The sequence below is a fragment of the Rhodoferax sp. EU05-FHT12H12 genome, assembly GCF_058791215.1.
This window is the reverse complement of sequence record NZ_JBYTDI010000010.1, coordinates 1-56020: the sequence shown is the minus strand read 5'-3', so window position 1 is coordinate 56020 and position 56020 is coordinate 1. Positions and strand designations below refer to the sequence as shown.

Sequence of the window (56020 nt, the reverse complement as noted above, 5' to 3'; positions counted from 1 at the left end):
CCCAAATCGACCAGGCCACCCAGCAAAACGCAGCCCTGGTGGAGCAGATGGCAGCGGCAGCCAGCGGGCTCAAACAGCAGGCGCAGGACCTGGTGTCGCTGGTGGCGGTCTTCAAGGTGGACACCAGCGGCCCGCCCCTGCTGCCTGCCTGAGCGGCCGTACAGCCGCTGTGCGGGCCTCAGTCCGCCCAGCGCAAAGTATCCAGCGCGTCGGTATAGGCGTCGGCATCCACCGAACGAATGGGCTCGCCGTGGTTGTATCCATAGCTCACCAGCAGCACCGGGCAGCCGGCGGCCCGTGCGGCCTGGGCGTCGTTGCTGGAGTCGCCCACCATCAGCGTACGCGCGGGCTGGGTGCCCAGCAGGCTGCAGGCGTGCAGCAGCGGCATGGGGTCGGGCTTCTTGCGGGCCACGGCGTCGCCCCCCACCACGTGCAGGAAGAAGCCGTCCAGCCCCTTGTGCTGCAACAGGGTGCGAGCAAAGGCGGTGGGCTTGTTGGTCACACACACCAGGCGCAGGCCCGCGGCCTGCCACTGCTGCAGGCCCTGCAGCGCGCCGGGGTAGACGGCGGAGTAGGCTCCGTTGATGGCCTGGTAGTGCACCTGGTAGCGGGCCCACGCCCGCTCGTACAACGCTACTGAATTAATAGCTGCTTGCGCAGCATCCACGTGGCCTAGAAGGCTTTTTATCAAGTTTTCCGAACCTTTGCCGACCATGCGCTCCACCAGGGCGGGGGTGACGCTGAAGTCGGAAAAAGGCGGCGGCAGGTCGTGCAGCATGCGCTGCAGGGCCTCGACAAAATCGCCCAGGGTGTCCACCAGGGTACCGTCCAGGTCCACGATGGCGGCATCGAACTGGCGCAGGGGCCAGGGCATCAGAGTCACGGGAATGTCCTTTTCTTCTAGGTGGGCGCTGGGGGAGGAACACCACCGGCCTGCACCCAGGCCACCAGGGCCTGGGCGTCCATGGGCCGGCTGAACCAGTAGCCCTGGCCGCGTTCGCAGCCCATGGCCAGCATCAGGGCCGCCTGCTCGGGTGTCTCGATGCCCTCGGCCACGGTGCCCAGCCCCAGCGCACGGGCCATGCGCAAAGTGGCATCAATCAGCACCCGGTGGTACTCGCTCTGGCCCGCCTGGCTGACAAAGGAGCGGTCCATCTTCACGGTATCCACCGGCAACTCGTGCAGGCAGGACAGCGAGGAGTAGCCGGTGCCAAAGTCGTCCAGCGACAAGCCCACGCCCAGCGCGCGGATCTCGCGCAGCGTCTGCTGCACTGCCTGGTCCTGCGCGGCCAGGCTCTCGGTCACCTCCAGCACCAGCTGCTGGGGCGACATGTTGTGGGCACGCACCGCCTCCAGAATGTCCGCCACCAACCGGGGCTGGCGCAGCTGCGCGCGCGACAGGTTGACGGCCACGCTCGGCGGCGCTTGCGGCCCCAGCTGTTGTTGCAACTGCTCAAAGGTGCTGCACGCACGCTGCAGCACAAACTGCCCCACCGCATCAATCAGGCCACAGGCCTCCGCCAAGGGGATGAAATCGACGGGCGACACCAGGCCGCGCTGCGGGTGCTGCCAGCGCACCAGCGCCTCCACCCCCAGCAAGGCGTGGCTGCCCAGTTGCACCACGGGTTGGTAGACCACAAACATCTGTCCCAGCGCAAGCGCCTGGCGCAGGTCGTTCTCCAGCGAGACCGAGGCGTTTACACGCTGGCGCATGGCCGGGTCAAACATGGCGTAGCGGGCACGGCCACTGCGCTTGGCTTCGTACATGGCAATGTCGGCATCGCGCAGCACGCTGTCGGCGTCCGGCTCGGCGTGGGTGCTGGTGACAATGCCAATGCTCACCGTGGAACTGATGCGGTGCCCTTCTACCTGGTAGGGTGCAGCCAGCACATCAAGCAAGCGGCCAGCCACAATCTCGGCATCCAGGTCACCGCGAATATCGTCCAGCAGCACCACAAACTCATCACCGCCAATGCGGGCGGCCATCTGGGCAAAGTCGCTGGTGTGCACCAGGCTGTCGCCGGGGCGCAGACTGTCTTGCAGCCGGCGTGCAATCAGGCGCAGCAGCCCGTCTCCCACCGTGTGGCCCAGGGTGTCGTTGACCTGCTTGAAGCGGTCAAAGTCCATGAACAGCACCGCAAAGTTATAGCCCGGCTGCGCCTGGTGCCGGTCAATGGCCTGGCGGATTTTCTCCAGCACCACGGCCCGGTTGGGCAGTTGGGTCAGGTCGTCGGTGCGGGCTGCCACACGCAACTGCTGCTCCATCGCCTTCTGGGCATTCACATCCATCGCCACACCGGCCATGCGCAGGGCACGGCCCTGCACATCGCGGTCGGCCACATTGCCGGTGAACAGCATCCAGACCCAGCGCCCGGCGCGGTGCCGTGCCCGCACAGAGAGCCGGTGCGGCGTGTCCGGGTCGCGCAGGTGGTGGCGCAGCGACTCCTGCCAATGCGCCTGGTCATCCGGGTGGATCAACGCGAACCAACTGGCGGCGGCCATGTCCAACTCGCCTGGCATATAGCCCAGAGTGGCCAGAAGGCGGTCATTGCAGTGGATGGTGTCCGCCACCATGTCCCAGTGCCAGATACCCAGGCCCGCACCGTCCACCGCCAGGCGCAGCACCTGTTGCTGGGCGCGCACCTCGGTCATGTCGGTGGCCACCAGGACCCAGCCATTCAGGGCGCCGTCCTCGTCGCTGATGGGCTGCATGTCCACCAGCACCCAGCCCAGTTCGGCCGTGCGGGTGGCAATGCGGATCTCGCGCTTGATGCCCTGGTTCTGGCGCAAGGCTGCATAAAACTCGGCAAACCGCGCGGGGTCTGCGCTGCGTGCCTTCAACAGGGTGCCAATGCGCCGACCCTGGGCCTTGGCCTGGGTGTAACTGGTCAATCGGCTGAACGCCTCATTGACCCAGACGACCCGGTGTGCCCCGTCCGTAATGGCGATCGCATTCGAGCTGAGTTCGGCCACCAGCGCGAGTCGTTTCAAGTGGTCGGCTTGGCGGGCGAAGGTCTCATATTGGCGGCGCACCGCTCTGGCCGTGGGCTCCACCACCGCGAAAGCCAGGACACCGCCCAAGACAAGGATGCCCCCCAGGACCACCCAAATGGTGAACAACACGCGGCGGCTGCGCTTCAATATGTCGGCGCCACTCTCCTGCACCAATGCGTGGGCTGACGACTCAGCGAGCGCGATGGCGTCTTGTGCGTGTTGTAGCCGGCTGGCTGGCAACGCGCCGTTGACCGCCTGCCCGACCTGCGGGAGAGGCTCCAGGCTGCCCCACATGCCGTCGCGGTCACCTTGCCAAGCCTGCAAAGCGGCCAACACCTCGGGGGCTACAAACGGCTCACGCTCGACCTGTTGTTGCATCAACCCATCGAGGCGTGCGGCTTCATTGCGGGAGAGCAGCAACACCGTCGCCAGCTCATCAGTCATCGTGCGGGATGTGCCCGGCTGTTGCTGCAGTTGCGATGTCAACACTCCCAGGCGCTGGGTCAAGACCCGTTGTTCACCAATTGACTGGAGAATTTCGATATCCAGCTGGCGAATATCTTGCCAGTGCTGGGACAACCAAGCCCGCATGCCGCCCAGAGCCACCAGAAGCAACAACACGCCGTACATGGCCAATCGCACCCGCACGTGTGCATTGCGGCCATCCACACCAGATGCAGCGAACAAGTCGCCCAGAAACTTGGCCCTTGGCGGCTTCACAACCGCAATGTTCACTGCGTCTGGCACCATGCGCGTCTTAGGCCGACAGCGCCAGGCGCATGGCGTCAATCACGCCCTTGTAGTCTGGCTTGCCAAAGATGGCGCTGCCCGCCACAAAGGTGTCCGCTCCGGCATCGGCCACACGGCGGATGTTGTCGGTCTTGATGCCGCCGTCCACCTCCAGGCGGATGTCTTTGCCCGAAGCATCAATGCGCTTGCGCACGTCTTCGATCTTGCGCAGCGCCGAGTCAATGAAGCTCTGGCCGCCAAAGCCCGGGTTCACGCTCATGATCAAAATCAGGTCGATGTCTTCGATCACCCAGTCCAGCACATCCAGCGGTTCGGCCGGGTTGAACACCAGGCCGGCCTTCACGCCCTTGCTCTTGATGGCCTGGATGCTGCGGTGCACATGGCCCGAAGCGTCTGGGTGGAAGCTGATGTAATCGGCTCCCGCCTCGGCAAAGCTGGCGGCCAGGGCGTCCACGGGCGAGATCATCAGGTGCACGTCAATCGGCACCGCCACGCCGGCCGCCGTCTTGGCATGCGGCTTGAGGGCACTGCAAATCATGGGGCCGAAGGTCAGGTTGGGCACGTAATGGTTGTCCATCACGTCGAAATGGATCCAGTCCGAGCCCGCGTCAATGACGTTTTTGACCTCTTCCCCGAGGCGGGCGAAGTCGGCGGACAGGATGGAGGGGGCGATGCGGTACGTCATGGCAGGGGCTTGGGAAGGGTGTTGACAGGGCCTTTATTTTCGCAGGTAGCATTGGCCCATGGCCAAATACGAATTTCTGGTGGAAGTTGCACCCCAGTACCTCCCCGACCAATCTGCACCTGCCGATGACATGTACGTGTTTGCGTACACCATCACCATCACCAACACAGGCGATGTGACGGCGCAGCTGATTTCGCGCACCTGGAACGTCAACGACGCCAATGGCCACACCGAAAAGGTCAAGGGCCTGGGTGTGGTGGGCCAGCAGCCGCTGCTCAAACCCGGCCAGTCGTTTGAATACACCAGCGGCACCCGCCTGCGCACCCCCACCGGCACCATGCACGGCAGCTTTTTTTGCGTGGCCGAGGATGGTGAGAAGTTCGACGCCGACATTCCCATGTTTGTGCTGGACGCCTTGAGTGACGCGGGTGGCTCCCGCACCTTGCACTGATGGCCGCACCCGCTGTGCCCAGCGATATTTCCACCCTGCTGGAGACGCTGAACCCCGAGGCCGGGCTGGTCGAGCGCCATGTCTGGCTTATCCGCCTGCTGGAATGGATACGCGGCGACAACGGCGCCCCCGAGGCCGCCGTGGCCCGGGTGGACCTGCTGCTGGATGTGCTGGACGCCCGCCCCGCCACGGCCGAGAAGCTGCAGGCCTGGTGGCGCGCCCTGCTGCACACGGTAGACGGCAGTACGCTGCTCTCGGACTACGGTTTTGGTTCGCGCAATGCCTTTGTCAGCGAGCTGGTGGACCGCCTGCACTACAAGCTGCTACCGGCCACGCCCGAGACGTCCGACGCCTCCGAGCTGTTTGGCCTGGTACTGGACGATGCGCTGGACGCCCAGTGGCTGGCCGCTTTGCCCACCCCCACCCTGCAGCGCCTGGCCCTGCTGCTGAGCACACCGGCCGTAGGCCACAACGCCCTCCTGCACCCCGGGCTCACCCACTGGCACAGCACCCTGCTGGACGCCATGACTTTTTGCACCAGCCAGATTCGCGCGGCCGGTTTCTCGCCAGAAATCCGCCTGCGCATGAGCAGCCCCGCCCAGGACGCCAGCCCGTTCCACACCTTGGCAGCCGACCTGGACGCCGTGTGCGAAGCCTGGATGGCCGGGCACGACACCCAGGCCGCGGTGCTGCGCTTTCGGACCCAGCTGGACGCCTGCCGCCACGCCGCCTCGTCCGTCTACACCCACCTCGATGCCCATGGCATTTCGGTGGACCTGGTCTTCCGCCTGCGCCAGCTGCGCGAACGCGTGTTGCGCGTGCGTGCGCTGCTGGACTGCCTGCTGGACGACGACAGCCACCGCGCCAGCGCACGCCTGCTCTCCCACCTGGCCAGCGTGAGCCAGGAACAGCGCAGCATTGGCGCACTGGTGGCATCCAACTCTTCACTCCTGGCGGCCAAGGTGGCCGAGCGCAGCTCGGAGACTGGCGAGCACTACATCACCCGCACCCGCGCCGAGTACCGCGAGATGCTGGCCAATGCTGCAGGTGGTGGCGCCCTCACGGCGCTAACCACCGCCATGAAGTTCGGCATCATGGCGGTGGGCCTGTCGGCCTTCTGGGGCGGCTTCTGGGCGGGTGTGTCGTATGCGCTGAGCTTCGTGCTCATCCAGCTGCTGCACTTCACCCTGGCCACCAAGCAGCCCGCCATGACGGCCCCGGCCATGGCGGCCAAGCTCAAGGACATTGCCGATGCGCAGGCACTGGGCGCCTTTGTGGACGAAGTAACCCACCTGGTGCGCTCGCAAGTGGCGGCGGTGCTGGGCAACGTGGCGGTGGTGTTCCCGGTGGCCATCGCGCTGTCGGCCGCCATGGCGCTGACGCTGGGCGCCCCCATGATTACCGAGGACCGTGCCCACTACGTGCTGCACTCGCTCACGCTGATGGGCCCGTCGCTGCTGTTTGCCGCCTTTACCGGTGTGCTGCTGTTCTCCAGCAGCATCATTGCCGGCTGGACGGAGAACTGGTTTGTCCTGCACCGGCTGGACTCGGCCATCCGCTACAACCCGCGCATCACCGCCTGGCTGGGCATGGCACGGGCCGACCGCTGGGCGCAGTTCATGCGGCGCAACATCTCCGGCCTGGCGGCCAATATTTCGCTGGGCTTCATGCTCGGCCTGGTGCCGCCCATTCTGGCCTTTCTGGGCCCGGCGCTTGATGTGCGCCACGTCACCTTGTCGGCCGGGCAACTGGGCGCTGCCTGCGCCGCCCTGGGCTGGGAGGTGGTGAAGAACCCCGCGCTGTGGTGGGCCGTGGCCAGCATTCCGTTCATCGGCATGCTCAACGTCGGCGTGAGCTTTTACCTGGCCTTCCGCGTGGCGCTGCAGGCGCACAACGTCTCGGGCGTGGGGCGCTCGCGCATCCAAGGCGCCATCTGGGCGCGCCTACGCCAGGCGCCACTGAGCTTCTTCTGGCCCGCACGCGACAGCGGGGCCTGACGCACTGTGGCCGGGCTGGGCGAATTTGCGCTGATTGCGCGCTACTTCCAGCGCCCCGGACGGGCCCTGGACGCTGGCGTGGCGCTGGGTGTGGGCGACGATTGCGCCCTCCTGCAGCCCACCCCGGGCACGCAGTGGGCGGTGAGCAGCGACATGCTGGTCAGCGGCCGCCACTTCTTTCCCGACGTAGACCCGCGCACCCTGGGCCACAAGGCGCTGGCCGTGAACCTGAGTGACCTGGCCGCCTGCGGCGCGCGGCCACGCGCCTTCACGCTGGCGCTGGCCTTGCCGGAGGCCCGGGCCGAGTGGCTGCAACCCTTCTCGGAAGGCCTGTTGGCGCTGGCCGACGCACACGGCTGCGCGCTGATTGGTGGCGACACCACGCGCGGCCCGCTCAACATCTGCATCACCGTGATGGGCGAGGTGCCCCCGGGCCAGGCCCTGCTGCGCAGCGGCGCCCAGCTGGGTGACGATGTGTACGTGAGCGGCACGCTGGGCGACGCCGCGCTGGCGCTGCAGTGCCTGCAAGGCAAACTCCAACTGCCGCCCGCCGTGCTGGCCCAGGCCCGCCAGCGGCTGGAGCAACCCACACCGCGCGTGGCCCTGGGCCTGGCGCTGCGCGGCGTGGCCAGCGCCGCGGCCGACGTGAGCGATGGCCTGCTGGGCGACCTCGGCCACATCCTGACCCAGAGCAGCCTGGGCGCCACGGTGGATGCAAATATTGCTATTGAATTGATAGCTGCTCGCGTATATTCCACGGTGGCTACAGGCACATTTGATACCAAAATACCGGCTGCACTGGCTTTGCAGTGCGTGCTGGCCGGTGGTGACGACTACGAGCTGGTGTTCACCGCGCCCCCCGCGCAGGCCGCTGCCGTGCAGGCCGCGGCACAGGCCAGCGGCACACTGGTCACCCGCATTGGCCGCACCGAGGCCATGGCCGGCGTGCGTGTGGTGGACGGCAGCGGCACACCGTTGCCCGGCCCTTGGGCCAGCTTTGACCACTTTGCCAGCCAACCCACCTAAACCCGGCCTTCGCCGCTAATCCATGAGTGCCCTGACCCTGACCCGCGAGAAGATGTACCGAACCGTGGCCCGCCAGCTGCATGGCGTGGTGCCCTGCTGGATTTGCGGTGAGCATGTGGCCCACGCCGACGCAACGCTGGAGCACATCATTCCGCGCAGCGAGGGAGGCAGTAGCCACCAGGACAACCTCTCCATCAGCCACGCCCGCTGCAACCACCAGCGCCACGCGGCGGCCCCGGCGGAGCCCCCCTCAATTGCCTGAGCTGCCAGGCTGAGCGGCCCCTGTCGTCGTTGGTGGCAACAGCGCTTCAATGGCGGCCATGTCCACCCCATCAATCTGGGCGGGCAGCATGTACTGCCGGGCAAAGTGCTCCCACACCCGGCTGTGCAGGAAGTAGCGAAACAGCTCCGGGTCGATGTGCTGGTCTTTGGCCATGAACGCCATGATGCGCAGCGATTCATTCAGAGTCTTGGCGGGCTTGTAGGGCCGGTCGGCAGCGGTCAGCGCCTCAAAAATATCGGCCAGTGCCATCACCCGGTCGGCCAATGTGAGCTGGGCGGCTTGCAGCTTGCGGGGGTAGCCCTTGCCATCCAGCTTCTCATGGTGGGTGGCGGCGATATCGGGCACGCGGGCCAGATGGGCGGGCCAGGGCAAGCTCTTGAGCATGATCAGCGTTTGCACGATGTGGTCGTTGATCTTGAAGCGGTCTTCCTCGGTCAGGGTGCCGCGGCGGATGGACAGGTTGTGAATCTCTCCCATGTGCTGGGCCTGCGCGGGGAGCTGCATATCAAAGCCATAGCGGTTCTTGGGATCACCTTTTTCCACCGGCGGCCTGCGCGTCCCCCAGGGCACCACGTGGTCGGGCCGGTCGGCCAGAAGCTGCTCCTGCACCGGCAAGGGCCTGGCTTCGGGAGATGTGGCCTGCATGCGCATCAGCTCCTGGCTGGACAGGCCCAGGCGGTTGTCAAATTGCCGCACCCAGGGCGTCAATGCCAGCGCCTGCAGGCGTGCCATGTCGGCATCGGCCATGAACTCGCTTCCCGCATTGCAGCGCGCCACAAAGGCAAAGTCATCGTGCAACTGGGCCTGGCACTGCGCCAGCACATGCTGCAGGGCGGCACGGTCGCCGCCATTGGCCACACCTTGCCAGAAGGTGATCTCGGCATCACGCCACAACACCTCAAAGCGCATACGCACTTCATGGATGCGGTTGTAAATGGTTTCCAGCTTGGTGGCCTTGTCGATGATGTGCTCCGGGCTGGTGACCTTGCCGCAATCGTGCAGCCAGGCCCCCAGGTGGAACTCATACCGCTCGTCCTCGCTCATGGTGAAGTCGGCGTACGGCCCGCTGCGGTCCTGCACCAGGCGATCGATGAGCATGCCCGCAAGTTGGGGCACCCGTTCACAGTGCCCGCCGGTGTAGGGGCTCTTGGCATCAATGGCATCCGCCATCAGGCGGATCACTGCGTCCAGCAAGGCCTTTTGCGCCTCGATCAGTTGGCGCGTCTCTATCGACACGGCCAGCATGCCCGACAGTTGGTGCACGAACTGGGTGAACGAGGCATCGGCGTGCCCCGCATCGCTGCTGTGCTGCAGAACCAACAGGCCTTCGAGCTTGCCACTGCGCCCGCGCAAAGCCACCTGCATTTCCAGCACCCCGGGGGCCACCTCCCTGCGTACAGCGGCCGCGGCGGCCGCGTGCTGCGCGGGCAGCGGCCCCTGCGCCAGCAGGGTGCCGGCGACTGCGGCCTGTTGCATCCCTTGCACGCTGCTGTCCACCAGGTACACCGCCCCTCCGTGGCAGCGGGTGGCGGACACCATTTTCTGCAGCACATTGGTCAGCATGCGCTCCACCTTGGGCTCGGTCGCCATGTCCTGGCTGATCTGCAAGAAGGTCTCGATCGTCTCGCCCATCTCCCCCATCACGTCCGACAGGTTATTCACTTCACGGATGAAGTTCGGCGGCTCGCGCACCCGGTGAAAGTCGAACTGGCTCATCCGCTGGGCCAGCGCCGTCAGACGGTCCAGCCTGCGGCCAATGGCAGCCCCGGCGAGCCATCCCAGCGGCATGAGCAGCAGGGCCAGCGCCACGATGGCCAGGGCCAGCCGAACCGCTTTGGTCTTGAGGTCCCCCAGCAAGTCATCACTGGGTGCCGCCACCAGCAACTGCAGCCCGTCGGACTGCCACACATCGAAAGGCAGCACCACCCCCAGCCACTCAGTCCCCGCCACATCGTAGGGCTGCACCTTGCCCTGCCCTACCCCCAGCGCATGCAAACCGGACAGGCCGGGCACGCCAAGCTCTGCGATGTTGCGAAAATCGATCCGGCCTTCGCCCTGCACCAGCACGCGGCGCATGTCCGGGTAGGCCAGCACCTGGTTTTTGGCATTCACCAGTGCCAGTTGGGCATTGGGGGAGGTGCGCAAATCACTGAGGCTGGCGGCCAGGTCGTCCAGCACCACATCGATGCCGAAAACGGCGCCCCCCTCCAGATTGGCTTGGCTTAGCGTCAGCCCTAACTGCTGCGTAGTGAAAAACACATACGGCTCGGTGAAGGCGGCGGTGTTCGTTGCCCGTGCGGCCTGGTACCAAGGCCTGGTGCGCGGATCAAACTGGTAGTCGGCTTGCAGGCGGCGCTGCAACAGGCGGCGCTCCGCGTCAAAAAACAGGAATTCGCCCTGCGGCTTGCCACCCTGCACCTGGACGGACTGGACGAGAAAACTGGCCTTGGACGGTGGTTGGAAGCGCTCCCGCAAGGCGGGCTGGTCCAGCGGACGGACCAGAAAAAAAGCGCCATCGGCATAACCCACAAATACCGAAGAAACCAGACGATTGGCCACCAACACATCGGACAGGATGCGTATCTGGCCCATCCGCTGCTCCAGGGAATCGGCATGGCTCAAAGGGGTAGAGGTCAATAAGCGCAAGGTAGCCTGGGCGGGCTCCAGCATGCGGTGGGATTTTTCGGTGATGAGCAAACCGGCATCACGCGCCGATCTGGAAGCCGCATCCAGCAAGGACTGACGCGCCCCCAGCCAACCCAGCGCAATGATGGTAATGGCCAGAATGGCCATGGACACCACCACCACCGAGGCAATGGACAACCTGATGGGCCAACCCGGCGGCGCGGATATTCCGCCGTTTTCGTCTTTCGAATCCGGCCTCTTGTGTATTGCCATGCGGCGCCCTCCCTGGGTATTGCGATAGCCCGCCTGCACACCAATCAGCGTGGCGCATCAGGACTTGACAAGTTGTAACCCGCAATGGCTTAATTTACCAATTGGTTAATTAGCGATTTCCACAACCCATGCGACATGCAAGACGCCCTTAGCACCACCTTCGCCGCCCTGGCTGACCCGACGCGACGCGCCATCCTGGCGCGCCTGTCCAGCGGTGAAAGCTCGGTCAGCGACCTGGCCAAGCCTTTTGCCATGAGCGCGCCAGCCATCACGAAGCACCTGAAAGTGCTGCAGCGCGCCGGCCTCATCAGCCAGGGGCGGCAGGCCCAGTGGCGCCCCTGCAAGCTCGAAGCCCAGCCCCTGCGCGAAGCCGCCGACTGGGTGGCGCAGTACCGCCAGCACTGGGAAGATCGGCTGGACCGCCTGGAAGACTATTTGGCCACCCTGCAAGCCCCATCTACCGAGGAGAAACCATGACTGCACATGCCCCATTCACCATTTCCCGCTGGCTCAAAGCCCCACGCCCGCTGGTGTGGGAGGTGTATTCCAGCCCCGAGCACCTGCAACACTGGCTGGGCCCCAAGGGCAGCACGGTGACGCACAGCCAGTTGGACTTTCAGGTAGGCGGCACCTACCACTACGCGATGAAGGTCGAAGGCGGCATGGAGCTGTGGGGCAAGTGGTTGTTCCTGGAGCTGCAGGCACCCGAGAAGCTGGTGCTGATCCAGTGTTTCTCCGACCCGCAGGGCGGTGCCACACGCAACCCCTGGGCGGCAGGCTGGCCGATGTACACCCACTCCACCACCACACTGACCGAGCAGGACGGCGGCACGCTGATGACCCTGGTGTGGGCCCCGCACGAAGCCACTGCGGAAGAAGAAGCCCTGTTTGCCGCCAGCCACGACAGCATGCGCCAGGGCTGGGGCGGCAACCTCGACGTGCTGGAAGATTACCTGTCGCTGTTGCAAACGGCTTGACCCCTTCGCTTCGGAGTCACCATGTCACTCACGCTGTACTACCACCCCCTGGCCTCGTACTGCCACAAAGTTCTGGTCGCCCTGTACGAGCACGAGATTGCGTTTGAGGCACGCATCATCGACCTCGGTGCAGAGGCCGACCGTGCGGAGCTCGGCGCGCTCTGGCCCTTCTGCAAATTTCCGCTGCTGCGCGACCACGAACGCCAGCGCACGGTGCCGGAGTCGTCCATCATCATCGAGTACCTGGACCCGTTTGCAGCCCGCCCGCCGCTGATCCCCCAAGACGCCAACGACGCGCTGCAGGTACGCCTGTGGGACCGTATTGTGGACAGCTATGTGCACGAACCGATGCAGGACATCGTGCTCGACCATTTACGGGGTGCGAAAGGCGACACCACCACCCTGCGGGCCACCATCCAGACCGCTTACAGCCTGATCGACACCCAAGTGGCCACACGGCCGTGGATGGTGGGGCAGACGTTCAGCATGGCGGACTGCGCGGCGGCACCCGCGCTCTTTTATGCCCACACCCTGGAGTCCTTTCCAGAGCCCTTGGTGCACCTGCGGGCGTATTTCGAGCGGCTGATGGAGCGGCCCTCGGTGCAGCGGGTGCTGGAAGAAGCCAGGCCCTACTTCCCCATGTACCCGTTCCACAGCGCCATTCCGGCCCGCTTTCTGTAGACGGGATTCGCCCCATCCTGTGCGGGCCTGGGCCCCCGCACGCGTGGCCTACGGGCACGGCGGCGGGCCTAGTCGAACCAGCGCATGCCCACCAACTTTTGCAGCCCGGAGTCGGCCGCCGTCAGGTCACCAGGGCGCGACGGAGGATCGGGCGGGGTCCACTTTTCGGCCAGCACATTGCGGGCGCGCAGGTTCAGCGTGTCCACCGCGGTCGGAGCGGGGAAACCCAGAAAGTGCCCCTGCGCCAGGTGTACGCCCGCGTCGCGGACGATACGCAAATCTTCGGCATCTTCCACGGCCTTGGCGACCAGGCTGGCACCGGTCTTGAACGCCAGGTTGGAGAGGGTGCGCAGCACCTTGGCCTTGTCCGGGTCTTGCTGCAGGTCCTGGCTCATCCGGCTGTCCAGTTTGACCACCGAGGGCTTGAGGCGCAGCCACAGATCGAGGCTGCGCTGCGAGGCCTTCACATCGTCCAGCGCAATGGCGCAGCCCAGTGCCTGCAGTGCGGTGGTACAGCGCTCCAACGCGGTAATTTCTTTGAGCTTGCGGTGCTGGGTTACTTCCACCACCACCCGCTTGCAGGGCACCCGGTGTGCCAGAAACACGCCCTCTAGGCGCTTGAAGGACTTGGGCTCGCTGAGTGCCACCAGCGTGTGGGCACTGAGGTTGAGGTAGATGCGCCCTGCCGTGTGCGGGTAGCCCCAACTCTGCAGCGCGCGGCCCACGCAGGCCAGCTCCAGTTCAATCTGCATCTGCGCCAGTTGGGCCGCGTCCAGCAGCGCCTGGGGCGTTGCCATGTCGCTGTCCTTCTGGCCGCGCACCAAGGCTTCGTGGCCGTCGATGGCACCGCTTTGCAGGGCGATGATGGGTTGGTACAGCGTTTCCAAAGCGCCCTGCTCCAGCACGGCCTGCAAAGGATGGGGCGGGGTTTTGGCAGGCCAGCGCTGCAGCAGGCGGTGGACCAGGGAAACATCGGACATACATCAACCTCGGGCGCAGTACAAAGGGGGAAGAGACAAGCTTTGGGGAGCGTGCACTTTAATTTACGCGCAAAGGAGGAAACTTTCCACACCCAATTGTTCCGGTTTGCACAGGCGCACGAAGCGCCCCGCGCTTACACCCCACCGTCTTGCAAGCGCGCCATAGCCTCTGGAGGCGCCACCCGACGCAGGTAGTCGGCCAGGGTTTTGCCCGGTTCGTCGGTAAAACGGTCCGCAGCACTTTGTAACAATTCAAGCCCCGCCATGCGGTCCAGCCGGAAGCTGCGGAAGTCTTGCCGCGCCTCGCACCAGGCCGCCAGCGTCCAGACCTTGCCCCAGTAAAAACAGCCCAGCGGGCGCAGGGTGCGCTGGCTGGGCTGGTCGTTCGCGTCGCGGTAGTCCACCTGCACCTTGCAGTGGGCCTGGGCGGCTTCGCGCAGGGTGTGCAACGTGGCCTGTACAGCGGGCTCCAGCCCCACAGGCGGCGCGTACACCGCCATGCTCTGGGCCGCCACCCGGGCCGTCGCCGGCAGCACCGACAGAATTTTGCCCAGCGCCACCTGTGCGTTGTGCGCCAGCGCCGGGTCCTGCCAGACCTGGGCCATGCGCACCGAGGCCACCAGCGCGCGCGCCTCGTCCACGGTGAACATCAGCGGGGGCAAGTCAAAGCCCTGGCCCAGGCGGTAGCCCACGCCAGCCTCGCCTTCGATCGGCACCCCCTGGTGCTGCAGGTCGGCCACGTCACGGTAGACGGTGCGCTCGGACACCTCCAGCCGCCGCGCCAAAAAGGCGGCCGTGGTGAGACGGCGGCCCCGGATGAGCTGGACGATTTGGAACAGGCGGTCGGCGCGGCGCATGCGATTTTTAAGTGTTTTAGGCCTCTAGCCCCCATGATACCTGCGCGAACAGCTATTAAAACAATAGCATACAAGCAGCAACCGTACACGCCCCGAAGCGCAACGGCTGCGTGTGGCCGCGGATCACACCAGCGCGTGCAGGCCGACGCGGTTGCCGTCCAGATCGGTGATGTGGGCAAAGAAGCCCATGCCCGGTGGCAGCGCGGTGCGCGGCTGGGCGATCTGGCCACCTTGCCCCACGGCACGCTGCAGCGCCGCATCCAGCGAAGGCGTGGCATCCAGATAGACCAGCGTACCGCCGGCGGCCACTCTGGGCGCCGTGGGGCCCATCATCAGTGCGCCGCCCGTGCCCTCCTGCGCCCTGTCGTAGGCAAACACCGCGCCCTGGCTGGGCCCCATGCTCTCGCGGCGCATGGGGCGACCGAGCACGGCCTCGTAAAAAGCCTGGGCGGCGTCGAGTTGGGTGGTGGGGATTTCAAACCAGCTGATGGCGTTTTTCATCGGAACTCCTTGTTGTGTTGAGGGAGCCCGGATGGTGCCGGGGGGCTACTGACAGCGGTGTGTCAGGAGGGATGCGCCAGCGCCACACGCCGCGCCGCCTGCGTGTGGCCGCCATACCCCCAATCGCTGGCGGCTACCTCGCGCACGATGACATAGCTGGCGGGCTCCAGCCCGTCTCCTGCGCCCAATTGCGCTTCGAGCTCAGCAAACGCGGTCGCAATAAAGGCGGCCTTCTGCTCCGCCGTGTTGGTGCCCTGGGTGATGCTGATCTCCAGCAATGCCGTGGGGCGTTGCACATCGCGGCCACCCACATGCCAGCGTGCGGCGGGCACGTCGTCAATCACCACCGCGGTGACGTCCGCCCGCTTGCCCAGCGCTTCGTGGGTGATGCGGGTCAGGGCTTCGGCCAGGGCGCGGTAGCGCGAGGGGTTTTGCAGCGGCGAGATCTTGAGTTGCAGGGTGGGCATGGTCAGGCTTTCGAAGTGGTGGATGTGGAACGGTTGGCGCGGCGGGCCAGGCGGGCCCGCAAGCGGGTGGCGCTGCGTTGGGCCAGCATCTGACCACCCGCCAGGCTGCGCTGCCAGACGGCATCGGCGCCGCGCCAGAAGTCGTCCACCGCCTCGCGGCGCAGGCGGCGGGCTTCGCGTTTGGCTTGGTCGTGCAGTTGGGCCAGGGCAATGGCGTCGGGGGTGGAGGGGAACATGGTGGACTCCGGTAGGTTCATGGGGGGATGCGATGGTTTGAACTTTATTGATCGAACCAATATTCGGAAACCGCTCAAAATCCATATTGGTTTTGCAGTTTTCGCAAAACAAGACCCACATGCCGCACAATGCCCCCATGCAACTCCACCTCGATGACGTGGCCCTGTTCACCCGCATTGCCAAGCTGGGCACCTTGTCGGCCGCAGCGCGCGAGCGCAATGTGCCGGTGAGCCAGGTCACCCGCGCGCTGACCCGGCTGGAAGCCGCCTGCGGCGTGCGCCTGCTGCACCGCACGACCCACGGCCTGAGCCTGACCGACGAGGGCGACACGCTGCTGAGCTACGGCCAGCGCCTGCTCGACACCACGGCCGAGCTCGACAGCGAACTCAGCGGCAAGCTCAGCGGTCCCAGCGGTTGGGTGCGCATCAGCGTGAGCCCGCTGATGGCCGAGTGTGTGATTGCACCCAGCCTGGCCGGCCTGTACCAACGCTGGCCGCTGCTGCACATCGACATCAACGCCGACGACCGCATCGCCGACATGGCGCGCGACGGCATCGACGTGGCCATCCGCACCGGCACCCCTGCCAGCGACACCTTGGTGGCGCGGCAGATCGGTGAATACGGCCGCACGCTGTATGCGGCGCCCAGCTACCTCACACGCTGCGGCACACCCCAGCACCCGGACGACCTGGCCCTCCACCACCTGATTGCCAACAGTGCCAGCCCCGGCCTGAACCGCTGGAGCCGCACCGGCCAGCCAGACTTCATCGTGCCAGGCCACACCCGTGCCGACAACACGGCCCTGCTACTGAGCCTGGTCGTGCAAGGCGTGGGCATCTCGCGCCTGCACGACCTGATGGCCGCACCCTGGGTGCGCAGCGGCGCGCTGGTGCCGCTGCTGCAAGACCATTTTGCGAGCCCACGCATCCCGATCTACGCGGTGATGCTGCAGGAACGCCACCGCCTGCCCAAGGTGCGGGCGTGTATTGACTACTGGGCGGAGTGGGTCGCGGGCATGTCATGACGGTGCACGCGCACTGACACGGGGCACTGGCGGGCTGCCAAAGCGGGCATCGCTCACCGTACTGGTGCGCATGGCTTGTATACCAGTGGCACAGTTTCTGCTGTACCGGATGCACTATGGCCAACGCATCCGACATCAGCACCCGCATCATTGAAGCCGTTTTGGCGCAAAAGCTTGCGCCTGGCGCCCGCCTGGGCGAGCAACAACTCGCCATGCTGTTTGACTGCAGCCGCACCATCGTGCGCGAAGCCCTCACCCGGTTGGCGGCGCGTGGCATTGTCACGGTCAGCAGCCGGCGCGGCTGGTATGTGATCGAACCCTCATTGAGCGAAGCGCGCGAGGCCTTCGAGGCCCGCCGCGTGATCGAGATGGGCCTGATCCGCTGCACCACTGAGGTGAGCAAGGCCGCCATCAAGAAACTCAAGGCGCATATCAAGACCGAGCAGGCCGCCGTCAAGGGGACGGACGTGGGGCTGCGCAGCTACCTGCTGGGCGACTTCCATGTCTGCCTGGCCGAATGCCTGGGCAACAGCCTGCTGGCCGACACGCTGCGCGACTTCACCGCGCGCACCACGCTGATTGCCATGCTCTACCAATCCACCCACGACGCGGCGCACTCCTGTGCAGAGCACGGCCGCATTGTGGAGGCACTGGAAGCCTCCGACTGGGTGCTGGCCGAGCAGCTCATGCAAGCCCACATTGGCCATGTGCAAGACGCCCTGCGCCTGCAAACCCCCAACGGCGACCCGCTGGCCGAGCTGCGCAGCGCGCTCAGCCCGGTGGGCGAAGGCACAAAACCGAAACCCGTTCGTTTGGCACATGACTTGCATACAAGTCTTGGCGACAAATCTCCCAAAGACCCCTCAACCTACCTTGGAGCCCTGTTATGACCTTTTCCCTGAACAAACGCACCTTCGCTCTGGCCTTGGCCACCAGCGCCTTGTTGGCCGCCACCGGCGCCCACGCACAAACGGCACTGGACGACATCCTGAAATCCAAAGTACTCAAAGTTGCGGTACAGACCGACTCGGCCCCCTACGGCTTTGTGGGCACCGACCTCAAGCCTATCGGCCTGGATGTGGACATGGCCAACCTGATTGGCAAGAAGCTGGGCGTGCCCGTGGAACTGGTGGTGGTGGTGAGCGCCAGCCGCATTCCTGCGCTGCAAACCAAAAAGGCTGACCTGGTCATTGCCACGCTGGGCAAGAACCCCGAGCGCGAAAAAGTGATCGACTTCTCGTCCGCCTACTCCCCATTCTTCCAGGCCGTGTTTGGCCCCAAAAACATCGCCGTCAAAAGCTTTGCAGACCTGGCCGGCAAGTCGGTGGGTGTGACCCGCGGCGCCATGGAAGACCAGGAGCTGGGCAAGGTCGCTCCAGCGGGCGTGGACACCAAGCGTTTTGAAGACAACAACGCCACCATCGCCGCGTTCACAGCGGGCCAGGTGCAGTTTGTGGCCCTGGGTGCCTCGGTGGCCGGCAACATGATGACCAAGAACCCGCAGCTCTCTGCCGAGTACAAGCTGCTGCTCAAGGACAGCCCCAACTTCATCGGCATTGCCAAGGGCGAGGACAAGCTCAAGGCCAAGGTGAACGAGATCATTGCCGACGCCAAAAAGAGCGGCGAGCTGGAAGCCATGGCCAAAAAATGGCTGGGCCGCAGCCTCGGTGACTTGCCGCTGTAACGCCTGATCGAGCATCCCCATGCGCATTCAGCTGGACTTTGGCGCCGTGCTGGCGGAGTGGCCCCTGCTGCTCACCGGCATCGGCTGGACCCTGGCGCTCACGGCCGCTGCGGTGCTGGTGGGCACGGCCCTGGGCATTGCCTGCGCGTGGGTGCGGGCGCGCGGCTTTGGCGCAGAGCTGGCGCCGCGCTGGCTGCAAGTGGTGGTGGGTGGTTATGTGGAGCTGATCCGCAACACGCCCTTCATCGTGCAGCTGTTTTTCATCTTCTTTGGCCTGCCGGCCGCCGGCTTCAAGCTGTCGGCAGAGTCGGCCTCCTTCATCGCCATGGTGATCAACCTCGGGGCCTATGCCACCGAGATCATCCGCGCCGGGCTGGAGGCCACGCCCAAGGGGCAGATCGAAGCCGCAGTGAGCCTGGCACTGACCCGGCTGCAAACCTTTACCCGCGTGGTGCTGCCCCCGGCGCTGCAAAAAATCTGGCCCAGCCTGGTGAGCCAGATCGTCATCGTGATGCTGGGCTCCTCGGTGTGCGGGCAAATCTCCACGCAGGAGCTGAGCTACGCGGCAGACCTGATCCAGAGCAACAATTTCCGCTCCTTCGAGGCCTTCATCGTGGTGGGTGTGCTGTACCTGCTGTTGTCCTTCGCGGTGCGCCACCTGCTCAACTGGGCCGGGGCCACCTTTCTGTTCGGGAGGCGCTAGGCCATGGTTGATTTTTCCCTCTGGGACATCGTGCGCAACCTGCTGCTGGCCCTGCGCTGGACGGTGGGCCTGTCGCTGATTGCCTTCATCGGCGGTGGGCTGGTGGGCTTGCTGCTGCTCATGCTGCGGCTGAGCAAGCTGCCCGGTGCCGGTGTATTTGTGAGCGCCTATGTGCAGCTCTTCCAGGGCGTGCCGCTCTTGGTGCAGCTGTTTTTGGCCTACTACGGGCTGGGCCTGTTTGGCATCAACACCTCGCCCTGGGTGGCAGCGGGCATGGGCCTCACGTTCTACGCCAGCGCCTTCCTGACCGAAATCTGGCGCGGCTGTGTGGCCTCCATCCCCCGCGGCCAGTGGGAGGCCTCGCAAAGCCTGGCGCTGAACTTTGCCGAGCAGCTGCGCTACGTCATCCTGCCCCAGGCCTTCAAGATTGCCGTGGCGCCCACGGTGGGCTTTCTGGTGCAGGTCATCAAGGGCACAGCGTTGGCCTCGGTGATTGGTTTCATGGAGCTGACCAAGGTGGGCAAGACCATTGCCAACGCCACCTACAGCCCGTTTCTCGTGTTCAGCTGTGTGGCCGTTTTGTATTTTGTGCTGTGCTACCCCGTGAGCCTGTACGCCAAATCCCTGGAGAGGAAGTTGCATGCCCCCCGTTGACACCAGCGCCCCCGTGGCGCCCATTGTGGACATCCGCGCGCTGCGCAAATCGTATGGCAGCAACGAGGTGCTCAAGGGCATCGACCTGCAGATTGCCCCCGGCGAGGTGATCGCCATCATCGGCAAAAGCGGCTCGGGCAAAAGCACGCTGCTGCGCTGTATCAACGGACTTGAAGAGTTCCAGAGCGGCGCGCTGACGGTGGACAGCAAACCGCTGCTGCACCGGGACGCCGCCGCCATGCGCGCACTGCGCCAGCGCGTGGGCATGATTTTTCAGGGCTTCAACCTGTTCCCGCACCTGACCGTGGGCAAGAACATCATGCTGGCCCCCAACCTGGTCAAGGCCAAAGACGCGCAAGCCGGTGAAGCCCATGCCCGCACCCTGCTGGCCCGCGTGGGCCTGACTGAGAAGTTTGACGCCTATGCCGACCAGTTATCGGGCGGACAACAGCAGCGCGTGGCGATTGCGCGTGCACTGGCCATGGAACCCGCCGTGCTGCTGTGCGACGAGATCACCAGCGCGCTGGACCCCGAACTGGTGGGCGAGGTGCTGCGGGTGGTGGAAGGCCTGGCGCAGGACGGCATGACACTCTTGATGGTGACGCACGAGATGAGTTTTGCGCGCCGCGTGTCCAACCGCGTGATCTTTATGCACCAGGGCCGTGTGCACGAAATGGGGACACCCGCGGAGATTTTTGGCACGCCGCAAACGCCCGAGCTGCAGCAGTTTTTGTCGTCCCTGCACGACTGAACTGCGGGGACGCTGCGGCGTCTTCGATAATCGGGGCATGAGTGAACCCGTGACCCTGATTCCGCTGGATACCGTCAGCGGCGCCCCGCTGACCCCACCCGCCTCCCGGCCGACCGCCAAATTCATGTTCAAGCACCTGGCGCATGTACTGGCGCTGGGCTTTGGCTCGGGCCTGTCGCGCATTGCACCGGGCACCTCGGGCACGCTATGGGCCTGGGTAGCCTTTGTGGCGCTACAACCTTGGCTGGGCGACGCTGGCTGGGCCTGGCTGATTGGCGGTGGCGCCTTGGTGGGCTGGTGGGCCAGCACGGTCACCGCGCGCAATCTGGGTGTGCTGGACCCCAGCAATGTGGTCGTCGATGAAGTCATCGCCTTTTGGCTGGTGCTGTGGCTGGTCACCCCCACCTCGCTGGTGGGCCAGGTCATGGCCTTTGGCCTGTTCCGCTTTTTTGATGCCGTGAAACCTGGCCCGGTGGGCTGGGCCGATGCGTTGTTCCACCACGTAGACCCGCAGAGCGACCGCCGCGCCTGGAGCAAGGCCGGCTTCGGCATCATGCTGGACGACCTGGTGGCCGCGGGCTGCACCGTGCTAGTGATCGCACTGTGGAGGTTCATCTGAACGCCACCACATCGCTATCAAATCAAGAGCTGCTCACGCAATATCCATGTGCCCTAGTGGCCGATTTGATGCTCAAACACCAGTGGATGCTGGCCACAGCCGAAAGCTGCACTGGCGGCCTGATCGCCGGCGCCTGCACCGACCTGGCGGGCTCCAGCGCCTGGTTTGAGCGTGGTTTTGTCACCTACTCCAACACCGCCAAGACCGAGATGCTGGGGGTGGACGCCACGCTGATCGCCACCCACGGCGCCGTCAGCGAACCCGTGGTGCGCGCCATGGTGCAAGGCGCCCTGCAACACTCCCGCGCCCAGGTGGCCGTCGCCGTGACTGGCGTGGCAGGCCCCACCGGCGGCAGCGCCGACAAACCGGTAGGTACCGTGTGGTTTGGCTGGGCCACGCCTGCGGGCGTGCACAGCGAGGTGCAGCACCTTGCGGGCAACCGCGCAGCAGTGCGTACCGCCACCGTGCACCACGCCCTTAGCCAATTGGCCACCCTGTTGAAGTAGCGCCCCCCAACCGTGCAACCGTCCTGCCTGGACGCCCCATTCCCCCTTTGCCAAAACGGGGGGCGAAGTCAAAACATCCGCAAAAGCCGCACGGCATTTGCTACAGGTCATGGACATACGGAATGTTGCGCAATCCAACGGGTTTTTTCACCACAACGGGACTTCCCTGCCTTGGTCAAGGGCATAACACCACTAGTAGAATCCCTATGGGCTTTTCGGGAGGAGAGTCCGTTTATCCACTTATCAAACCAGAACCATGAAAAAACTTTTGATTGCCTCGGCCATCGTCGCCACCTTCGCAGCACCCCAAGCATTTGCACAAGCCAAGAATTTTGAGGGCTTTAGCGTTTTGGGCGGCGTGAATGTGGCCGCAGCCACATTTGAACAAAATGCCAAAACCGGCTCATCGTCTACATCTGCAACCAGCACATCCAGTAACTTTCAGCTTCAAGCTGAATACACCATGGCGGCTGGTCAGCAATTCACAGTAGGTGTTGGCGTCAACGCTGGTTTGGGTGATCTTCTGTTTGGCCGATGGGCTGCAACCGGCGTTGATCTCAAACTCAAAGACACGCTCGCCGTTTATGTCGCGCCTGGATATGCCATCAGCGATACAACCTTGGTCTATGGAAAAATCGCTGCTATTAGCGGCACTGCAGCAGACACGAGTTCTGTGAGCCTGTCTGGTGTCGGTTATGGCGCAGGTGCTCGCTTCTTGAGCGGCAAGAATGTCTACTACCAAGTTGAGTTCATGCAAAACCAATACAGCGACAAAGAATTCACTACTGTGATTGACAAGTTCAAGAGCAGCGTGTTTTCCTTCGGCGTCGGCTACAAGTTCTAATCCTGTAGTTCCCCGAAAGCAAAAAGCCCGCAGCGATGCGGGCTTTTTTGTGGGCAAAACGCGCTCAGGCGCCGTGGCACTTCTTGTATTTTTTGCCGCTCCCGCAGGGGCAAGGATCGTTGCGGCCGGGTTCGGCTTCCTTGCGTACCGTTTCCACGCGGGGGCCGAAGCTGCTCCAGAGTTCACGCAAGTCGTAGACCGCCCAGACGGCGTCGGCAAAGTCGTTGATACGCTGCTCGCTCACGCTGGGCGGGCCGTCATCCTCAAACACCGAAATCGTGGGCTCGTCGGTGTCATCTTCGGTCAGGGCCACGATGGACTGCAGGGCGGCATCCAGCCATTTTTCGGCCTCCTTGTCGCGGGGCGCCGCCCACTCTTCGGGCCAGGTTTCCACCGCAAACATAAAGCCCAAAGCCCATACCTGGGCGAATGAGGGCAGTTCCTGGTCGGCCATGGCGGCACGGTCTTCTTCTGGCAACACCGCCACGGCGCCGCGCACGTCCATCACTTCGGGGTGGTAGGCGGTCTCGTCGTCCAGGCTTTTCACTTCGGCGGTGAGGCTGCGCAGCACGTCATTCCAGCGGCGTGTCCAAAGCTGCACAAACTGCTGGGCTTGCTCCACGCTGGCAAAACCTCCGGCCTCACCGGACGCAGGAAACTCCAGATCGAGCAGGGCGGGAAAGGACTCGGCGGGAGCGATGGGGCGGCGGCACACGGCCAGCGCCGCCATAAAGCCTTCGCAGAACTCCCACTGCGGCGTTTCATCGTTGCGGCTGCGCAAGTCATCCAGAATAGTGTCTAGGGCGTCGAAGTCGTCCGGGCTCAGGGTGTCTAACAAGGCGGCATCGGTGGCCGCAGGCGTGAGGTTTGGCATAAGCTGTGCAAAAAGAGGGCAGGCTGCTATTGTCCCTCCGAAGAAAGGCTCTCCATGCTCCATACGCTCAATTCCATCTTTCCTGTCCGCTACACCGCCATGGGGCTGTGCGTGTTTGGCCTGCTGCTGAGTGTCTTCAGCCTGCTGGCACTGGGCGTCGGCTTGGGGAGCTTCCTGCTGTGTGCCATGCTGGTGGGCATTGGGGTGTACGACTTGCGCCAGAGCAAACGCTCCATCCTGCGCAACTACCCCATCATTGGGCACCTGCGTTTCATGCTGGAGTTTGTACGGCCCGAGATTCGCCAATACTTCATCGAAAGCGACAACGAGGCCACCCCTTTCTCACGGGCCCAGCGCTCACTGGTCTACCAGCGTGCCAAGGGCGAGCCGGACAAGCGGCCGTTTGGTACCCAACTGGACGTGCATGCCGAGGGCTACGAGTGGATGAACCATTCGGTCGCCCCCACCCAACTGGCCTCCCACGACTTCCGCATCACCATCGGTGCGGACACGGCCCACCCCTACAGCGCCAGCGTGTTCAACATCTCGGCCATGAGTTTTGGGGCACTGAGCGCCAATGCCATTCTGGCGCTGAACGCGGGTGCCAAACGCGGCGGCTTCGCCCACGACACGGGCGAAGGGTCCATATCTACCCACCACCGCGTACATGGGGGCGACCTGATCTGGGAAGTCGCCTCCGGCTACTTTGGCTGCCGCAACGACGACGGCAGCTTCAACCCCGACAAGTTCGCCGCCAACGCGCGCGACCCGCAGGTCAAGATGATTGAGCTCAAGCTCAGCCAGGGCGCCAAGCCGGGCCACGGAGGCATGTTGCCAGGCCCCAAGGTGACGCCCGAAATTGCCCAGGCGCGCGGCATCCCGGTGGGGGTGGACTGCATCTCACCGGCCTCCCACAGCGCGTTCTCTACTCCGGTGGAGATGATGCTGTTCATTGCCAAGCTGCGCGAGCTCTCGGGCGGCAAGCCGACCGGCTTCAAGCTCTGCATTGGCCACCCCTGGGAGTGGTTTGCCATGGTCAAGGCGATGCTGGAAACCGGCATCACGCCCGACTTCATTGTGGTGGACGGGGCCGAGGGCGGCACGGGTGCAGCGCCGCTGGAGTTCACGGACCACGTGGGCTCGCCGCTGCAGGAAGGCTTGCTGCTGGTGCACAACACCTTGCGCGGTGCCGGCCTGCGCGAGCGGGTCAAAGTTGGCTGCGCGGGCAAGGTGGTGAGTGCTTTTGACATCGCCCGGCTCATGGCACTGGGGGCCGACTGGTGCAACAGTGCACGCGGCTTCATGTTCGCACTGGGGTGCATCCAGGCACAGCACTGCCACACCGGCCACTGCCCCACCGGAGTCACCACGCAGGACCCGCTGCGTCAGCAGTCACTGGTAGTGCCGGACAAAGCCGAACGCGTCTACAACTTTCACCAACAAACCCTGCATGCCCTGCAAGAGCTGGTGCAGGCCGCGGGTGTGACCCACCCCAGCGGGATCACGGCGCACCACATCGTGCGCCGGTCGACTGACCACAAAGTGAAGTCGCTCGCGCAGCTGATCCTGACGCAATTGCCCACCCGCGCGCTGATCGACCAGGACCTGAACAGCCTGCCCTTGATCTACCGCCACAGCTGGCCACGGGCCAGCGCGCACTCATTTGCAGCGGAGTTTTCCTGAGTATTCCGGCTTTTGCTTTGGTGCGCTTGGGAGTAAAGTGTTCTGTATACAACTCGAGGAGACAGCATGATTGGAAGCAACCTGCGCATCGGTGCCCGGCTTGGACTGGCTTTTGGGGTCGTACTCCTGATCACCGCCCTGATGGCACTGACCGGCATGTGGCGCCTGGGTTCACTCAAGGAAGAGGCCCACAGCCTGGCCTATGTCGAGGTGGAACGCGCCTCCCTGACGCAAAAATGGGTGGAAAACATCCGCATCAACTGGGTCCGCACGGCGGCAGCCCTGCACGCGTCCAGCACCGAGCGGGTGGGCATTCTGCAAAAAGAGATGGACGAGACCTCCAAAGTCATCAGCGGCTTGCAAAAGCAACTGGAGCCCATGATCACCGACGACAAGGGCAAGGCCCTGTTTGCCGACATTGGCAAGGTCCGGGAGGCGTACCGCGGGCCACGCTCCGATTTGCTGAAGAAAAAACTGGCGGGTGAAGACGTCACTGCTGCGGTCGACGCAAACTTGCTCCCTCTGGCCAGCGCTTACCTCAAGTCGCTGGATGCGCTGATTGCGCATATGGACGACCAGTTGAAGGCCGGTGTTGCCAAAACCGAAGCCGTCGCTGCCAGTGGCCAGTGGATTCTGGGCATCGGGGCAGGGCTTTCTGCGGCCATCGGCCTGGTCTTTGCGGTGCTGTCCACCCGCTCCATCACCCGGCCCATCCGGCACGCGGTCGATTCGGCCCAGGCCATCAGCCAGGGCAACCTGAGCATCCATATCCAGCCCGAAGGGCGGGACGAAACCGCCGACATGATGCATGCGCTGCGCGACATGCGCGACAACCTGGCCCGCATGGTGGGCGGGGTGCGCAGCAGCGCCGAGGGTGTATCCACCGCGAGCGCGGAGATTGCACACGGCAATAACGACCTCTCGGCCCGCACCGAGCAGCAGGCCAGTGCACTGCAAGAGACCGCAGCCTCCATGACCGAGCTGAGTTCCACCGTGCGGCAAAACGCCGACAGCGCCTCCCAGGCCAACCAGTTGGCCATGACCGCATCCACGGTGGCCATGCGCGGCGGCGAAGTGGTGGGCCAGGTGGTGGAAACCATGAAGGGCATCAACGAGGCCAGCCGCAAAATCAGCGACATCATCAGCGTCATCGACGGTATCGCCTTCCAGACCAACATCCTGGCGCTGAACGCGGCCGTGGAAGCCGCCCGCGCGGGTGAGCAAGGCCGTGGCTTTGCGGTGGTGGCCAGTGAGGTACGCAGCCTGGCCGGGCGTAGCGCCGAAGCCGCCAAGGAGATCAAGACCCTGATCAACGACAGCGTGAGCCGTGTAGAGCAAGGCACGGCACTGGTGGACCAGGCGGGCAGCACGATGACCGAAGTGGTGGATGCCATCCGCCGTGTGACCGACATCGTGGGGGAAATCAGCGCAGCCAGTGGCGAACAGGCCTCGGGCGTCACCCAAGTGGGGCACGCGGTGGACCAGATGGACCAGGCCACCCAGCAAAACGCGGCCTTGGTGGAAGAAATGGCCGCCGCCGCGAGCAGCCTGCGCACCCAGGCGCATTCGCTGGTGGAGGTGATGGCGGTATTCAAGCTGTCGCCCGAGCACGCGGCCAACAGCAACTCGCTGGCCCTCTCCGCCTGAAGGCTGGTTTGCCAAAGGCCTGGCAGCCCCCACGAGCTCCGACGGTCCGCCACCCCGGCCCTGGCTGGTTGCGATGGGCCTGCGGGGTGGCCTTGTGGTGCGCCCTTGTTCCCGCCCAGGCGCTCGAGGTGGCGCGGGTGCACATGATTGCGTCCTACCACGCAGGCATGGCCTGGAGCGATGCCCAGATCGCCGGTGTGCGCGAGCAGCTGCAGGCTCGCAATCCCCCCCTGGAGATACAGCTCGATTTTCTGGACACCAAACATGTGGTGCCCAACACGCACTACTACCAGCTGACCGAGGCACTGTTGCTGGCCAAATACGGCACCAAGCCGCCTGCTGTGCTGATTGCGGCAGACGACGATGCCCTGGACTTTGCACTGCTCCTGCGCGACAAACATTTCAAGGGCACGCCGGTCCTGTTTTCCGGTGTCTCCAGCAGCCGACGCGCGGCACTGCAGCAAGTGCCCAATGTGGGGGGCGTATTTGACGACCTGGACGTGGGCGAGAGCCTGCAGCAAATGCTGCGCATGCGCCCACAGACCCAACGTGTCCTCGTCATCCACGACCAAAGCCGCACCAGCCTCGCACAGGTCGAGACCCTGCACAGCCGCATGGCCTCCCAGCCCGGCGCCACCATCGAGTACCTGACCAACCTGCCCGTGGCCGCCATGCAGCAACGGCTGAGCCAAACCAGCGCCCAAGACCTGGTGTTTGCCCTGCCCTTTAACCGGGATGCCGAGGGCCACGTGCTCACCCACGAGGAGGCAACCGACCTGTGGACGGCCGCGGCAAAAGCCCCCGTCGCCGTCACGCGCGATGTGGCCATGCGCCCCGGCGTTTTGGGGGGCTTTCTGGTGTCCGGGTTTGACCAGGGGCAAACCGTGGGCCGCTTGGCGATGCAAGTGCTGGACGGAAGTATTCCCACACCACTGCCGTTTGTGGATGGCAGCTCCCACGCCACCTTTGACTACCCCCAGATGCAGCGCTGGGACGTGGACATGGACCGCCTGCCTGCCACGGCCACCGTGTTGCAGCGCCCCAAGGACACCATGGAGTCCCTGCGGCCCCACTTGCCGTGGCTTAGCGTGTTGTTTGGCAGCATGCTGGTGATCATTGGCCTGCTGCTGCACGGCATCCGGGTGCGCCATGCGGCAGAGGCCGCGCAACGCCTGAGTGCGCGCAACTACCAGGCCTTGTTTGACCACAGCCCCGACGCCATCATGGTGCGTGATGCGGATACCGGCCAGATCGTGCAGATCAACCCGCGCTTTGTCCAGCTGTTTGGCTACCAAGGCCATGAGGTGGCCGCCTTGCACCCAGGCGATCTGAGCTCCCAGGAACCCGGCTATGGCCCTGCCGAAGCGCTGGCCTGGATCGAGAAAACGCGGCGCGAGGGTGCCCAGTTTTTCGAATGGCGTTCCAAGCGCAAGGACGGCACGGTGTTCTGGTCAGAGATTTCCATGACACGCTTTGAGATGGCGCAGGGGCAGCGCACCGTGTCCGCCATCCGCGACGTCACGGACCGCAAACAGGCTGAAGTGATGGCCAAGGAGTTTGAACACAGCTTGCAGCAGGTGTACCAAAACTTGCCGGTCGCAGTATTTGCCATCAATGCCCAGCACCAGATCACCTTTTGGAACCCGCACATGACACGCCTGACCGGGGTCAAGGCGGAAACCGTGGTGGGCACCACAGACACCTGGCGTGGCATTTACCCTGATCCACGGCCTTGCCTGCTCGATGTGCTGGTGGACGGCGCACGCCCTGAAGACCTGGCACGCCACTACGGTCAAAAACTGCGCGAAAGCCCCATCATTCCCGGCGCCCTGGAAGGCGAAGACTATTTCGCCGGCATGGAGCGCGAGCGCGGCATGTGGATACGCTACTGCGCAGCCCCTTTGCGCGATGCACAGGGCCGGATCACCGGGGCCATTCAGACCCTGATCGACGTCACCCGACTGAAACGGACCCAAACCACACTGGAAGAGCTCAACCGGGATCTCGAAGCCCGCGTGCAAGCCCGCAATGCAGAGCTCAAACACGCCATGGGCCAATTGGTGCAATCCGAGAAATTGGCTGCTTTGGGCAGCCTGGTGGCCGGGGTCGCGCACGAGCTCAACACGCCCATTGGCAACGTAATGTCCGTGGCCACCACCCTGACCGATGAAGTGTCCGATTTCAGCCAGAAGCTGCTCTCTGGCAAGGCCCGCCGCTCCGATGTGGACAAGGCGACCACCCGCATGCAAGAGGCCAGCGTGCTCATCGAACGCAACGCGACCAAGGCCGCCAAACTGATCAACGACTTCAAGGAGGTGGCGGTCGACCAGAGCAGCACGCGCAGGCGGCGCTTTACGCTGCTGGATGTGGTGAATGAGGTGCTCACCACCACCCGCCCCTTGTTCAAGAATGCCAGGCACCAGGTGTCGCTGGCCATCCCCACAGACCTGGCGTTGGACAGCTACCCCGGCCCGCTGGAACAAGCCCTGACGAACTTCCTGACCAACAGCCTGAACCACGGCTTTGAAGGCGTGGCGCAAGGCCAGATAGACATCCAGGCTCGCCTGGAAGGCGACGAGGTGGTGCTGGAATACGCCGACAACGGCTGCGGCATCGCGCCGGGCAATCTGCCGCATGTCTTCGAGCCGTTTTACACCACCAAGCTGGGCCGCGGCGGCAGCGGCCTGGGGCTCTACATCGTCTACAACCTGGCCACCAATGTGCTGGGCGGCAGCATCACCGCCCACAGTACGGTGGGCGTGGGCACCCGCTTTGTGCTGCGCCTGCCAACCCACGCGCCTGTGCACAGTGCACCCGCACCACTCCAATAGTTGCTATTCATTCAGGAGCGGTTGGCGCAATAAATACGGGGTCTAGCGCCTTATTCTTCACTCAAACAGCTGCTGCTGGCGTGCCCCAGCCGGCAATCAGAGCAGGCCGCAGAATGTCCACAAAGCGGCGCAGCTTGGCTGGGTAGAAGTGGGCGTATGGGTAGAGCAGGTAAATCGGCAATGGTTCGGCGCGCCACTCGGGCAGCAGGTGCAGCAGCCGGCCCTGGGCCACGTCATCGGCCACCGCCCAGCTCGATGCCACGCACACCCCGAGCCCCAAGAGTGCTGCGCTGCGCAGCGCGTACAGGCTGTCAGTGGCCATGCGAGGTTTCAGCGCCAGGCGCTGCTGCGCGCCACCGCTATGGCTCAGCGTGATGTCGTTGCGGTAGAAAGTGCGCAGTGCCAACCAGGGTAACGCCGCCAAATCTGAGGCGTGCACTGGCGGCGAAGCATCGCCCAACACGGAAGGCGCGGCCACCACGATGCGCGGAATCTCTGCCAACTTGACCGCCACCACCGACGGGTCGTCCACCGTGCCCACATGGATGGCGCAGTCAATGCCGTCAGCAATGAAGTCCGGCGTGCGGTCGTGCAGCAGCCACTCCACCGCCACGCGCGGGTGGCGCTGCAGGTAGTCGGCCAGCGGGCCCACCAGCTGCTGCTGGCCAATGGCATGCGGCACCACCACACGCAGCGTGCCCTCGGGTACGTCGGTGCTGCCACGCAGATCGGCCTCAAAGGCGTCCCAATTCACCAGCAGTTCCTTGGCATGGGCAAAGCAGCGCTGGCCTTCCTCGGTGAGTTGCATGGCGTGGGTGGAGCGTTGCAGCAGCTTGGCGCCCAGCATGCGCTCCAGCGCCTGCAGGCGCCGGCTCACGGTAGGTTGGGTGGTGCCCAGCTGTGCCGCGGCAGCCGACAGGCTGCCGGCCTCCACAATGCGCACCAGGGTCTGCATGAGTTCAATGCGGTCGGGAGCTGTCTTCATACGTCAAGCGTATAACAATTGTGTGGATTGCAGGCATTCCCAGTTGATTTAGGCGGTGACACACTCGCTCCATCGTCGAACCTAGGGTTAATACCATGACATCCACCAATTCCACGCATAAGCCTGCCAACGCCTTGCCGGCGGCCTTGGTGCTGCTGCTAGCCACCGGCGCCGGCTTGGCCGCCGCGGCGCTGTACTACAGCCAACCCATGCTGGGCGTGCTGGGCGCCGAGTTCGGAGTCACGCCCGGCGCCATTGGCCTGGTCCCCACCCTCACCCAATTGGGCTACGCCCTGGGCCTGGTGCTGCTGGCTCCCCTGGGCGACCGCTTTGACCGGCGCAGCATCATCCTTGGCAAAGCCGCCGTGCTGTGCCTAGCGCTGCTGGCCGCCGCTGCCGCACCTTCGCTGGGAGTGATGCTCGCAGCCAGCCTGGTGATTGGCGTTTCTGCCACGCTGGCGCAGGACATCGTGCCCGCCGCCGCCACACTGGCGCCCGAAGCCAGCCGCGGCAAGATTGTGGGCACGGTGATGACCGGGCTGTTGCTGGGCATTTTGCTGTCGCGCGTGGTGTCGGGTCTGGTGGCCGAGCAGGCGGGCTGGCGCGCCATGTTTGTGGCCGCAGCACTCAGCATTGCACTTTTGGGTGCGGCCGTCTGGCGCGGCCTGCCACGCTTTGCACCCACCACCCAGCTGCCCTACCCGGCTCTGATGCGCACATTGGCCACGCTGTGGCAGCGCCACCGCGGCTTGCGCCGGGCGGCCCTCGCGCAAGGCTTGCTCAGCGTGGCCTTCAGCGCCTTCTGGTCTACCTTGGCCGTGATGCTGCATGCCGCGCCGGCCCACCTGGGCAGTGCCGCAGCCGGGGCCTTTGGCCTGGCCGGTGCCGCGGGTGCCCTGGCCGCACCGCTGGCAGGTCGCATGGCCGACCGGCGCGGTCCCGAGGTGGTGACCCGGCTGGGCGCCGCGCTGGTGGTGGTCGCATTCCTGGCCATGGGTTTGGGTGCGCTGGGAACCGACAGCCCGCTGTGGCTGCTGGCGCTGGGCGCTGTGGTGTTTGACCTGGGCGTGCAGGCCAGCCTGATTGCGCACCAGACCATCGTCTACAGCCTGGAACCCGCCGCGCGCAGCCGCCTGAACGCCGTGCTCATGGGTGGCATGTTCATCGGCATGGCCAGTGGCGCCTGGCTGGGCAGCCTGGCGCTGGCACAGTGGGGTTGGGCAGGCGTCTGTGGTCTGGCGGCGCTGGCAGCAGCCACCGCATTGGCCGTGCGGCTCTGGCCTGTAGCCGGCGGCATCGTCGAAGCGCTATCTATTCGATAGCTGCTCGCGCAGCAGCGCCGAGGGCTAGCAGCCGTTTTGCCATGCAAAGTACGGCTTGGTCCTTGCTCAGCACCAGGCAACGCTGGGCGACGGCCAGGTCGATGAACTTCTGGTCGTCGGGGTCTTTGCAGGTCACGCTGGCCTTGGGCGGCACCTCCACGGTCCGCACCAGGGCATCGCGCGCCTGCAGCACCTGCGCGGCGCTCAGACCGTAGAAGTCCAGGCGCTTGGCGATTTGCGGGTAGGCCAGCACACGCTCCAGTTCGTCACGCATGGGAGTGGTAGCCACCCATTGCAGGCGCCCGGCCTGCAAGGCATCACGCAGCGGGGGGGTGGCCGCATCGTGGAAGACCAGCAGGTCCAGCACGATGTTGGTGTCCAGAATGACCTGGCGGACAGCCTCCGTCTGGAGCTCAGTCATTGGGCTCCTGGGCAGCTGCTGCAGTGCCCTTGGCCAGGCGGCCCTTGACCATGTCGAACTTGAACAGGCGGCACTCCAGCGGGCCGTTCCACATCGGCACGCGGCGCGACTCTTTCAAACGCATCTTGCTGGGCAGCTTGAGGTCGGGTGTCAGCACCCAGGCGGTCCAGCCGCTGTAGTTTTTCTTCCAGTGGCTGGCCAGCTGGTTGAAGAAGTCCACACCCTCGTCGGTCTGCGCGAGTTCACGTGCGCCAAAACGCGCACCCTCGCCCTCACCGGCCACACCGCCGATGCCGATGCGCTCGCCATAGGGAGGGTTCAGCACCATCACGCCGCCGCCCTCAATCGGGGGCATACGCTGCAGCGCGTCGCCACCGCGGAATTCGATCACGTCAGCCACGCCCGCGCGCTGCGCGTTGCGCTGCGCAAAGTCCACCATGCGGTGCGACACATCGCTGCCGTAAATCAATGCAGCCTGACCCGGCTCGGGCTTGACCACATTGGCGGCGGCCTCGGCCTTCATGTCCACCCATTCCTGCGAGCGGAAGGGGCGGTATTTCTCGAACGCAAAGCGACGCAACGAACCGGCTGCGATATTGCAGGCAATCTGTGCGGCCTCAATGGCCACCGTCCCGCTACCACAGCAGGGGTCGTACAAGGGCATCAGGTCGTCGTCGCCCGAGGCCCAGCCGCTGGCCGCAATCATGGCCGCGGCCAGGGTCTCTTTCAGCGGCGCATCCCCTTTGTCCTCACGCCAGCCACGCTTGAACAGCGGTTCACCCGAGGTGTCGATGTAGAGCGAGCAGCTGTCGGTGGTCAGGTGGGCGTAGATACGCACATCGGGCCACTGCGTGTTCACGTCGGGACGCACACCGCCCGCCACTTCGCGGAAGCGGTCGCACACGGCGTCCTTCACCTTGAGCGCGGCAAAGTTCAGCGAGGTCAACGGGCTGTGCTGCGCCGTCACTTCGACCTTGATGCTTTCCTTGGGTGTGAACCACTGCTCCCACGGCACCTGCAGACCGGCGCGGTACAGGTCTTGTTCGCTGCGGTATTCGGTGTACGACACCAGCACCAGCACGCGCTGCGCCAGGCGGCTGTAAAGGTTGAGCAACATGGCGTGCGCAAACGAGGTGCGCACGGCCACACCACCGCGCTGCTTGGTCACGCAGCCGGGCGGCAGGCCGGTGATTTGCAAAATCTCCGGCGCCAGGTACTCCTCCACGCCAGCGGCACAGGGGAGAAAAAGGGTCAGTTGGTTCATAGCGCTTTGCGGAGTGAGGCGGGGGCAATCTTCAGGCCCTCGCGGTATTTGGCCACGGTGCGCCGGGCGCATTCGATACCCTGCTCTTTGAGCATGTCAGAGATCTGGTTGTCACTCAAGGGCTTCTTGCTGCTCTCGGAGGCAATGAACTGCTTGATGAGCGCGCGTACCGCGGTGCTGGAGGCATTGCCGCCGCTCTCGGTGCCCAGGCCCGAGCCGAAGAAGTACTTGAGCTCGAAGGTGCCAAACGGGGTGGCCATGTACTTGGCGGTGGTCACGCGGCTGATGGTGGATTCGTGCAGGCCCAGTTCGTCGGCAATCTCGCGCAGCACCAGGGGGCGCATGGCCAACTCGCCGTGGGTGAAAAAGTTTTTCTGCCGCTCCACAATGGCCGTACTCACGCGCAGGATGGTGTCAAAGCGCTGCTGGATGTTCTTGATGAACCAGCGCGCCTCTTGGAGGCGCTGCTGCAGCGCCGCGTGGCCTGCACCGTCACGGCCACCGCGGTGGTTGCGCAGCACGTTGGCATAAATGTCGTGCACCTTCAGGCGCGGCATGACCTCGGGGTTGAGCTGTACGCGGAACTTGGGCGTGCCACCGACCTTGCCAATCGCCACCACCAACACGTCGGGCACCACGATGTTGCGCTCCACGTCCACAAAGCGGCGTCCGGGCTTGGGCTCCAGCCGTGCGATCAGCGCAATCGCTTCGCGCACCAGCGCATCGCTGCCCACACCCATTTGCACCAGGCGCTTGATGTCGCGTCGGGCCAGCAGGTCCATCGGTTTGTTGCAAATGCCCAGGGCCACCTGCAGCACCTCGGTCCGGTCGACCTCCCCCTCCTCATCCGCGAGTTGCAGCAGGTGCGCCACTTGCAGGCGCAAGCACTCGCCCAGGTCGCGCGCGCCCACGCCCACGGGTTCCAGGCTGTGCAGCAGACCCAGCGCCACGGTGAAGTGGTGCACCAGGTCTTGCAGCTGCTCTTCATCGCCGGGGTTCAGGCTGCGCGCCAGTTCTTCCAGCGGGTCTTCCAGATAGCCATCGTCGTTGAGCGATTCGATGAGAAAACGCAGCGCCGCCGCATCGGTGGCCGTGGTGCGCAGGCTCAGGGCCTGGCGGTGCAAAAAGGCCTGCAGTGATTCGGCGGAACGTGCCAGCTCGGTGGCGTCTTTCTCTTCATCGTCACCCAGGTTGTTGGCCTTGGCCTTGGCGTCCACGCCCCACTCGCCGTCATCGGGCGTCATTTCGGTGGTGCCGTCCCCCTCCCAGTTGGGCTCGTCGCTGCTGCTCAGCGGTGTGGATTCCTCATCATTTGTGCTGCTAGCGCTCGTGGATGTTGCGTAGTCAGCTACAGAATTAGGAGCATAGTCCGCCTCACCGCTCTCGGACAGGCGATCGCCTTCACTGACGGTGGCGTCGGCGGCGTTGAGGCCGAAGTCCTCGCGCTCGGCCCGGTCCTCGGTCAGCTCCAGAAACGGGTTTTCGTCCAGCATCTGCTCCACCTCCTGGCTCAGCTCCAGCGTGGAGAGCTGTAGCAGACGGATGGACTGCTGCAACTGGGGCGTGAGCGCCAGGTGTTGGGAGACGCGTAGTGAAAGACCTTGTTTCATCTACATCTTGAAGTGTTCGCCCAGGTACACCCGGCGTACATCGGCGTTGTTCACGATCTCGGAGGGGGTGCCCTGCGCCAGCACATGGCCGTCGCTGATGATGTAGGCGTGGTCGCAAATGCCCAGGGTCTCGCGCACATTGTGGTCGGTGATCAGCACCCCAATGCCGCGGCCCTTGAGGAAGTTGATGATGCGCTGGATCTCGATCACGGCAATCGGGTCGATACCGGCAAAGGGCTCGTCCAGCAAGATGAAGCGAGGCCGCGTGGCCAATGCGCGCGCAATCTCGACCCGGCGCCGTTCGCCACCCGACAAGGCCAGCGAAGGCGACTCGCGCAGGTGCTCCACGCGCAAGTCCTGCAACAGCGCGGTCAGGCGCGACTCAATTTCGGCCGACTTCAGCGGGTTGCCCGCCTCGTCGCGCTGCAACTCCAGCACGGCGCGCACGTTGTCTTCCACATTCAGCTTACGGAATATCGAGGCCTCTTGCGGCAGGTACCCCAGCCCCAGGCGCGCGCGGCGGTGGATGGGCATGTGCTCAATGGACTGGCCATCGATGGTGATGTCACCTGCGCTGGCGCGCAGCAGACCCACGATCATGTAGAACGAGGTGGTTTTGCCCGCGCCGTTGGGGCCCAACAGCCCCACCACCTCCCCCGTGCGCACGGCCAGCGATACGTCCTTGACCACCTGACGTTTGCCATAGGACTTTTGCAAATGCCGGGCTTCCAGCCGCCCGGTGCTGGTGTCCGGGGCTTCTTGGGTGGGCGCGCTCACTGGGCGGCTTTCTCAAGTTGCGGCGTGGCGCGCAAGGTGGGGCTGGCTTGGGGCACGGCGGGCGCCGCAGCGTCGGGTTTGGGCGTCAGCATGGCCCGCACCCGGCCTGCGGGGGCGGTGGCGCTCTTGGGCGCACCGTCCACGGTGAAGCGGTCGCTGAGGTTTTCGTACAGGATGCTGGCGCCCGTCACCTCGTCGGCCAGGGTGGCACCACGCAGTCGGCGCAACTGGGCTTTTTTGATGAAGCGCACGGTGTCGGCGCGGCCGTCGTACTCAATGGTTTCACCGTCGCCCTCAATAAATTCGTCCAAGCCATCGCGCTTCTGACGGAAGAATGCCGGGGTGGCCGCAGAACCGGTGACCAGGCCAAACTGGTAGCCATCGGGGTCCTGGCGCACTTCGAGCTGGGCACCACGGATGACGATGCTGCCCTTGGTCAGCACCACGTTGCCGGTGAAGACGCTGACCTGCTTGAGGTCGTCGTAGCGCAGGGCATCTGCTTCCACGTTCATGGGCTTGTTGCGGTCGGCTTTTTCGGCCCAGGCGTGACCCGCCACACCGGCCATCACCAGCCACAAAGACACCGACAAAAGGGTATTTTTCATAAAGGCACGAAACTTGCTCGAAAAGCGCTTCGGCCATTGTACCGAGCGCTTTGCGCATTTCGCGCCCTGGCGGGTTCAGCCGTCGGCGTTAATTTTGGTGGTCAGCGCCTGCAGCACCTCGGCAGCGCGGTCATTCTCCACCTGGCAGGTGCCCGCGTTGGCATGGCCGCCCCCGCCGTAGCCCAGCATCAGCTCGCCAATATTGGTCTTGGACGTGCGGTTGGTGATGGACTTGCCGGTGGCAAACACGGTGTTTTGCTTCTGCAGGCCCCACAACACGTGGATGGAGATATTGGTCTGGGGGAACAGCGCGTAGACCATGAAGCGGTTCACCGCAAAGATGGTGTCTTCGTTGCGCAGGTCCAGCACCAGCAGATTGCCATGCACCGTGGAACAGCGCAGCAGCTGCTCCTTGGCCTTGGCCGCGTGCTCAAAGTACAGATCCACGCGCTCCACCACATCGGGCAGCTGCAGGATTTCGTCGATGCCGTGGTTTCGGCAGTACTGGATCAAGTCCATCATCAACTGGTAGTTGCTGACGCGGAACTCCCGGAAACGGCCCAGGCCGGTACGCGAATCCATCAGGTAGTTCAGCAGCACCCAGCCTGTGGGGGCCATGATTTCGTCGTGGCTGAAGCGGGCCGAGTCGCCCTTGTCCACCGCTTCCATCATGTCGTGAAAGCGTGCCGGGAAACGGTTGGCACCGCCATAGTGGTCAAACACCACGCGCGCGGCCGAATCCGCGTGGGGCAAGATGATGTGATTGGGGCGCTCGCCGGTGTTGCGCACCGTTTCTGACTCGTGGTGGTCAAACGCCAGGTGCACGCCCGGCACGTAAGGCAGGTTGGTGGTGATGTCGCGGTCGGACACCTCCACCTTGCCGTCCTGCATGTCCTTGGGGTGGACGAACTTGATGTCGTCGATCAGGTCCAGCTCGTTGAGCAGCACCGCACATACCAGTCCATCAAAATCGCTGCGGGTGACAAGCCGAAATTTCTGCTGCGCCATGGGAACGGTCTCCACAAAGGTTGGGGGGCCAAACCATTCTAGCCCCGGCCCTTGGAGGCCGGCACCCCACCCGCGGCAAAACCAGCAACAAAACCCGGCGGATTAACGCCCTGCGCGGACGTCGGCAACCAGCGTGTCCACCACCTGCAAGGCCCGCTGCATATTGCCAGCCATGGAGCCATCGGTGTAGTAACGCCCTGCCACACCCAGCGCAGGCACACCCTCCACCTTGTAGGCGTTTTGCAACTGCGTGGCCTTGGTCACCTTGGTCACCACGGTGAAGGAGTTGTACTGCTGCACAAACTTGGCCTTGTCCACGCCCTGCTGACCCACCCACTCCAGAATCGCCTCGCCGCTGGCAAGGTTCTTCTTTTCGACGTGGATGGCGGCGAACACTTTGGCGTGCAGTTTCTCGACCAAGCCCATGGCTTCGAGTGTGAAATACAGGCGCTGTTGCGGTACAAAACTGTCCTGGAACGCAACGGGGACACGACGCAACACCACATCTTTGGGCAACTTGGCGATCCAGGCCTGCAATGTGGGCTCAAACGCATTGCAATGCGGGCAGCTGTACCAAAAGAACTCCACCACCTCGATCTTGCCAGCCCCAGCTTCCACGGCAGCCCGTGGGTCCAGCACCTGGTAATCGGTCCCTGCCTTGGGCTTGCTGGCCTGGGCGTGTACCGAAGTGCCCAGCAAAGTAGCCGAAGCCAAGGCTGCGCCAGTGGTCAGTTGCGTGAATTCGCGTCGTTTCATATCCGTCTCACTGTGTAAAGGGGCTGGTGGGACAGGGCCCCACCGGGAAAGTTCCTGTGGAGCCCGCGCTCAGCGCTGCACCCGAACCAAAGCAGTGTCCATGCCGGACTTGTCCATTTTGTCTTTGGCCTTGTCGGCGTCTTCCTTCTTGTCAAAAGGCCCCACGCGCACCCGAAACACCGGACGACCGGACTGTTCACGTTCGGAAATCTTGGTCTCGATACCGCTCAGCGACAGCTTGGCACGGTGGCTCTCGGCATCTTCGGCCTTCTGGAAGGCGCCCACCTGCACAAAGTACACAAAGGCATCGGCCTCTGCGGGAGCCGCGGTCTTGGCCTTGGCCAGGTCACCCAGCGGATCGGCTGACACGGCGGGCTTGAGCTCAGCCTTGGCCTCTGGTTTGGTGGCCTTGGCATCCGGCTTGGCCTCCGTTTTCACCTCGGCCTTGGCTTTGGCTGCAGATGCAGCGGACGCCGGGGTGGTGGCCGGTGGCACGGCGGGAGCCGGGTTCTTGCCATACAGGATGGCATTGGGGTCCCAGTTTTTGTTCTTCTGGGCTTCGGCCTCGTTCTGGTCGGCGCTGCGGCTCTGGCTTTTGTTGATAAAGGGCACCGGTACCTTGGTGACGTAGACTGCCACGGCCAGCGCAGCACCCAGGCCGACGACCACGCCCACAATGAACCCCACAACGGTTCCGCCACGTTCAAACTTCATGTGCTGCTTTCTCTCTTAATCTCACATTTTTTGCGGGGCACTCACGCCCAGCACGGCCAGGCCATTGTGCAATACGCGGGCGGTAGCGGCCACCAGCGCCAGACGCGCCAGCTTCACCGCCTCGTCATCCACCAGGATGCGCTCGGCGTCGTAATAGCTGTGGTAACTGGCGGCCAGCTCGCGCAGGTAGAACGTCACGTCATGCGGAGCTTCGCCTTCCGCCGCAGCGCTCAGCATCTCGGGGTACTTGGCCAGTAGCAGCATGAGCGCCTGGGCTTGCGGGCTCTCCAGCGCCGACAGGTCCACGGCCTTGAGGCCGACCACATCACCACCCCAGCTGGCCAGCACCGAGCAAATGCGCGCATGGGCGTACTGCACGTAGTAGACCGGGTTGTCGTTGTTCTTGGCCACGGCCAGGTCCACGTCGAAGGTGTACTCGGTGTCGGGCTTGCGGCTCAGCAGGAAGAAACGCACCGCGTCCTTGCTGGTCCATTCAATCAGGTCGCGCAGCGTCACATAGCTGCCCGCGCGCTTGCTGATCTTGACCTCTTCACCGCCGCGCACCACGCGCACCATGGTGTGCAGCACGTAGTCGGGGTAGCCCTGGGGGATGCCCACGTCGGCCGCCTGCAGGCCGGCGCGCACGCGGGCAATGGTGCCGTGGTGGTCGGTGCCCTGGATATTGACGACCTTGGTAAAGCCGCGCTCCCACTTGGCAATGTGGTAGGCCACGTCCGGCACAAAGTAGGTGAAGGTGCCATCCTTTTTGCGCATCACGCGGTCTTTGTCATCCCCATAGTCCGTGCTCTTGAGCCACAGCGCGCCGTCCTGCTCATAGGTCTTGCCGTTGCTCACCAGCTTGTTCACAGCAGCCTCCACGCGACCGCTGGTGTACAGGCTGGACTCCAGGTAGTACTGGTCAAAGTGCAGGTTGAACGCCTGCAGGTCCTTGTCCTGCTCATTGCGCAGGTAGGCCACCGCAAACTGGCGGATGTTGTCGTAGTCGTCCACATCGCCATTGGCCGTGAACTCGCGGTCGTCGGCCTTGATCGACGCCTTGGCCTTGAAGGCCTCGGCAATGTCGGCGATGTAGTCGCCGTTGTAGAAGGCCTTGCTTTCCGGGTTGTCCGGGTCGGTGGGCCAGCAGCTGTCACCGGGCTTGAAGCCCTTGGCACGCAGCTGGGTGCTCTTCGTCAGGGTGTCGATCTGCACCCCCGCGTCGTTGTAATAGAACTCGCGGTGCACCGCGTAGCCCTGGGTACCGAACAGATTGCAAATGGCGTCGCCCAGCGCGGCTTGGCGGCCATGGCCCACGTGCAGGGGCCCGGTGGGGTTGGCCGAGACAAACTCGACCAGCACGCGCTGGCCATTGCGGGGCTGGTAGCCGTACTGCTCGCCCTGGCCCAGCACTTCGCGCACCACTTCTTGTTTGGCAGCGGGCTTGAGGCGGATATTGATGAAGCCGGGCCCGGCAATCTCAATGTCCTGCACCCACTGGGCGTAGACCGGCGTGGCCAACAGGTCGGCGCGCAGGGCTTCGGCCAGCTGGCGCGGGTTCATTTTCAAAGGCTTGGCCAGCTGCATGGCCGCAGTGGTGGCGAAATCGCCATGGGCCGCAACCTTGGGGGATTCAAAAGCGGCCTTGGCGGCCGAGCCGGGCGAGAGTTTTTCCAGGCAAGCGGCCAGCGCTTGCAAAAGATCGTGTTTGACGGTGAGCATGGACCGATTTTACGGGCCCCTCGGGAAAGCCCGGGGGTCAGGCCGTCAACGGCGCTGACATCTTTCCGTTATATGCTTGTAAGTGCTAGGGTTTTTTCTACAACGGCGGCATCGCTGCCATCTTTTGGATAGGACGACTGATGAAACAATTGATCTCCCTCGTGGCTTTGGGTCTGGCACTGGCCGTCGGAGGCGCACACGCCGCTGACGAAAAGGCCCCTACCGCCCAGCAGAACAAGATGAAGACCTGCAACGCCGATGCCAAAACCAAGGACATCAAAGGTGACGAGCGCAAGAAGTTCATGAGCGAATGCCTGAGCGCCAAACCCGCAGCGGCCGCCGCTGACGCCGGCACCAGCCAGCAAAACAAGATGAAGACCTGCAACGCCGACGCCAAGACCAAAGACCTCAAAGGCGACGATCGCAAGAAGTTCATGAGTGAGTGCCTGAGCGCCAAATAAGCGCCGCGCCCTCCGCCAAGCCCGCCACTGTGCGGGCTTTTTCATGCCTACTCGGCCGGCGCCAGGCGCTGACCAAAGGCGTCGGCCGGCTCGGGCCGGGCAAACCAGTACCCCTGCCCCTGCTCGCAACCCAGCGCGCGCAGTGCATCGCGGATGCGCTCCTCCTCAATGCCCTCGGCATGGGAGACCAGGCGCAGGCCCTTGGCCATTTGCACGATGGCGGCCACCATGGCGTGTTGTGGCTCGCTGTCGAGCATGCCTTTGACAAACGATTGGTCAATCTTGAGCTTGTGCACCGCAAAGCGCTGCAGGTAGCCCAAATTGGAGTAACCGGTGCCAAAGTCGTCGATCGCGATCGACACCCCCTGCGCCTTGAGACGCTGCAGTGACACCACAAAACGCTCAGTGTCCTCAATCAGCGTCGATTCGGTGATCTCCAGCTCCAGACAGTGGCCGGGCAAGCCCGACTGGCGCAAAGCCGCTTCCACCACCTGCTCCACATTGCCCCGGCGAAACTGCACCGGCGACAGATTGACCGCCAGCACCAGCGGCGCCCCGGCCCGCTGCCACTGCGCCGCCTGCTGACAGGCCTGCACCAGCACCCACTCGCCGATCTCCACAATCACGCCCGCTTTTTCGGCCGCAGCAATGAAGTGCCCCGGCATCAGCAAGCCCTGCTCCGGGTGTTGCCAGCGGATCAAGGCCTCGGCCCCCACCAGCCGTCCCGTCTGGAGGTCAAACACGGGCTGGTAATGCAGCACAAATTCTTGGCGTGCCAGCGCCACACGCAAGCTGGCGACCAGCTGCAGGTTGTGTTGCAAGTCGGCCTGCATGGCCGCATCAAAAAAGCGAAAGGCATTGCGCCCCGACTCCTTGGCGCGGTACATGGCCACATCGGCCTGGCGCATCAGGGTTTCGTAGTCTCCGCCGTCATCGGGAAACAATGCAATGCCAATGGAGCAGGACGTGGACACCTCGGTGTCCTTGAGCGTGAAGGGCATCTCCATGCGTTGCAACACCTCGGCGGCCACCGCCGCCACGCTGTCAGCATGGCCCGCATCACACAGGCCAATGACAAACTCATCCCCTCCGTGGCGGGCCACGATGTCGGCCTGGCGCAGCGCCTGGTTCAGGCGCTGCGCCACTTGCCGGAGGAAGTCGTCCCCGGCAGCGTGGCCCAGCGAATCATTGATGACCTTGAAGTTGTCCAGATCCACAAACAGCAAGGCCACGCGCAGGTTCTGGCGGTGCGCCAGCGCAAAGGCACGCTCCATCCGCTCACGACCCAGCCCCCGGTTGGCCAAACCGGTCAGGCCGTCATGTTGGGACAGGTAGGTGAGTTGCGCCTGCGACTCGCGGTAGCGCGCGATTTGCAACTGCAGATTCGCCAAGGCCTTCTGCAAGTCGTTCAGGATCAGCCAGATGGCCAAGCCGCTGACCACCAGAATCGTCAACACATCGCGCAACTGCTCGTCCGGCGGGCTCACATAGCCGGTACTGCGCCAGTGCAGCACCTCGGTGGCCAGATTCAGGAACACCAGGTAGACGACCATGCAGCCAAGCAGTGCAAAAAATGCGCGCGCCGTCACCAGCAAGCCGGCCATGATGAGCAAGGCCGGAAAGGACAGCAGCGCCACATCCTTGATGCCCTCGCTGACCCAGGTCAGCGCGCACACCAGCCCGGTCAGGGAAAACAGGAACAGCAGGTTGGCAAAATTGACTCGGCCCAGACGGCTGAGCCACAGGCAGGCCAGCATGAGCGCCATGCCCGGCAACAAAAGCCACACGATGGCCCAGTTGCGCTCCAGCACATACCCCGTCGTGGCCACCAGCAGGCCCGCAAACACCAGCCCCGAGATTTGTCGCAAGCGGCGTGTACGCGCCTGCACGATGGCATCAGGGTCCTGTGCAGCGGGCTCGTTCATGGAAGCGGAACTCCAAGCGTTGGCGTGGATTCATGCTAACGCAAAGCCCGCAAACCGTCACGCCTAAACGCCCAGCAGCACCCCGCAAAACACGGCCAAGCCCACCCAATGGTTGAGGCGAAAAGCCTTGAAGCAGCCCTCGCGTCCGCGGTCGGCAATCAGCGTGCCGTGCCACACCACCTGGGCGCCGGCTACCGCCACCCCCAGCCACCAGGCCCAGGGGCGCGTGAGTGCGGGCAGCACCAGCCAGGACCACAGGGCGAGGTAGACGACATAGAAGCCCAGCACCGCCGGCACATCCCAGCGCCCCAGCGTGATGGCCGAGGTCTTCATGCCGATCTTCAGGTCGTCATCGCGGTCCACCATGGCGTATTCGGTGTCGTAGGCCAGCACCCAGAACAGGTTGCCCACCAGCAGCGCCCAGGCCAGCACGGGCACTTCCCCTTTGACCGCAGCAAAGGCCATGGGAATGCCGAAGCTGAAGGCCACGCCCAGCACCGCCTGCGGCATGGAGACATAACGTTTGGCATAGGGGTAGACCAGGGCCACGGCCAGCGCGGCGAACGACCAGGCGATGGCGGCGGCGTTGGTGGTCAGCACCAGCCCAAACGCGGCCAGCGCCAGCACCGCGCCCACCAGCAATGCCTCGCGCGTTCCGATGCGCCCGCTGGTCACCGGACGCTGGGCCGTGCGCTTGACGTGTTTGTCGAATTCACGGTCGGCCACATCGTTGACACAGCAGCCCGCGCTGCGCATCAGGATGGTGCCCAGCGTGAACACCACGATGAGGTGCCAACCGGGGAAACCACCCACCGCCAGCCACAGCGCACTGAGCGTGGGCCACAGCAGCAGCAGCCAGCCCGCGGGGCGGTTCCAGCGGATCAGGTCCAGGTAAAGCGAAAGCTTTGTGGAGAACAGGGACGGCACAGAATTACTATGAAATTAGGAGCTGCTTGCGCAATATCCACGGGGGCTAGAGGCCTATTTTGCTTAAAAATCAGGACAAACGGGTGACACCGGGCAGTTCGCAGCCGTAGACCGCGTTGCGCAGCGCGGCGATGGCCTCGTAGCGCGTGAAGCTGCGCCGCCACACCAGCACCACGCGGCGTGTGGGCGGGGGCAGGTTCTTGCCGTCCTGCACCGGCAGGTACTTCACAAACGGCTCCTCGCCCTTGCGCTTTTTGGGCTCCATGGCGTCTTTGGGCACGCTCAGGCGCGGCACCAGCGTGATGCCCATGCCCGCGGCCACCATGTGTTTGATGGTCTCCAGCGATGAGCCTTCAAAACTCTTGCGGATGCCCTCGGCGTCGCTGGAGAAACGCGCGAACTCGGGGCACACCTCCAGCACGTGGTCGCGGAAGCAGTGGCCGTTGCCCAAGAGCAGCATGGTTTCCTTCTTCAGCTCTTCGGTGGTCACGCTGTCCTGCTGGGCCAACACGTGGCTGGTCGGCACGGCGGCAAAAAACGGCTCGTCGTAGAGCGGGGCCAGTGCCAGCCCGGTGTCAGGGAAAGGCTCGGCCAGGATGGCGCAGTCGATCTCGCCGGTGCGCAGCATTTCCAGCAGCTTGACGGTGAAGTTCTCCTGCAGCATCAGCGGCATCTGCGGACTGTGGGTGATGACCTGGCGCACCAGGTCGGGCAGCAAATACGGGGCGATGGTGTAGATCACACCCAGCTTGAGGGGCCCGGCCAGCGGGTCCTTGCCGCGCTTGGCAATGTCCTTGATGTTGGCGGCCTGCTCCAGCACGGCCTGCGCCTGGCGCACGATCTCTTCGCCCAGCGGCGTCACCGTCACCTCGTTGGCGCTGCGCTCAAACAGTTTGACGTCCAGCTCTTCTTCCAGCTTCTTCACCGCCACCGACAGCGTGGGCTGCGACACGAAGCAGGCGTCTGCCGCCTTGCCAAAGTGCCGCTCACGCGCCACGGCCACGATGTATTTGAGTTCGGTCAGGGTCATGGCGCTATTGTCCTCTCACCCGGCCCGTGGGTTCCACAATCACCAGCGCAATGCCGCACACCAAGAGGCCAGCCCCCAGCCAGAAGGCCATGTCGGGTGCCTCGGCAAAGACCAGCCAGCCCAAGGTGGGGCTGAACAGCAGCAGCGAGAAGCTGCCCGCCTCCACCGCCGAGGCATCGCCCGCGCGGTAGGCAAAAAAGTAACTCAGGTAGATACCGGCCGCCGCCACGCCCACCACCGGCAACAGCCACCACAAGGCTGGCGGCACGCTGGGCAGGCTGAAGCCGGAGAACACGCCAAAGGTCAGCCAGCAGGCCACCTGGCTCCAGGTCAGCACTGCCACCGGATGTTCCTGGCCCGAATACTTTTTCAGCACCACACCCAGCATGGACTCCATCAAGGCGCCGAACAGCGCCACCAGCGCCGCAGGGTGGAAGGCCTCGGCCCCGGGCTGCAAGATCACCAGCACCCCGCCAAACCCCACCAGCACCCCGCTCCAGCGCAACCAGTGGGGCTGCTCACCCAAAAGCCACACGCCCAGCGGCAGCATGAAGAGTGAGCCCGTCATCAGGTAGGCACTGGCCTCGGCCAGCGGCAGGTGCGACACTGCGTAGGCCGCGCACCAGGCCGAAGTGACGATGAACCCCGCGCGCAGCAGGTGGATGCGCGGCTGGCGCGTGGCGATGATGCGCCCGCGCGTCCACGCCACCACCGGCGCCAGCATGACCAGCACCACCGTGGCCTGCAAAAACAGCACCTGCTTGGGCGGGATACCGGTGGCCATCAGCCGCTTGTTGCAAGCGTCCAGCACAGCCCAACAGGCCATGGCCAGCACCACCAGCAGCACGCCACGCGTATTGCCGGCCAGTGCACGCCAGCGCGTTTGTAAAAGTGACAGCATGCGCACCCAGAGGAAAAAGCGGGCCACTATACCCGCCCTCGGCGGCCCCGCTCAGCCTGGCGAAATCTCGCCGTTGCGCAGCTTGTCGCAGAGGATTTCCAGGCGCTCCCTCCAGGCTCGGCGCACGTCCGAATGCGCCCCTTTGAAGAGGCGAAAGCTCTGCAGTTCGGGTTCCGCTTCGGACCAATAGTCGTCGCGCACCGCCACCTCCAGCTCCCCCGCCAGACTGGCGACCGTGGCCCCCAGCAAGGTGGTGTGGATGGTGCGCCGGTCGGCATGCAAAGTGATGCGCCCGCGTGGGTCCAGGTCGATGAACCAGTCGATCTTGCCGTCCTCGGTGTACCCCACATCGCTGGTGCCGCTGAACCCTGCGGCCTTGCGCCAAAGGGCAATCTGGGCGGCCGGCTCCAGATCCGGTTGCGGCGGTTGCTCTTCGGCTTTTTGTGCGCGTGCAAGGGCGCGTGCCTGGGCGGCGGCTTCGGCTTCCGCGCGCTGCTGGCGCAGCTGCATTTGCAAGCCGAGGTTGTGGTCCAGCTTCTCCACCCACACCCGGATCTGCCCCGCGAACTGCTGGAAATTGGCGGCCACAGGTTCGGGAACGCCCTCCAGGCGCAGCACATGGCGCTCACCACCGGTCTTTTCTGCCGCGGCAAAGGCGGTCTCGTCCGAAGCGCGAAACACCACACTGCAAAGCCCCTTGGGCAGCGCAGGCTGCCCCGGCTCGGGAGGGGCCGCCCGTGTGACTTCAATGTGCAGCCCCGGCGCAGGCAGGGCGGCCGTCAGCGGCCCCCGCTGCTCTTGCCCGGCCCCGCCCGCCAGGGGCTCGCGGGTGTAATGTCCCAGGCGGGTTTTCACCTGCACCTGCTGTGCTGCCCGCTGTACCTCCACGCTCCAGCCATTGGCCTCAAAACGCAGGCCGCCGGGAATCGGGCCCGAGCGGGTCTTGAGCAGGCGGGCCTGCTGCTCCACATAGGCATAAAAACCCAGGACCGCAATCGCCACCGGCGTCAACAGGCCGGCAATCCACCACCAATGGTCATTCATGGGGCGCGTTCAGGACGTGTGGCAGCGGCGGCTGCGCAAGGAAAATAGGGGGAACCCACATGGCGACGCTTTCTTCACAAGCTTTGTTTGCTATAAATTCAGGAGCTATTCGCGCACAAGGGACGGGCGCAAAACCCCATTTTGACCTCAAACTCCGAGCTTGCGGGCTGGTCCACCCCAGGAACACCCCGTGCCATGCTCAGGCTTTGAGGAATTCGGCCTTGCCGCCCAGCCAGCGCGCCACATGTTTGTGGGCCAGGTGCGGGTGGCGGTCCAGCAGCATGGGGGCTTCGGCCCGGGCCCACTCCAGCAGCGCCGTGTCGGTGGCCAGATCGGCAAAACGCAGCATGGCCTCGCCGCTCTGGCGGGCGCCCAGAAACTCCCCCGGCCCCCGAATCTCCAGGTCGCGCCGGGCGATCTCGAAGCCGTCATTCGTTTCCACCATGGCCTTGAGCCGCTCACGCGCGGCCTCGCCCAGGCGCGGGGCATCGCCCGTGGAGTACAGCAACACGCAGGCCGAAGCTGCGGCACCCCGCCCGACCCGGCCGCGCAACTGGTGCAACTGGCTCAGGCCAAAACGCTCGGCATGTTCAATCACCATGAGCGAGGCATTGGGCACATCCACCCCCACCTCGATCACCGTGGTGCTGACCAGCACCGACATCAGCCCGGCGGTGAAGGCGCCCATGACGGCTTTTTTGTCATCCGCATGCATGCGCGAGTGCAGCAGGCCAATCAGCACCGGCAGGCCCTCGGCAGGGTGTTGCTCCCGCGCTCCACCGCTGCGCGGGTCGCTGCCCCCCGAGGCCCGTTGCACACCCTGCAGCGCCTCGGCCAGGTCGGCATGGGTTTGGGTGGCGTTGCTCAGGTCCAGCGCCTCGCTTTCCTCAATCAGCGGGCACACCCAGTACACCTGCCGGCCCTCGGCGATCTGGCCGCGGATGCGCTCGATCACTTCGTCGCGCCGGTGCTCATTCACCACCTTGGTGACGATGGGCGTGCGGCCCGGCGGCAATTCGTCCAGGGTGGACACGTCCAGGTCGGCGTAGTAGCTCATGGCCAAGGTGCGCGGAATCGGCGTCGCCGTCATCATGAGCAGATGGGGCTCCGCCCCCTTCTCCAGGTCGCCCTCGATCGCGGTCATCTTCTTGCGCAGCGCCAGGCGTTGGGCCACGCCGAAGCGGTGTTGCTCATCGATGATGGCCAGCGCCAGGTTCTTGAACTTGACCTTGTCCTGGATGATGGCGTGTGTGCCCACCACGAGCTGCGCCTCGCCGCTCTCGATCAGCGCCAGCATGGCGCGGCGCTCCTTGGTTTTTTGTGTGCCGGTGAGCCAGGCCGTGGTGATGCCCAGCGGCTCCAGCCACCCCAGCAGCTTGCGAAAGTGCTGCTCGGCCAAGATCTCGGTGGGGGCCATCAGCGCGCACTGCCACCCGGCATCCATGCAGATGGCCGCGGCCAACGCGGCCACCACCGTCTTGCCGGCGCCCACATCGCCCTGCAGCAAGCGGTGCATGGGAATGTGGCGCGCCATGTCCTTGGCTATTTCGGTACCCACCCGTTGCTGGGCGTTCGTCAAGCCAAACGGCAGGGCCGCCAGCAGGCGTGCGTGCAAGGTGCCCCCCTCCACCGCCTGGAGCTGCGGCGCCCGCAGCGCAGCCCGCTCGCGCCGGCTTTGCAGCTGGCTGATCTGCTGGGCCAGCAGTTCCTCGGCCTTGAGGCGCTGCCAGGCCGGGTGGCTGTGGTCCATCAGCGTGTCCAGCGACACATCGGGCGTGGGGTGGTGCAAAAACTGTAGCGCGTCGCGCAGTGTCCACAAGGGCTGGTGGCCAATTCCATGCCGGAGCACCTCGAGATCACCGGGGGCAAAGGTGTCGCTCAGGTCGGCCCGCGCCAGCCCCGAGAGCACCGCCTTGCGCAGGTAGGGCTGGGGCAGGCCGGCCACTGTGGGGTAGATGGGGGTGAGCGCCGTGGGCAGGCTGCCACCGGCGGCGCGAAACGTGGGGTGCAGCATGGTGCGGCCCAAGAAGCCGCCCTTGACCTCGCCGCGCACCCGGATGCGGTTGCCCACGGCCAGCGCCTTTTGCTGCGAGCCGTAGAAGCTGAAGAAGCGCAGCGTGCAGGTGTCCGAGCCGTCGTCCACCGTGACGATGAGCTGGCGGCGCGGGCGAAACGTGACCTCCTGGTGGGTGACGACCGCCTCGATCTGCGCCTGCTGGCCCTCGCGCACCTCGGCCAGTGGGACGATGCGGGTCTCGTCCTCGTAGCGCAGCGGCAAGTGCAGCGCCAGGTCGATGTCGCGTTTGAGGCCCAGTTTCTCCAGCGCTTTTTGCGCGGGGGATTTGGTGTCCCCTGCGCCGCCCGCCGCGCCTTCCTGGGCGGCGTCTTCGGTGCGGCGGGCGGGTTTCTTGGGCATGGGACAATTCTGCCCTGTCTCTCCGCCCTTTTTTCAACCTTGGAACGGGCCTGTCCGGCCCTCAAGCAGCATGCACGCCTTCTTCCCCGGCACCGACCGTGCCTTCGCCCTGAGCGACTTTGATTTCGAACTCCCAGACGCCCTGATTGCGCAGCACCCGACCCCCGAACGCTCGGGCTCCCGCCTGCTCGATGGCACCGGCGCCACCCCGGTGGACCGCAGCTTCAAAGACCTGCCCAGCCTGCTGCGCGCCGGGGACTTGATGGTCTTCAACGACACCAAGGTCATCAACGCGCGCCTGTTTGGCGAAAAGGCCACCGGTGGCAAGGTGGAGCTGCTGATTGAGCGCGTGCTGGGCGGCAACCAGGTGGCGGCCCACATGCGGGTGAGTAAAAAACCCGAGGTGGGCGCCACGATCAAGATGACGTGCGCACCCGGCCAGGAAGACGGCCTCTGCGCCACCCTGCTGGGCCGCTGGCCGAATGTGGATGGCCCCATCTACCGCTTTGTGCTGAGCAACGACCGTGGCGACGACCCGTACACGCTGATGGAACGCCACGGCCACGTGCCGCTGCCCCCCTACATCACGCACAGCGACTCCCCCGAAGACGTGCAGCGCTACCAGACCGTGTTTGCCAAACACCCTGGCGCCGTGGCAGCGCCCACTGCGGCGCTGCACTTTGACGAAGCGCTGTTTGCGCAACTCGACGCCATGGGTGTGCAGCGCGCGCATGTGACGCTGCATGTGGGTGCGGGCACTTTCCAGCCCGTCAAAACCGAAAACCTGGCCGAACACCAGATGCACAGCGAGTGGTACAACGTGCCGCCCGAAACCCAGGCGGCCATTGCCGCTTGCCAGGCGCGCGGTGGCCGCGTGGTGGCCGTGGGCACCACCAGTGTGCGCACGCTGGAGAGCTGGGCCCAATCCGGCGTCGCTAGCGGCGACACCAACATCTTCATCACGCCGGGCTTTGCGTTCAAGTTGGTGGACGTGCTGGTGACCAACTTCCACCTGCCCAAGAGCAGCCTGATGATGCTGGTAAGCGCCTTCACGGGCTACGACCATGTGATGGGCCTCTACCGCGAGGCCATCGCCCGCGGCTACCGCTTCTTCAGCTATGGCGATGCCATGCTGCTGAGTAGACGCTAGGCCCCCACGCTCCACCGCTGCGCGGGTCGCTGCCCCCCAAGGGGGCTAATTTTGCTTGGGGCGGCCCGGCGCAAAATTTCCCAAGCTGATCAGCGCAGGCCCGGCAGGCTGCCAAGGCGCAAGAATTGCGTCTCGCCGTTGGAGCCGTCTACGCCGTCGTTGTCGGTGATCGCAAAGGCCTGGCCGGCGCGGTCCACTGCGAAGCTCTCCACCTTGTCCAGCACATAGCCGCGGGGCTGTTGCAGGTCGGGCACCAGGTTGCGCAGCAGGCGCTTGGTGACTACCGGCACGTTGGCGTCGCCCGGTGCCGCTGCAGCCAGGCCCGCCACCGAGAAGGTGTGCAGGGTCTTGAGAGACTGGTCGCCAAACTGGTTGTCGCGTTCGACCACCACAAAGGTATCGGGCCCCACGGCAGTGATTTCAGACAGCCCCACCCAGCCACCTTCGGCCTTGGTGGTCTCCAGCGGGTAGTGCAGCACGCCCCAGGTTTTGGTGGCCGGGGTGTAGCGCAAGATCTTGGTGACCCCCTTGGGATCATCCTTCCACGCGCGCTGCACGGCCAGCCACACCACTTCCTGGTCGCCGGTGCCGGTGGTGGTCACCCCTTCGAACCCAAAACGGGTCGCATGCCGCGCCAGCGCTTCGGGCAGCGCAATCTCCTCTTGCACTTCGGCCTTGGCATTCAGGCGCAGCAGCAGGTTGCGCAGGGGCGCAGGTTTCTTGTCGGGGTCGCCCTCCGAGGCCAGCCAGAAGCCGCCATCGGCCCGCTGGGCAATGCCCTCACCGTCGTAGCCCACGGGCTTGCCATCTTTGGTGACGGTCATGGCGTTGGAGATCAACGCCGGAGTGAAGTTGGTGTCAATCTGCAGGATGCGGGTGGTGGCGTACACGCTGTCGGTCACGGCAAACAGACGCCCGGCCTGCGTGCGGTCGGCGGTGGTGCCCGAGATGGCGCCCCAGGGAATGGGCGGGCCGGCGGGCGAGTCGCTGGACATCAAGGTGGGATACGCAGGCACCGCAGCGCCGCGCTGGTAAATCATCACGCTGGCGCGGGCAGCACCATCGTTTTCGCTGGCCACCACCAGCAGGCCGCGCCGGGGAATGGCGACCAGGCCCTCGGGGCCACTGCCGGCGGGCAGGGCCTGCAGGTACTCGGGCGCTTTGCCAGCGCCCCGGTCGCGCCAGACAGTCACCAGCGAGGAGCGTTCGGAGCCGACAAAAATCAGGGTGTCTTTGCCAAACACCCCCACCTCCACCCCTTCGGGCTCGTTGCCTTTGGCGGCCGAGCGGCCTTCGGGGTAGTGGCCCAGGCGCATGGCCTCGTGGTCCAGAAAGTTGCCGCTGTCCCACTCCACTTTGCCATCGGTGTTGAAGATGGAGATGCTGCGTGAGCCGCCCTTGTAGTCGCCCTCATTGGCGGTCACAAAGCGGGTGTTGTCCAGCCAGGCCACGGCATCGGGCTCGCGCAGCAGGCCTTTGGCGGATTCGCTGGGGTTGATGGTGCCGTCGCGGGTGCGGTCTATGTCTTTCAGGTCCACGGTGCCCGCAGAGAAGTGCTTGATGACCTGGCGCTTGGCCACGTCCACCAGCACGATGTGGTTGTTCTCCTGCAGGGTCACCACGGCAATGCCTTGGGCGTTGACCTTGACCAGCTCGGGCTCGGCATCGTCCGGGGCAATGTCGGCCAGGCCATTCAGGGCCACGGGGTGGGAGCGGGTGCAATCGGGCAGGCCGGCCGCGCTCAAGGGCACGATGGTCAGGTTGCCACCAGGCAGCTGGGGGATGGCACCTTTGTTGAACTTCTCGTCCCGCTCGTTTTCCATCACGATGACGGCGTGGCGCGCGCCTGGGTCCAGGGCGATGGAGTCCGGCTGGCCAAACAGCGGGCAGGTGCCCAGTGCCTTGCGGCTGGCCAGGTCAAACACCGCGAGGTGCCCGGTGGGCTGCGCAAAGTCTTTGGTGGAGTTGACCGCGGCCAGTACCTTGCCATGGGCGATAGTCACCGAGGTGGGCTCACCCTCCACCGGCAAGAACCCGGCGGGTTGAGGCTGGGCCGGGTTGCGGATGTCGATCAGGCCAATGCCCATTTGCTCGCCATCGGTGTAGGCCAGTGTCATGCCGTCGGCACTGACCGCCACGATTTCGGCCACCGACTTTTTGCTCACCGCACGACCGGTGGGCACATTGCGGTGGGCCTCAAAGGTGGCCACGCGGTTGAAATAGGGGCCCGCGGCAGGCGTTTGGGCGGCCACGCCCGCGCAGGCCAGCAGGGCCAAGGCGGACACGAGGGGAGATAAAGACGGCATGGGAACTCGCATTCAAGGAACAGCAGGGGGGGTCAGGCAGGGCAGCGGCAGTGCGCGCCAGCGGCGACGGTAGCGCCCGGCCATGACAGCGCTGTGACACCGCCAGCGCCCGTGCGTGCGGCCCCCATGCCAGGTGCGGCTGGGTTTCTACTGAGGATTTCGGGACCGGCACGCGGTGTTTTTCCGCTAAGGTGGGGACATGGCGGATATCCAAGACCTTATGCACCAGGCGCCGCCCAGTTTGGCGCAGTACCGCCGCCAACGTGCCGCAGCCGACCTGTACCAGCGCGCGCTGCCGGGCAGCATTTTTTACGGTATTGCAATGGCCATCACCGCCTGGGTGGGCGGCTATTTCCCAGCGTACGGCGGCTATATGGCCGCGGCATTTGCCCTGTATGGTGTGCTCTGGTACCTGCGCTGGGTCCACACGCCACCACAAGACAGCAGCGACGTACAGGCCTCCAACACCTGGTGGTGGCGCCACTGGGCCCTGGTCAATGTGGGCTGTGTGCTTTGGTGCCTGTTCTTCCTGGCCGTGGGCCACCTGGAGCAGGGCCTGAGCACGGCCTTTCTGGTGGCTGCAATGTCCACCATCGCCTTCAGCTCAGCAGGGTGTGAAACCTACTCGCTACACCGGCGCCAGGCGCTGTGGGTGGTGGTGCTTTTGCAAGTGCCGGCGCTGCTGTACTTTGCAGTGGCGGTGCCCGCCTTGTGGCCGGTGTGTGCGGTGCTGGCCGTGAACTTCGTCTACCAGCTCACCCACATCCGGCGCCGCGCGACCGAATACGACACCCAAATGGCCATCGAACATGCCCTGCTCACCAGCCGCACCGAGGTGGAACGCCTTTCGCGGCTGGACGCTCTGACCGGCCTGGCCAACCGGCGCGAGTACGACAACACCTTTCGCACGCACTGGCGGCTGGCAGCACGCCAGCAAGGGAAGCTGGCGCTGATGGTGATGGACCTGGACCACTTCAAACGCATCAACGACACCTATGGTCACCTGGCCGGCGACGCCTGCCTGCAGCAAGCCGCACGGCTGATGGGCGGCTTGTTCAAACGCTCCAGTGACATGGTGGCCCGTATCGGCGGCGAAGAGTTTGCCGTGCTGCTGCCGGACACCAGCGCCGAAGAAGCCATGCAACTGGCGCAAACCCTGTGCCGGACCCTGGCCGAGACGCCAGTGCAGTGGGACGAACACCGGATTCCGGTGACGGCCAGCATTGGTGTGGACTGCATGCGCTGGGACCTGGACCTGACGCCGCAAGCCAGCTTCAGTCGCATCGATTCAGCCTGCTACACCGCCAAAGCCAGGGGCCGCAATCGGGTGGTGCAGGCCTGAGGCGCTCTGACGGGCCATCACGGACAATAGGGCCATGCTGAAATTTGAACTTTTGAACAACGACCCCGCCAGCGCCGACGGCAGCTACCTGGGCTCGCACGCCCGTCGCGGCCGTCTCACGTTGAACCACGGCGTGGTCGAAACCCCCATCTTCATGCCCGTGGGCACCTATGGCACCGTCAAGGGCGTGATGCCGCAAAGCCTGAAAGACATGAACGCCCAGATCATCCTGGGCAACACCTTCCACCTGTGGATGCGCCCGGGTCTGGATGTGGTCGAAAAATTTGGCGGCCTGCACCAGTTTGAAAAATGGGACAAACCCATCCTCACCGACTCGGGTGGTTTCCAGGTCTGGTCTTTGGGCGAGATGCGCAAGATCAGCGAGGAAGGCGTGAAGTTCGCCTCGCCTGTCAACGGTGACAAGCTGTTCCTCACGCCGGAGATCAGCATGCAGATCCAGACCACGCTGAACTCCGACATCGTGATGCAGTTTGACGAGTGCACCCCCTACCTGTCGGTGGAGCCCAAGACCAAAGGCCAGATCACCACCGAGCGCGAAGCGCGCAGCTCCATGGAGCTGAGCCTGCGCTGGGCCAAACGTTGCCAGGACGAGTTTGCGCGCCTGAACAACCCCAACGCCCTCTTCGGCATCGTGCAAGGCGGCATGTTCGAGCACCTGCGCGACGAATCGCTGGCCGGGCTGGAGGCACTGGACTTTCCCGGCATCGCCGTGGGCGGCCTGTCGGTCGGCGAGCCCAAGGAAGACATGATGCGGGTGCTCAAGCACATCGGCCCCAAGCTGCCCAAGCACAAGCCGCATTACCTGATGGGCGTGGGCACGCCGGAAGACCTGATTGCCGGCGTGCAAAACGGCATCGACATGTTCGACTGCGTGATGCCCACGCGCAACGCGCGCAACGGCACGCTGTTCAGCCGCTACGGCGATCTGAAGATCCGCAATGCGCGCCACAAGAGCGACGAGCAACCGCTGGACGTGACCTGCACCTGCTACGCCTGCGCCGGCACCGGCGGCGTTGCTTGGGCCGACGGCGGACGCGATGGCTTTAGCCGCGCCTACCTGCACCACCTGGACCGCTGCGGCGAGATGCTGGGCCCCATGCTGGCCAGCGTGCACAACCTGCACTACTACCTGAACCTGATGCAGGAAATCCGCGACGCGCTGGATGCCGGCCGCTTTGGCGCCTTCATCCAGCAGTTCCACACCGACCGGGCACGCGGCGTCTAGGCCCACCCTGCCAGCGCCAACACAACGGGGCCTTCAGGCCCCGTTGTTTTTTGCTATTTAATTTATAGCTGCTCGCGCAATATCCACGGGCGCAAAAGCACTATTTGGCTTAAAAAGTTTCCCAATCGTCGTCTCCTCCGGCTGGGGTGACTTTGGTGTTGGTCTTGGGCGCTGCCACCGCCAATACGGCTGGGCCCCCCACGGGCTTGGGCGCAGGCTTGGACGCGGCGATCACCGGTTTGGCCGCGGGGCGCGCTGGCGCCGGCTTGAGGGCCACAGCAGATGGGCTCTCGGGTTTGCCGGCCTGTGGTTTCGGTGCGTGGCTGGTCCCGTGGTCTGCCGCCGACAGCTTGAACACCGCCACCACCTGCACCAGGTCGCTGGCCTGGCTCTTCAGGCTGCTGGCGGCTGCTGCCATCTCTTCCACCAATGCCGCGTTCTGCTGTGTGGCCTGGTCCATCTGTGTCACCGCTTCACCCACTTGCGC

52 protein-coding genes and 1 pseudogene (1 of these 53 cut by a window edge) are annotated in these 56020 nt (G+C 64.7%); 25 read left to right on the top strand and 28 right to left on the bottom strand.

Features of this window, described 5'->3' with window-relative positions; translation table 11 throughout:
* Positions 1-152: the 3' portion of a methyl-accepting chemotaxis protein gene (locus AC3WS7_RS18325; RefSeq protein WP_492657344.1), read on the top strand. Its footprint begins 1402 nt before the window's first position; the window shows 152 of its 1554 coding nt (coding positions 1403-1554); its start codon lies beyond the left edge, outside the window; it ends in the stop codon at positions 150-152.
* A 26-nt stretch (positions 153-178) separates the two neighbouring features.
* Here AC3WS7_RS18325 and gph read toward each other — a convergent pair whose 3' ends face one another.
* From gph to rpe, 3 genes are read right to left on the bottom strand one after another with little or no spacing between them, the layout of a single operon-like run.
* A complete protein-coding gene (gene gph / locus AC3WS7_RS18320) occupies positions 179-874 on the bottom strand; it encodes a phosphoglycolate phosphatase (protein WP_492657354.1) in 696 nt (231 codons plus the stop codon).
* Between the two features lie 26 nt (positions 875-900).
* On the bottom strand, positions 901-3744 hold the full coding sequence (locus tag AC3WS7_RS18315) for a putative bifunctional diguanylate cyclase/phosphodiesterase (RefSeq protein WP_492657343.1): 2844 nt from the start codon (positions 3742-3744) through the stop codon (positions 901-903).
* 7 nt (positions 3745-3751) lie between these two features.
* The gene (gene rpe / locus AC3WS7_RS18310; RefSeq protein WP_296468616.1) at positions 3752-4429 is read right to left on the bottom strand and encodes a ribulose-phosphate 3-epimerase; all 678 of its coding nucleotides are present in this window, start codon (positions 4427-4429) and stop codon (positions 3752-3754) included.
* A gap of 58 nt (positions 4430-4487) precedes the next feature.
* Here rpe and apaG point away from each other — a divergent pair, with 58 nt between their 5' ends.
* Genes apaG through AC3WS7_RS18290 form a run of 4 tightly spaced genes read left to right on the top strand, consistent with a single transcriptional unit; the run spans position 4488 to position 8165 of the window.
* The gene (gene apaG, locus AC3WS7_RS18305; protein ID WP_105261549.1) at positions 4488-4880 is read left to right on the top strand and encodes a Co2+/Mg2+ efflux protein ApaG; all 393 of its coding nucleotides are present in this window, start codon (positions 4488-4490) and stop codon (positions 4878-4880) included.
* Complete coding sequence (locus AC3WS7_RS18300) at positions 4880-6877, top strand: site-specific recombinase (protein ID WP_492657342.1); 1998 nt, start codon at positions 4880-4882, stop codon at positions 6875-6877. The genes apaG and AC3WS7_RS18300 overlap by 1 nt, the downstream gene beginning before the upstream one ends.
* A gap of 15 nt (positions 6878-6892) precedes the next feature.
* On the top strand, positions 6893-7903 hold the full coding sequence (gene thiL, locus AC3WS7_RS18295) for a thiamine-phosphate kinase (RefSeq protein ID WP_492657353.1): 1011 nt from the start codon (positions 6893-6895) through the stop codon (positions 7901-7903).
* Positions 7904-7925: 22 nt separating this feature from the next.
* Positions 7926-8165, top strand: coding sequence for an HNH endonuclease (locus tag AC3WS7_RS18290; protein WP_296468622.1), 240 nt, complete (start codon positions 7926-7928; stop codon positions 8163-8165).
* On the opposite strand, the gene AC3WS7_RS18285 is transcribed toward AC3WS7_RS18290, so the two are convergent.
* Positions 8154-11084: an HD domain-containing phosphohydrolase gene (locus tag AC3WS7_RS18285; RefSeq protein ID WP_492657341.1), complete on the bottom strand. Its 2931-nt coding sequence runs from the start codon at positions 11082-11084 to the stop codon at positions 8154-8156. The genes AC3WS7_RS18290 and AC3WS7_RS18285 overlap by 12 nt on opposite strands.
* A 135-nt stretch (positions 11085-11219) precedes the next feature.
* Between AC3WS7_RS18285 and AC3WS7_RS18280 the strand changes: the two genes are divergently transcribed.
* Genes AC3WS7_RS18280 through AC3WS7_RS18270 form a run of 3 tightly spaced genes read left to right on the top strand, consistent with a single transcriptional unit; the run spans position 11220 to position 12742 of the window.
* Positions 11220-11561 carry an ArsR/SmtB family transcription factor gene (locus tag AC3WS7_RS18280; protein WP_296468627.1) on the top strand — a complete coding sequence of 114 codons (342 nt, stop codon included), beginning with the start codon at positions 11220-11222 and terminating at the stop codon, positions 11559-11561.
* On the top strand, positions 11558-12061 hold the full coding sequence (locus AC3WS7_RS18275) for an SRPBCC family protein (RefSeq protein WP_296468629.1): 504 nt from the start codon (positions 11558-11560) through the stop codon (positions 12059-12061). Before AC3WS7_RS18280 ends, AC3WS7_RS18275 begins: the two co-directional genes overlap by 4 nt.
* Positions 12062-12082: 21 nt before the next feature.
* Positions 12083-12742, top strand: a complete 660-nt coding sequence (locus AC3WS7_RS18270) for a glutathione S-transferase family protein (protein ID WP_492657340.1) — start codon at positions 12083-12085, stop codon at positions 12740-12742.
* A 68-nt stretch (positions 12743-12810) separates the two neighbouring features.
* On the opposite strand, the gene AC3WS7_RS18265 is transcribed toward AC3WS7_RS18270, so the two are convergent.
* From AC3WS7_RS18265 to AC3WS7_RS18245, 5 genes are all read right to left on the bottom strand, one after another.
* Positions 12811-13722, bottom strand: a complete 912-nt coding sequence (locus AC3WS7_RS18265; protein WP_492657339.1) for an EAL domain-containing protein — start codon at positions 13720-13722, stop codon at positions 12811-12813.
* Between the two features lie 134 nt (positions 13723-13856).
* A complete protein-coding gene (locus AC3WS7_RS18260; protein WP_296468635.1) occupies positions 13857-14579 on the bottom strand; it encodes a helix-turn-helix transcriptional regulator in 723 nt (240 codons plus the stop codon).
* Between the two features lie 123 nt (positions 14580-14702).
* Entirely contained in the window at positions 14703-15080 is a 378-nt protein-coding gene (locus AC3WS7_RS18255) for a VOC family protein (protein ID WP_492657338.1), read from the bottom strand.
* A 62-nt stretch (positions 15081-15142) separates the two neighbouring features.
* Positions 15143-15547, bottom strand: coding sequence for a tautomerase family protein (locus AC3WS7_RS18250; RefSeq protein ID WP_492657337.1), 405 nt, complete (start codon positions 15545-15547; stop codon positions 15143-15145).
* Positions 15548-15549: 2 nt separating this feature from the next.
* On the bottom strand, positions 15550-15783 hold the full coding sequence (locus AC3WS7_RS18245; protein WP_492657336.1) for a hypothetical protein: 234 nt from the start codon (positions 15781-15783) through the stop codon (positions 15550-15552).
* A gap of 137 nt (positions 15784-15920) precedes the next feature.
* On the opposite strand from AC3WS7_RS18245, the gene AC3WS7_RS18240 reads away from it, so the two are divergent.
* The 9 genes from AC3WS7_RS18240 to AC3WS7_RS18200 all read left to right on the top strand — a co-directional run bounded on the left by AC3WS7_RS18240 (position 15921) and on the right by AC3WS7_RS18200 (position 22569).
* Positions 15921-16808 (top strand): LysR family transcriptional regulator, encoded by an 888-nt coding sequence (locus AC3WS7_RS18240; RefSeq protein ID WP_492657335.1) that lies wholly within the window; start codon positions 15921-15923, stop codon positions 16806-16808.
* Positions 16809-16924: 116 nt separating this feature from the next.
* The gene (locus AC3WS7_RS18235; RefSeq protein ID WP_492657334.1) at positions 16925-17698 is read left to right on the top strand and encodes a GntR family transcriptional regulator; all 774 of its coding nucleotides are present in this window, start codon (positions 16925-16927) and stop codon (positions 17696-17698) included.
* A complete protein-coding gene (locus AC3WS7_RS18230; protein ID WP_492657333.1) occupies positions 17695-18492 on the top strand; it encodes a transporter substrate-binding domain-containing protein in 798 nt (265 codons plus the stop codon). Before AC3WS7_RS18235 ends, AC3WS7_RS18230 begins: the two co-directional genes overlap by 4 nt.
* A gap of 19 nt (positions 18493-18511) precedes the next feature.
* Positions 18512-19195, top strand: coding sequence for an amino acid ABC transporter permease (locus AC3WS7_RS18225; RefSeq protein WP_492657332.1), 684 nt, complete (start codon positions 18512-18514; stop codon positions 19193-19195).
* 3 nt (positions 19196-19198) lie between these two features.
* Complete coding sequence (locus tag AC3WS7_RS18220) at positions 19199-19849, top strand: amino acid ABC transporter permease (RefSeq protein ID WP_296468651.1); 651 nt, start codon at positions 19199-19201, stop codon at positions 19847-19849.
* Complete coding sequence (locus AC3WS7_RS18215) at positions 19836-20600, top strand: amino acid ABC transporter ATP-binding protein (RefSeq protein WP_492657331.1); 765 nt, start codon at positions 19836-19838, stop codon at positions 20598-20600. The genes AC3WS7_RS18220 and AC3WS7_RS18215 overlap by 14 nt, the downstream gene beginning before the upstream one ends.
* 37 nt (positions 20601-20637) lie before the next feature.
* Complete coding sequence (locus AC3WS7_RS18210; RefSeq protein ID WP_296468655.1) at positions 20638-21219, top strand: phosphatidylglycerophosphatase A family protein; 582 nt, start codon at positions 20638-20640, stop codon at positions 21217-21219.
* Positions 21216-21725 carry a CinA family protein gene (locus AC3WS7_RS18205; RefSeq protein WP_492657352.1) on the top strand — a complete coding sequence of 170 codons (510 nt, stop codon included), beginning with the start codon at positions 21216-21218 and terminating at the stop codon, positions 21723-21725. Before AC3WS7_RS18210 ends, AC3WS7_RS18205 begins: the two co-directional genes overlap by 4 nt.
* A 256-nt stretch (positions 21726-21981) precedes the next feature.
* Positions 21982-22569: an outer membrane protein gene (locus AC3WS7_RS18200; protein ID WP_492657330.1), complete on the top strand. Its 588-nt coding sequence runs from the start codon at positions 21982-21984 to the stop codon at positions 22567-22569.
* Between the two features lie 64 nt (positions 22570-22633).
* On the opposite strand, the gene AC3WS7_RS18195 is transcribed toward AC3WS7_RS18200, so the two are convergent.
* Positions 22634-23443: a UPF0149 family protein gene (locus tag AC3WS7_RS18195; protein WP_296468660.1), complete on the bottom strand. Its 810-nt coding sequence runs from the start codon at positions 23441-23443 to the stop codon at positions 22634-22636.
* Positions 23444-23497: 54 nt separating this feature from the next.
* Here AC3WS7_RS18195 and AC3WS7_RS18190 point away from each other — a divergent pair, with 54 nt between their 5' ends.
* The 3 genes from AC3WS7_RS18190 to AC3WS7_RS18180 all read left to right on the top strand — a co-directional run bounded on the left by AC3WS7_RS18190 (position 23498) and on the right by AC3WS7_RS18180 (position 29604).
* The gene (locus tag AC3WS7_RS18190) at positions 23498-25126 is read left to right on the top strand and encodes an FMN-binding glutamate synthase family protein (RefSeq protein ID WP_296468663.1); all 1629 of its coding nucleotides are present in this window, start codon (positions 23498-23500) and stop codon (positions 25124-25126) included.
* Between the two features lie 66 nt (positions 25127-25192).
* Positions 25193-26773 (top strand): methyl-accepting chemotaxis protein, encoded by a 1581-nt coding sequence (locus AC3WS7_RS18185; RefSeq protein ID WP_296468665.1) that lies wholly within the window; start codon positions 25193-25195, stop codon positions 26771-26773.
* 143 nt (positions 26774-26916) lie between these two features.
* Positions 26917-29604, top strand: a complete 2688-nt coding sequence (locus AC3WS7_RS18180; protein WP_492657329.1) for a sensor histidine kinase — start codon at positions 26917-26919, stop codon at positions 29602-29604.
* A gap of 61 nt (positions 29605-29665) precedes the next feature.
* Here the strand turns inward: AC3WS7_RS18180 and AC3WS7_RS18175 are convergent, their stop codons facing one another.
* Entirely contained in the window at positions 29666-30589 is a 924-nt protein-coding gene (locus AC3WS7_RS18175; protein WP_492657328.1) for a LysR family transcriptional regulator, read from the bottom strand.
* 95 nt (positions 30590-30684) lie between these two features.
* On the opposite strand from AC3WS7_RS18175, the gene AC3WS7_RS18170 reads away from it, so the two are divergent.
* Entirely contained in the window at positions 30685-31911 is a 1227-nt protein-coding gene (locus tag AC3WS7_RS18170; RefSeq protein WP_492657327.1) for an MFS transporter, read from the top strand.
* On the opposite strand, the gene AC3WS7_RS18165 is transcribed toward AC3WS7_RS18170, so the two are convergent.
* From AC3WS7_RS18165 to argS, 9 genes are all read right to left on the bottom strand, one after another.
* Positions 31901-32332 (bottom strand): putative toxin-antitoxin system toxin component, PIN family, encoded by a 432-nt coding sequence (locus AC3WS7_RS18165; protein WP_296468672.1) that lies wholly within the window; start codon positions 32330-32332, stop codon positions 31901-31903. The genes AC3WS7_RS18170 and AC3WS7_RS18165 overlap by 11 nt on opposite strands.
* Positions 32325-33596 (bottom strand): THUMP domain-containing class I SAM-dependent RNA methyltransferase, encoded by a 1272-nt coding sequence (locus AC3WS7_RS18160; protein WP_296468673.1) that lies wholly within the window; start codon positions 33594-33596, stop codon positions 32325-32327. The genes AC3WS7_RS18165 and AC3WS7_RS18160 overlap by 8 nt, the downstream gene beginning before the upstream one ends.
* Positions 33593-35206, bottom strand: a complete 1614-nt coding sequence (rpoN, locus tag AC3WS7_RS18155; protein ID WP_492657326.1) for an RNA polymerase factor sigma-54 — start codon at positions 35204-35206, stop codon at positions 33593-33595. Before rpoN ends, AC3WS7_RS18160 begins: the two co-directional genes overlap by 4 nt.
* Positions 35207-35983, bottom strand: a complete 777-nt coding sequence (lptB, locus tag AC3WS7_RS18150) for an LPS export ABC transporter ATP-binding protein (protein WP_296468677.1) — start codon at positions 35981-35983, stop codon at positions 35207-35209.
* Entirely contained in the window at positions 35980-36588 is a 609-nt protein-coding gene (gene lptA / locus AC3WS7_RS18145) for a lipopolysaccharide transport periplasmic protein LptA (protein WP_296468679.1), read from the bottom strand. Before lptA ends, lptB begins: the two co-directional genes overlap by 4 nt.
* Before the next feature lie 75 nt (positions 36589-36663).
* Positions 36664-37596, bottom strand: a complete 933-nt coding sequence (locus AC3WS7_RS18140) for an exopolyphosphatase (RefSeq protein ID WP_492657325.1) — start codon at positions 37594-37596, stop codon at positions 36664-36666.
* A gap of 102 nt (positions 37597-37698) precedes the next feature.
* Positions 37699-38352, bottom strand: coding sequence for a thiol:disulfide interchange protein DsbA/DsbL (locus AC3WS7_RS18135; protein WP_492657324.1), 654 nt, complete (start codon positions 38350-38352; stop codon positions 37699-37701).
* 69 nt (positions 38353-38421) lie between these two features.
* Positions 38422-39066: an SPOR domain-containing protein gene (locus AC3WS7_RS18130; RefSeq protein ID WP_296468684.1), complete on the bottom strand. Its 645-nt coding sequence runs from the start codon at positions 39064-39066 to the stop codon at positions 38422-38424.
* Positions 39067-39087: 21 nt separating this feature from the next.
* Entirely contained in the window at positions 39088-40785 is a 1698-nt protein-coding gene (gene argS, locus AC3WS7_RS18125) for an arginine--tRNA ligase (protein WP_296468686.1), read from the bottom strand.
* A gap of 140 nt (positions 40786-40925) precedes the next feature.
* On the opposite strand from argS, the gene AC3WS7_RS18120 reads away from it, so the two are divergent.
* Positions 40926-41246: a PsiF family protein gene (locus AC3WS7_RS18120; protein WP_296468688.1), complete on the top strand. Its 321-nt coding sequence runs from the start codon at positions 40926-40928 to the stop codon at positions 41244-41246.
* Positions 41247-41293: 47 nt separating this feature from the next.
* On the opposite strand, the gene AC3WS7_RS18115 is transcribed toward AC3WS7_RS18120, so the two are convergent.
* From AC3WS7_RS18115 to recG, 6 genes are all read right to left on the bottom strand, one after another.
* Positions 41294-43171, bottom strand: a complete 1878-nt coding sequence (locus tag AC3WS7_RS18115; protein WP_296468690.1) for a putative bifunctional diguanylate cyclase/phosphodiesterase — start codon at positions 43169-43171, stop codon at positions 41294-41296.
* Positions 43172-43234: 63 nt separating this feature from the next.
* Positions 43235-44089, bottom strand: coding sequence for a 4-hydroxybenzoate octaprenyltransferase (ubiA, locus tag AC3WS7_RS18110; protein ID WP_492657351.1), 855 nt, complete (start codon positions 44087-44089; stop codon positions 43235-43237).
* Between the two features lie 79 nt (positions 44090-44168).
* Positions 44169-45128, bottom strand: a complete 960-nt coding sequence (locus AC3WS7_RS18105) for a LysR substrate-binding domain-containing protein (RefSeq protein WP_296468692.1) — start codon at positions 45126-45128, stop codon at positions 44169-44171.
* 4 nt (positions 45129-45132) lie between these two features.
* A complete protein-coding gene (locus AC3WS7_RS18100; RefSeq protein ID WP_492657323.1) occupies positions 45133-46029 on the bottom strand; it encodes a DMT family transporter in 897 nt (298 codons plus the stop codon).
* Between the two features lie 51 nt (positions 46030-46080).
* Complete coding sequence (locus AC3WS7_RS18095; RefSeq protein ID WP_492657322.1) at positions 46081-47073, bottom strand: hypothetical protein; 993 nt, start codon at positions 47071-47073, stop codon at positions 46081-46083.
* Between the two features lie 199 nt (positions 47074-47272).
* Positions 47273-49489, bottom strand: a complete 2217-nt coding sequence (recG, locus tag AC3WS7_RS18090; protein WP_296468697.1) for an ATP-dependent DNA helicase RecG — start codon at positions 49487-49489, stop codon at positions 47273-47275.
* Positions 49490-49559: 70 nt separating this feature from the next.
* Between recG and queA the strand changes: the two genes are divergently transcribed.
* Positions 49560-50639: a tRNA preQ1(34) S-adenosylmethionine ribosyltransferase-isomerase QueA gene (gene queA / locus AC3WS7_RS18085; protein WP_492657321.1), complete on the top strand. Its 1080-nt coding sequence runs from the start codon at positions 49560-49562 to the stop codon at positions 50637-50639.
* A gap of 89 nt (positions 50640-50728) precedes the next feature.
* On the opposite strand, the gene AC3WS7_RS18080 is transcribed toward queA, so the two are convergent.
* Positions 50729-52945, bottom strand: a complete 2217-nt coding sequence (locus AC3WS7_RS18080) for an esterase-like activity of phytase family protein (protein ID WP_492657320.1) — start codon at positions 52943-52945, stop codon at positions 50729-50731.
* Between the two features lie 199 nt (positions 52946-53144).
* On the opposite strand from AC3WS7_RS18080, the gene AC3WS7_RS18075 reads away from it, so the two are divergent.
* Positions 53145-54287 (top strand): GGDEF domain-containing protein, encoded by a 1143-nt coding sequence (locus tag AC3WS7_RS18075; protein ID WP_492657319.1) that lies wholly within the window; start codon positions 53145-53147, stop codon positions 54285-54287.
* 34 nt (positions 54288-54321) lie between these two features.
* Positions 54322-55533, top strand: coding sequence for a tRNA guanosine(34) transglycosylase Tgt (tgt, locus tag AC3WS7_RS18070; RefSeq protein ID WP_296468705.1), 1212 nt, complete (start codon positions 54322-54324; stop codon positions 55531-55533).
* Between the two features lie 109 nt (positions 55534-55642).
* Here tgt and AC3WS7_RS18065 read toward each other — a convergent pair.
* Positions 55643-56020, bottom strand: a pseudogene (locus tag AC3WS7_RS18065) (methyl-accepting chemotaxis protein); the annotation flags it as partial.

Excerpts from the sequence above, each read along its gene's own strand:
- AC3WS7_RS18275 (WP_296468629.1), top strand. The coding sequence starts at position 11,558 with ATGACTGCACATGCCCCATTCACCATTTCCCGCTGGCTCAAAGCCCCA.
- queA (WP_492657321.1), top strand. The coding sequence starts at position 49,560 with ATGCACGCCTTCTTCCCCGGCACCGACCGTGCCTTCGCCCTGAGCGAC.
- AC3WS7_RS18210 (WP_296468655.1), top strand. The coding sequence starts at position 20,638 with ATGAGTGAACCCGTGACCCTGATTCCGCTGGATACCGTCAGCGGCGCC.
- AC3WS7_RS18230 (WP_492657333.1), top strand. The coding sequence starts at position 17,695 with ATGACCTTTTCCCTGAACAAACGCACCTTCGCTCTGGCCTTGGCCACC.
- AC3WS7_RS18285 (WP_492657341.1), bottom strand. The coding sequence starts at position 11,084 with ATGGCAATACACAAGAGGCCGGATTCGAAAGACGAAAACGGCGGAATA.
- AC3WS7_RS18195 (WP_296468660.1), bottom strand. The coding sequence starts at position 23,443 with ATGCCAAACCTCACGCCTGCGGCCACCGATGCCGCCTTGTTAGACACC.
- AC3WS7_RS18245 (WP_492657336.1), bottom strand. The coding sequence starts at position 15,783 with ATGTTCCCCTCCACCCCCGACGCCATTGCCCTGGCCCAACTGCACGAC.
- AC3WS7_RS18265 (WP_492657339.1), bottom strand. The coding sequence starts at position 13,722 with ATGTCCGATGTTTCCCTGGTCCACCGCCTGCTGCAGCGCTGGCCTGCC.
- lptA (WP_296468679.1), bottom strand. The coding sequence starts at position 36,588 with ATGAAAAATACCCTTTTGTCGGTGTCTTTGTGGCTGGTGATGGCCGGT.
- AC3WS7_RS18165 (WP_296468672.1), bottom strand. The coding sequence starts at position 32,332 with ATGACTGAGCTCCAGACGGAGGCTGTCCGCCAGGTCATTCTGGACACC.
- tgt (WP_296468705.1), top strand. The coding sequence starts at position 54,322 with ATGCTGAAATTTGAACTTTTGAACAACGACCCCGCCAGCGCCGACGGC.
- rpoN (WP_492657326.1), bottom strand. The coding sequence starts at position 35,206 with ATGAAACAAGGTCTTTCACTACGCGTCTCCCAACACCTGGCGCTCACG.
- AC3WS7_RS18250 (WP_492657337.1), bottom strand. The coding sequence starts at position 15,547 with ATGCCCACCCTGCAACTCAAGATCTCGCCGCTGCAAAACCCCTCGCGC.
- gph (WP_492657354.1), bottom strand. The coding sequence starts at position 874 with ATGCCCTGGCCCCTGCGCCAGTTCGATGCCGCCATCGTGGACCTGGAC.
- AC3WS7_RS18315 (WP_492657343.1), bottom strand. The coding sequence starts at position 3,744 with ATGGTGCCAGACGCAGTGAACATTGCGGTTGTGAAGCCGCCAAGGGCC.
- AC3WS7_RS18235 (WP_492657334.1), top strand. The coding sequence starts at position 16,925 with ATGGCCAACGCATCCGACATCAGCACCCGCATCATTGAAGCCGTTTTG.
- AC3WS7_RS18280 (WP_296468627.1), top strand. The coding sequence starts at position 11,220 with ATGCAAGACGCCCTTAGCACCACCTTCGCCGCCCTGGCTGACCCGACG.
- AC3WS7_RS18120 (WP_296468688.1), top strand. The coding sequence starts at position 40,926 with ATGAAACAATTGATCTCCCTCGTGGCTTTGGGTCTGGCACTGGCCGTC.
- AC3WS7_RS18270 (WP_492657340.1), top strand. The coding sequence starts at position 12,083 with ATGTCACTCACGCTGTACTACCACCCCCTGGCCTCGTACTGCCACAAA.
- AC3WS7_RS18130 (WP_296468684.1), bottom strand. The coding sequence starts at position 39,066 with ATGAAGTTTGAACGTGGCGGAACCGTTGTGGGGTTCATTGTGGGCGTG.
- argS (WP_296468686.1), bottom strand. The coding sequence starts at position 40,785 with ATGCTCACCGTCAAACACGATCTTTTGCAAGCGCTGGCCGCTTGCCTG.
- AC3WS7_RS18240 (WP_492657335.1), top strand. The coding sequence starts at position 15,921 with ATGCAACTCCACCTCGATGACGTGGCCCTGTTCACCCGCATTGCCAAG.
- AC3WS7_RS18180 (WP_492657329.1), top strand. The coding sequence starts at position 26,917 with ATGATTGCGTCCTACCACGCAGGCATGGCCTGGAGCGATGCCCAGATC.
- AC3WS7_RS18170 (WP_492657327.1), top strand. The coding sequence starts at position 30,685 with ATGACATCCACCAATTCCACGCATAAGCCTGCCAACGCCTTGCCGGCG.
- AC3WS7_RS18075 (WP_492657319.1), top strand. The coding sequence starts at position 53,145 with ATGGCGGATATCCAAGACCTTATGCACCAGGCGCCGCCCAGTTTGGCG.
- AC3WS7_RS18105 (WP_296468692.1), bottom strand. The coding sequence starts at position 45,128 with ATGACCCTGACCGAACTCAAATACATCGTGGCCGTGGCGCGTGAGCGG.
- AC3WS7_RS18185 (WP_296468665.1), top strand. The coding sequence starts at position 25,193 with ATGATTGGAAGCAACCTGCGCATCGGTGCCCGGCTTGGACTGGCTTTT.
- AC3WS7_RS18095 (WP_492657322.1), bottom strand. The coding sequence starts at position 47,073 with ATGAATGACCATTGGTGGTGGATTGCCGGCCTGTTGACGCCGGTGGCG.
- AC3WS7_RS18300 (WP_492657342.1), top strand. The coding sequence starts at position 4,880 with ATGGCCGCACCCGCTGTGCCCAGCGATATTTCCACCCTGCTGGAGACG.
- AC3WS7_RS18260 (WP_296468635.1), bottom strand. The coding sequence starts at position 14,579 with ATGCGCCGCGCCGACCGCCTGTTCCAAATCGTCCAGCTCATCCGGGGC.
- AC3WS7_RS18160 (WP_296468673.1), bottom strand. The coding sequence starts at position 33,596 with ATGAACCAACTGACCCTTTTTCTCCCCTGTGCCGCTGGCGTGGAGGAG.
- AC3WS7_RS18225 (WP_492657332.1), top strand. The coding sequence starts at position 18,512 with ATGCGCATTCAGCTGGACTTTGGCGCCGTGCTGGCGGAGTGGCCCCTG.
- AC3WS7_RS18140 (WP_492657325.1), bottom strand. The coding sequence starts at position 37,596 with ATGGCGCAGCAGAAATTTCGGCTTGTCACCCGCAGCGATTTTGATGGA.
- AC3WS7_RS18290 (WP_296468622.1), top strand. The coding sequence starts at position 7,926 with ATGAGTGCCCTGACCCTGACCCGCGAGAAGATGTACCGAACCGTGGCC.
- AC3WS7_RS18215 (WP_492657331.1), top strand. The coding sequence starts at position 19,836 with ATGCCCCCCGTTGACACCAGCGCCCCCGTGGCGCCCATTGTGGACATC.
- AC3WS7_RS18175 (WP_492657328.1), bottom strand. The coding sequence starts at position 30,589 with ATGAAGACAGCTCCCGACCGCATTGAACTCATGCAGACCCTGGTGCGC.
- AC3WS7_RS18080 (WP_492657320.1), bottom strand. The coding sequence starts at position 52,945 with ATGCCGTCTTTATCTCCCCTCGTGTCCGCCTTGGCCCTGCTGGCCTGC.
- AC3WS7_RS18190 (WP_296468663.1), top strand. The coding sequence starts at position 23,498 with ATGCTCCATACGCTCAATTCCATCTTTCCTGTCCGCTACACCGCCATG.
- AC3WS7_RS18220 (WP_296468651.1), top strand. The coding sequence starts at position 19,199 with ATGGTTGATTTTTCCCTCTGGGACATCGTGCGCAACCTGCTGCTGGCC.
- AC3WS7_RS18135 (WP_492657324.1), bottom strand. The coding sequence starts at position 38,352 with ATGAAACGACGCGAATTCACGCAACTGACCACTGGCGCAGCCTTGGCT.
- AC3WS7_RS18100 (WP_492657323.1), bottom strand. The coding sequence starts at position 46,029 with ATGCTGTCACTTTTACAAACGCGCTGGCGTGCACTGGCCGGCAATACG.
- rpe (WP_296468616.1), bottom strand. The coding sequence starts at position 4,429 with ATGACGTACCGCATCGCCCCCTCCATCCTGTCCGCCGACTTCGCCCGC.
- AC3WS7_RS18200 (WP_492657330.1), top strand. The coding sequence starts at position 21,982 with ATGAAAAAACTTTTGATTGCCTCGGCCATCGTCGCCACCTTCGCAGCA.
- apaG (WP_105261549.1), top strand. The coding sequence starts at position 4,488 with ATGGCCAAATACGAATTTCTGGTGGAAGTTGCACCCCAGTACCTCCCC.
- recG (WP_296468697.1), bottom strand. The coding sequence starts at position 49,489 with ATGCCCAAGAAACCCGCCCGCCGCACCGAAGACGCCGCCCAGGAAGGC.
- AC3WS7_RS18255 (WP_492657338.1), bottom strand. The coding sequence starts at position 15,080 with ATGAAAAACGCCATCAGCTGGTTTGAAATCCCCACCACCCAACTCGAC.
- AC3WS7_RS18115 (WP_296468690.1), bottom strand. The coding sequence starts at position 43,171 with ATGAACGAGCCCGCTGCACAGGACCCTGATGCCATCGTGCAGGCGCGT.